This is a genomic window from Brevibacterium sp. LE-L (assembly GCF_050214925.1).
In the GTDB taxonomy this organism is placed as follows: Bacteria; Actinomycetota; Actinomycetes; order Actinomycetales; family Brevibacteriaceae; genus Brevibacterium.
In genome coordinates this window covers 1720340-1778010 of record NZ_CP189759.1, presented here as the reverse complement: position 1 = coordinate 1778010, position 57671 = coordinate 1720340, and the positions used below count along the sequence as shown (strand labels likewise).

Genomic DNA, 57671 nt, shown 5'->3' with positions numbered 1-57671 from the left:
CCGTGGCACTGTCGCGGTTGCATGGTCGAGAACGTGTCGATGAGGTCCTGGGTACGGCGGCTGCCTATGGTCGCTTCGGCACTGGTGATCTGGCGTCGCTGCTGGCCCACCGGGTTGCTGATCAAGGCAGTCGCAGTGCGGGTGAGGATGCGTCCCTGGCGCAGGGGACTGTGGGATGGCGGGCGATGAGCTCACCGTCGACGACTGCGGACGGGGGTGAGCTGTGATGGTTGTCTCTGCCCAGGCGCCAGTCCTTGATACCGAGGTCGAGGCGCTGATGCGACGGTTGAAGATGCCGTATGCGCGCAGTCTTGCCCCCGAGTTGTTGGCCACGGCGAAAGCGCAACGGTGGGAGCCGGTCGAGGTCGTGCGGGCACTGTTAGTCGAGGAATCTCGTGGCCGATCGGCGGCGATGTTAGCGACCCGGCGGAAGCAGGCCGGGTTTCCCACGGGCAAGACGTTCGAGTCCTGGGATGAGGAAGTGTCATCGATTCCTGTACCCACACAGCAGGCGCTGTCGACGCTGGAGTGGGTGGGGCGGAAGGAGAACCTGGCCATCTGTGGGCCCGCGGGAACCGGCAAATCGTTCTTCCTGGAAGCGCTGGGACAGAAAGTCATCGACGGCGGTGGACGCGTGTCCTGGCTGAAGCTGGAAGATCTGGGCGGACTCGTTCGTGCTCATCGTCCTGATGACCAGGTGACGAAGACTGTTCAGCGGCTGTTGCGAGCCGATCTCGTGATCGTTGACGACATCGGGCTGCTGCCGGTCAGTGATGATGCTGCCGAAGGTCTGTATCGGCTTGTCGATGCTGCTTATGAGAAGAGATCCGTCGCGATTTCGTCGAATCTCCATCCTTCTGCTTTCGACCAGTTGATGCCCAAGACCGTGGCTACGGCGACGGTTGATCGGCTCCTTCATCATGCTCATTTGGTCCAGACCAGTGGGGAATCGATTCGACTCAGCCAGGCCGTTTCTGGGGCAGGGGTGGTTGCTTTGAGCTGATATCGACGGCCCCGGGTGGTCACGACTGGACACAACGAGTCGATGGGCAGAAATCGTGGCCACCAGCGGGCAGTTTTATTGGCCACCAGTGGGCAATTCTCGTGGCCGTCTATGGGCAGTTCCTACTGACCGTTGACAGTCGAGATCGTTGAATTCCATACCTTCGAGGAATTCTTCTGCGCCAAGGTCTCCGAGGTAGCCGGGAGTCAGTGAGCCGAGGGTGATCTTGGGTGCGCGGGGAGGTTCGGTCGTCATGTGCTCACCGTATCTGGCTCGCCGGACACGGGGCGTTCTCACCCGTTCGGCCCACGTTGCAGCTGCGTGACCGATACACTGCAGGAGGAGTGCTCTCAGCATGCGCCGCTTCGAAGCGGCTTCGTTCCAGGAGGTGATCGATAGGTGTTCTACCCTCCGATGATCGGCTATCTGGTCATTGCCGCTGTCTGCGTCCTTATGCAGCTGGGAATCGCTCGGAGAATGATCGGTCGCAATCGGATAATCGGGATTCGGACGAAGCACACTCTCAGTTCAGACGAGTCGTGGGAACGCGGCCAGCAGGCGGCTGCGCCCTATGTCTATGGCGTGGCCGTGGTCGCGATCGGCCACGCGGCGGCTCTGGCCGCTGTGGAAGCATTCGAGCTCCCGCGAACTGTGGGACATCTGCTCGCCCTTTCAGGGTGGATCATCATCCTGGCTTGCTGCGTTTTCATCTGGCGTGCCGCCAATTCAGCGGCAAAGGCCACACCCCCAGAACCTCTCACCCGCTGATTCCGAGCACTCCCGCAGATGCGCACGCTCGCAGTGTCTCGTTCAACAGCTTTTCAGGTTTTCGATACGAGGCACCATCGATAGTCTGAATGGCTGTTGATCCACGACGCCGAATCGGTCGCTTCCGACATCAGCCGGTGCGAGCGCTGCGCCGCTCGACGCTCTCTTTGATCCTGAGAAAGACGTCCGCAGAGAAAAGATCCTGCCAGCGAAGGCGAAAAACCGCGTAACCGAGATTCCGCAACTTGTTTTCTCGGCGACGTTCCTTCTCCATCTCATCCCGAGGGTTCTTCCCCGGCAAATGGTATTTCCCCTCGCCGTCGAACTCAGCGATGACTCTTGCCTTCTTGTTCGCGAAATCCGTGCGGCCGATGAAACGGTCCTGCTCATCGTAGAACTCCACTTGCGGTTCGAACCCCGGAACCGAATACTCAACAAATCGGACAGCACAGATCGATTCCGACACCGACTCGCGACCGCCATTCATAAGGTGCACTGCGTCAGCGACTCTCCGGGCCAAGGTCCGCGGAGGATGTGCCTCGCAATACCTGATGATGGCTTGTTCCGATGTGAACCCGCGATGCACCGCGGCATCAAGGACTGCCACGGCAAAAGCCAACGGGTAGTCTCGTGCAATGTCAGAGAGAGTCCTCAGCACTGACGTCACCGGAATCCCAGCTACCTCGACGATGTCGGACTCCGCCAAGTCTCGACGCCGAATCAGCATCGTCGCATGGCGCACTCCGTACTTCGGATGAATTGCTTCGGCCATCGGGCTGCTGTCTTTGTCGAGATACGGGATGGGCAACCCGTGGACGATCAACGCGCTGCGATGAGATAAGACGCAGCGGGGCGGCATACGGCCAGCGTAGGATCGGACCAAGATGCGCAAGTCCTCATCCCGCTTCCGCATCCCAGATTCTTCGACTGGAAGATTGACATCCGCCGCTGCGGCAAAAGTTGCCACGTAGCCGTGGTCAGGGTGCCTGCACTCTTTTGACACAACGTAGATCCCGTGGCGCACACGTCGAAGACAGCATCGCAAGGCGTGGGTGATCTGATGCGTTGACCACCCGGCGTCTTGGAGGTCTGCGGTACTCAAGCAGATGAACATGCTCACCAGCATGTGCCGTGCCACAGCAGACAGGCAAGGGCGGCGCAAGGGGCTGTGGACAACCCCTGACTCGTGCGCACAGGGTCAGAAAATCAGCCGCCCTCGTCTCCCAACCTGGCCGAATCCGCGCTTCCTCCCAGGCAAGCTGCGGACGGGACGACCGGACTCGTTCAACCACGAATCAGGTTTTCGATGCTGGCTCGTATCGAAAACCTGATTCGCCGTTGAATGAGGCGCTCAAAACCGTGTGGCCGTTGAGCCAGGCTCAATTATCTGTTTCACAGTGCCGCTGGCTCAGCAAAGATGGCCGCGCCCACGAAACCTCACATCCGTTGGTTGCGCGCACTCTCATAGATGCACACGCCGGCGGCAGTCCCGAGGTTGAGGCTTTCGGCCGAGCCGTAGATCGGCACGGCAACAGACGAATCGCACAGCTCCAGATCCTCGGCACTCATCCCCCATGCTTCGTTGCCGAAGACCCACGTGGTGCGCGCGGTCAGATCCAGCCCTGTGTCCCACGGGTGGTGAAGATCGTGCGCCTCGTCGTTTGCGTCGGCCGCGAGGACCTGCAGGCCGCGGGCTCGCGCAAGTTCAGTGACCTCGGACAGTCCGACTCCGGTGACGACGGGGATGTGGAAGAGAGAGCCGGCAGTTGAACGCACCACCTTGTCGTTATAGGCATCAACGGACGACGATGTCAGCACCACAGCGTCGGCGCCGGCGGCATCGGCCAGGCGGATGATCGTACCGGCGTTGCCCGGGTCGCGGACCTGGGAAAGGACGACGACAAGCTGCGCTTCCTTGTTCAGTACCGAGGTCAGCTCGACATCGAGAGTCTTGCACACGGCGACGACCCCCTGCGAATTCACGGTCGTCGCCAGCTCGGTGAGCACCTCGGGGGTGACGATGCTGCACTGCAGACGCCCATGTTTGGCCGAGGCCATGAACTCGGGATGCTCCTCGGCGGCTTCCTCGGTGATGAACAGCTCGACCACGGAGCCCGCCAGGCCCAATGCCTCACGCACGGCCTGCGGACCCTCGACGAGGAACTGCCCCGTAGCCTTGCGGTCACGCCGCTTGAGCAGCTTCGCGGCGTTCTTGATCCGCTTCGACTGCGGCGAGGAGATGACGTCAGGGAGCTTCATGCGTGCGTGGTCCTAAGAGTCGATGGAGGGAGCTGCTGGAATAAGAGAACGTTGCCGGGAGGGAGTCAGGCCAGGTCGGTGGCGCGGCCGGCACGAACCGACCTAGAGCGCGAGCGATGGCCCGAACAGACTCGACGGCCCCGAACCATGTCAGTTCGGGGCCGTCGACGGTCACCGAGGTGACCAATCAGTCACGAGTGTGACTGGAGTATTCAGGTGACGCTGCTCAGGCGGCGTCGGTCTTCGCTGCGTTGACGTCAGCAGGAAGAGCGTCCTTGGCGACCTTGACCAGGTGCGCGAAGGTGGCCGAGTCGTTGACGGCGAGCTCAGCGAGCATGCGACGGTCGACCTCGACTCCAGCGGCCTTGAGGCCCTGGATGAAACGGTTGTAGGTCATGCCGTTGGCGCGGGCGCCGGCGTTGATGCGCTGGATCCAGAGGCGACGGAAGTCCCCCTTGCGCTTGCGACGGTCACGGTAGCTGTAGACCAGCGAATGAATGACCTGCTCTTTGGCCTTGCGGTACAGGCGCGAGCGCTGTCCGCGGTAGCCGCTTGCCCGGTCGAGGATGACCCGGCGCTTCTTGTGGGCGTTGACCGCCCTCTTCACACGTGCCACGTGTTACTCCTTTGAAAAGTTCGTATCTTCCGGCGGTGCCGGACTCTGGTTCAAGCTGTGGGAGCCGGTGATCGGCTGCCCGGGGAGATCCCGGAGACTCGTCCGAGAAAGAAGACCCGAAAGGGGTCTCACCTGCCCTTGAGCTTGCCCAGAAGCTTGCGGGCCATGGCGCGGTCTCCACCGGTGATGACCTGGTCGGTGGACACCCGGCGCTTGCGGCCCGAGGACTTGCCCTCGAACTTGTGCTGGTTGTTCACGCCTTCACGCATGATCTTGCCAGTGCCAGTCACGCGCATGCGCTTCTTGGCGCTGCTGTTCGTCTTCTGCTTCGGCATAGTGCCGTTCTCCTTTGCAATTCGTTGTCGGCGGTGGCCGCCGGCAACTACTTCACACGCACAGACCAGGGGGCCTGGAACGCGACGTTACCTGTTTGCTCACGCCTCGGGTTGAGCTGAGTTCTTCTCTGCAGCAACCCGATCGCGACGGGACTTCACCTCAGCGGACTTGCCCTTGGCACCTGCCGATGCCTTGCGAGCCTCCGCCTTGGCGTCAGACTTTGATTTGTGCGGGGCGATCACCATCACCATGTTGCGTCCGTCGACTCGCGGGGAGGATTCGACGGTGCCGAGGTCCGACACATCTTCGGCCAAGCGGTTGAGCAGCTTGATGCCCATTTCCGGGCGGGACTGCTCACGTCCGCGGAACATGATCATGACCTTGACCTTGTCGCCGCCTTCGAGGAAGCGGGTGACGTGGCCCTTCTTCGTCTCGTAATCGTGTTCGTCGATCTTGAGACGGAAGCGGATCTCCTTCAGCGCAGTGTTCGCCTGGTTCTTCCGGGCTTCCCTGGCCTTCTGAGCAGATTCGTACTTGAATTTTCCGTAGTCCATGAGCTTGGCTACGGGTGGCTTCGCCTGCGGGGCTACCTCGACGAGATCGAGATCCGCCTCACGGGCGAGATCGAGTGCCTTGCGAATGGCAACGATACCGACCTGTTCACCATTGGGTCCGACCAACCGGACCTCGGGAACCCGAATCCGGTCATTGATGCGCGTCTCGCTGATGTGTTCACTCCTTTTGCTCAAATGTGGTCGTGGCAACGAAAAAGGCTCCCGTTGACACATGCCAAGGGAGCCTGCACACACGAGCAGTACGGTCAACCGTACGTCTTCGGTGAATACACCTCGATCTGCAACCCATGCGGACAGTCGTCCGCGGGAGAGATCTTTGGACCCGATCGCTCTTCGCGATCAAGGTGGGAGTCAGACTCCGCTTCGCACCAGCTACCAGTGTACTACGCTTCATGACTCTTCGCACATCGAGACCCTGGTGTGATCGCCGCGTTGATTTATATGTCAAGCTTATGGCATGAGTTCTGAAGAATCCGTTCCCGCCGAGGCGGTCGCCGAAGTCACCCGCGATATCGCCGAGGTTCCCGCCGTCGAGGTCATCACCTCCAGCGCCGTCCATCTCATGTCCGCCGCCGCCATCAAGTGCGGCCTCGCCGAAGACGGACCGGACGGCCCCGGGTCCGACCTCAAGGACCTCGATGAGGCCCGTAAGCTCATCACGGCGCTGGCCGGCTTCATCACCGGCGCCGCCACGGTGATCGGCGATCACCACGCCCGCCCGCTGCGCGATGGACTGCGCAGTCTGCAGCTGGCCTTCCGTGAGGCCTCGGAGATTCCCGACGCCCCCGGCGAAGGCCCCGGAGAGAAGTTCACCGGCCCCGTCCGCTGACCCCACTCCCCCGCCAATAGCTGATCCAGCGGCCCTCGATCATCGATCGGGGGCCGCTGTCGCATCCTCACTCGCCGAGGCGGCCGACCACCGCGGACATGAGGTTGTCTTCGACGTCATCGAATCCCGGCCCGAACTGACCGAACCGCAAGGCATTGATGAGCCCGACGATGCCGACCCAGATCGTGACGGTCTCCAGAATGACGGAATCGTCGTAGCCGAGCCCGAGCTCTTCGAACCCTTGTCGCAGCGGCTTGAGCGTCGCGCTCGGTTTCCGCACTTCGACACCCGAGGTGCCCTGCACCTGTCCGGCCCGGCTGGCAACCTCGAAATCATTGCGGGATTCCGCCACCAGGGATGCCAGGGCGACCATGATTCGTGTTCCCGGCACCACGGTCTCTTCCCGTGGGGCCTCATAGTCGGCGATCGGAGTGCCGTAGATGAGCGCCCAGCGGTTCGGATACCTCCGCGCCCAGGCGAGCATCGACAGCGCCAGAGTCTCCACGTTCCGCTGCTCTGCCAGAGCCTCATCGACGGTGTCGGCGATCTGGGTGAAAGCGTCACGGATGAGGATCGTCAGCAGCTCATCGCGGCTCTTCACATAGCGGTAGACCGCGCTCGAGACGACACCGAGCTCGCGGGCGATCGCCCTCAGAGACAGGCCGTCGACCCCGTCTTCGTCGATCATCCGGTTGCCGATGCGTGTGATCTGCGCTTCGGTCTCGACGCGAGCGCGCTGGCGTGGGGTCGTCTCAGTCATGGATCCACTCTACGATCCGAGAACAGAGATAACAATTGTGAGCACTGCTCTTGAATTGAACCGCCTTGAGGTCTACGCTGATTTTTCGAGATCACCGCTCTCTCAATTTGATTCGAGGTCATCGGAAAGGACCCGTCATGAAGCAAGCACTCGTCATCGGCAACGGCCAGATCGGTTCGGAGATCGCCGCCCAACTCATCGGCTCAGGGGTCACCGTGCGCATCGCCACGCGCTCGGGTGGCCGTGCACAGCAGGCCGTGACCGTTGGGGCACCGGCACCCAGTCCCGCTCCCGCGCATATCAGGGCCGACGCCACGGACCGTTCGCAGCTGGCTCAGGCTGCGGAGGGCGTCGATGTGATCTTCGCCTGCGCTCATGCCCCCTATGACAGCCGGAAATGGGAACAGGTCCTCCCGCGGCTGGATCAGGCGGTCCTCGACACCGCCGCCGAACTGAGCATCCCCGTCGTCTTCCCCGAATCGGTATACGCCTTCACCGGCCTCACCCGACCGATCACCGAGACCTCACCCTTCGCTCCTGTCGAAGACAAAGGCCGAATCCGGCAGCGGCTCCTCGAGGCTCGCTCCGCTCATTCTGCGACGTCTGCCAGTGTCATCGCCGGGGATCTGCTCGGCAGAACCGCAGAGAAGTGGTCATCGGTCGTGCGGATGTGCATCACCGAGCCGATCTCCAAGGGGCGCCGCGCCCTGGTCCCGGCACGGACAGATGTCCCTCATGGAATCACCGTCATCGCCGATCACGCGGCCGCAATGATCCAGGCGGCAGAGGATCTGACGACCGTCCCCGCGGGGACGCATCAGCTGCGCATCGCACCGGCCTCGAATCCGACTCTCACTGAGATCGCTGATTTCACCGCGGACGTTCTGGGGCAGAAGCACAAGCGTCCGGTCCCGGTGCCGCGCTGGGTGACCAGGGCCGTCGGTGCGTTCGAACGCTCCTTCTATGAGCTCAACCAGCTGGCCCCCATCTGGTACGAACCCTGCGTCATCGAACCGGGCACCTTGGCCGACGCGGTCCCGATCACCGATTGGCGCGACGGCGTGCGGCAGATGCTGTGAGCACTACCCGGTGCGCCCTAGTTGAGGAAGATCCCATTGCCCGGTCCCAGCGGCAGGTCGAAGAAGTACCAGATGGCCAACAGCGCAGCCCACGCGAGCCAGAACGGGATGACGAATGGGAACATTCGCGAGATCACGGTGCCCAGCCCCGCGCTCGGCTCGTAGCGGCGGACGAGGCCGAGGAGGACGATCATGTACGGGTTGAGCGGGGTGATGACCTGAGTGGCTGAATCTCCGACGCGGAAGCCGGCCTGGATGAACGCGGGTTCGTATCCGAGCAGGGTGAACAGGGGCACGAACACCGCGGCCATGAGAGTCCACATGGATGAGCCGGAGATGATGAACAGGTTGAGCACGCTGGCCAGGAGCATGAAGCCGATGACCGCGGCAAACCCTGTCAGCCCGATCGCCTCGAGCCCCGAGGCACCGGCCACAGCGATCCACGAACCGATGCCCGTCCAATTGAACAGAGCGATGAACTGGCCGAGGATGAACGCAAGGATGAGGAATGACATCATGTCGATAATCGACTGACTCATCATCCTCACCAGATCGTTCATCGACCGCACGGTGCGCACGGCGAATCCGTAGACGACTCCCATGAGCATGAAGTAGGCGAAGACGATGAACACGATCGATGACAGCAGCGGTGACTCCGGCAGGAATCCGCCGTCCTCGTTGCGCCACGGCGAGTTCGGGATGAGCACGGAGAACAGGATCAGCGCGGTCAGCAGCAGCGCTGCGAGAACAGCCCAGATCAGACCCCGCTTCTCCTGCGGTTCGAGTTCGGCCCTGATCTCGGACTCTTCGTCCTCGGCTTCGCCACCGCCTGCGCTCCCGGATTCGCCGTACGGGTTGTCCGCTCGATACTCTTTCGCCAGCCCCTGAGCTCCTGCATTCGCGTATTCGCGGGGGACGCCTCGGCGGATCATGTTCGGTTCGATGAGACGGTCGATGATGAATCCGGCGACGATGGCCAGCACGATCGACGACGCGATGTTGAAGTAGTAGTTCGACACGGGGTTGACGGCCGTGAAGTCGGTGTTCGGCAGGGTGTCCATCACCGAGGTGGTGATGCCGGCGAACAGCGCATCGAGGCTCGTCGGCACGATCGACGTCGAATATCCGGCACCGGTGGCGGCGAATCCGCCGATGAGCCCGGCCATCGGGTGGCGACCGGCGGCTTTGAACACGAGCGCGGCCAAGGGCGGGATGATGATGAACGCAGAGTCGGACATGATCGACCCGGTGACTCCGACGAACCCGACGGCGTAGGGCAGCAGCCAGCGTGGACTCCTGCCGAAGGCGATGCGCACGGCCGCGGCGAGCATTCCCGACTTCTCAGCGACACCGACGGCCAAGAGGATCGGCAGCACGGTGGCCAGCGGCGGGAATCCGAGGTAGTTCTCCCCCATCGTCGTCGTCAGCCACGACAGTCCCTCACCGGTGAACAGTCCTTTGATCGCGATGGTCTCGTCATCGCCGGGGATGGTGACCGAGACCCCGGCCATCGCCATCGCCGTCGAGACCAGCCCGGTGATGATGAACAGACCGAGGAAGAGGGTGAAGGGCTCCGGCAGCTTGTTGCCGACGTTCTCGACCCAGTCCAGCAGTCGCTGCCCGATGCCGACCTTGCCCTGTGTCGTCGTTGACATGGATGCTCTCTTTCTTGCGGTGGTCAGAGTCCTCAGGCGATCAGGCGAAGTAGTTCTCGACGTCGATGGCTCCCCCGTCTCGAGCGAACTCTTCGGCGACTTCGGCGGCCAGGGCATCGTCGACGAGGAAGTCCAGGGCCGTACACGCCAGTCCATAGGCCGCGTCGCTCGCTGCTGACTCTGCGGCCGGGGTCTTCGCGGCTTCGGCGAATTCACGGGTGTGCAGGGCCACCTCGGCGTCGGCGGTCTTGATGAGCGGGTGAATGCCGGGGATCCGGTAGGAGACGTTGCCGAAGTCTGTGGATGCGGCGATCGACTCGTCGAGGACACCGCGGGGAAGCGGAGACCGCCCGCGGGCCTGTTCGTGCTCTGCCCAACGTCGGGTCAGCGCCGAGTTCGCGCGCACGGGCAGCGACGGCGGGTGTTCGTCCCAGGCGACGTCGACTCCGGTGCCGGTCATCAGTGCAGCACCCTGCGCGGCGTCTTCGACCCGGTCCGAGAGCTCCTTGAGCGTTTCTGGGAACTTCGACCGGACGTAGCACTGGACCGTGGCGGCCTCGGTGATGATCGACGGTCGGGTGCCGCCGTCGGTGATCACGGCGTGCAGGCGCGAGATCGGGGGCATCTGCTGCCGCAGCAGGCCGAGTCCCTGGTAGAAGAGGTTCGCCGCGTCGAGGGCGTTGCGGCCCATGAACGGCTGCGCCGAGGCGTGGGCTGCGATGCCGGAGTAGGTGACGGTGAGCAGTCGCCGTCCCAACCACACCTGGTCGGCGCAGTCGTAACCGTAGCCGTGGACCATGATCGCCGCATCGAGACCGTCGAAGGCACCGGCCCGGGCCATGACCTCCTTGCCCGAGTGCCCCTCTTCTGCCGGGGTGCCCAGCAGCACGACGGTGCCCGGCACAGCCTCGGGATCCTTCTCATACAGTGCGTGGAGTGCGAGGAAGGCGCCGACTCCCGCGGTGGCGATGATGTTGTGTCCGCAGGCGTGTCCGATCTCGGGCAGGGCGTCGTATTCGGCGAGGATCGCAATGGTCCGACCCTGCCCGGAACCGGTCGTGGCCCGCAGCGTCGTCTCGACCCCGTACAGTCCCGTCTCGACGTCGATGCCGTGCTTGTCCAGTACCGAGGCGATTGCGGCGACGGATTCGAATTCGACGAAGGCGGTCTCGGCCAGCGTATGGATCGTGTGGAGCAGGTCCTTCAGCTCGCTCTGTGCGGCCTCGAGGCCTGCGGCGATTCCGGTGCGGCTCGTCTCCGGGGCACCGGCGAAGTCCGAGTCCCAGTCGGCGGCCGCTTCGGCCCGAATCCGGGTCTGGTGGGCCATCTGGTCGAGGTAGCTCTCGTCCGGTGCGGTCGGGTGATTGAGATCACGGATTCCACTCATGGCTGTAAGCATAGGTGTCTTGCCGTTGTGGCACACCCGATTCCGTCATTTCCGATCCCGTCATGTCCGAATCCGCCGAGGCGGCACCGCATGATCCGGTGTCCGTCGGGGTCTCGTCGATGCCGGGGTTCGGTGAGTCTCAGGCTTCGATGATGCGGATGGCGAGGGAGTCGATCTTCGCGACGAGCTCCTCATCGGCGGCGACGGTCTCCTGGAACCGGCGCACCTCTTCCTGCGGCACCTCGGATTCGACGCCGAGGGTGATGCCGAGCTCCGGTCCTGCGAAGTGGACGGAGTTGCTGCCGGGGCTGACGCCCAGCCGAGCCAGCCACGGAAACGACTCGGCGATGGCACGCAGACGCCGGGCCACCTCGGCGTCGGCCCAGGACGGGGTCCAGGGCTGGGACTGGACGAAGGCGAACATGGACGGCCGGCGCAGCAGGAACGAGGGCTCGGCTCCCGGGTCGAGGACGACGAGCTGGGATTCGGCCTCGATCGCACCGAGCACGAGCCGTTCGGATTCGATCGGCACGGGACGCGCATCCGGGTGCCAGGCGGTCAGCGGCGGAATGCCGGAGAAGCCGGGCGTGCACTCGCGTCCGTCCTCGGCCTGAAGACGGACCATCGCCATCTCCGAAGAGTTGTCGGCCATGAGCCCGTTCTCTCCGACCTCCTGGTCGACGACCATCGGCACGATCGGGGCGTAGAGCCGGGCCCCGGACAGTGCCGTGACGACCTGCTGGTGTGCGGCGGGTTCCAGGGGCGTTTGTGCGACCTGGTTCAACGCTTCCAGCAGTGCGGTGTCGGCCAGTCCGGAGTCCCCGGAGAACGGGTTGGGTTTGAGCTCCCGCCCGGCCCAGGCCTGTCCGGCCGAGTCCGTGGGCTGATGGGAGTCCTCTGGACCGTGCGAGTGTGTGCTCACCGGCTCACCGTCCTGCGACGTCGAGGGCCTCTTCCAGAGTGAACTTGCCGGCGTAGAGTGCCTTTCCCACGATCGCCGAGTCGACGCCGAAGGGCACGAGCTCACGCAGGGCACGCAGATCGTCGAGGCTGGAGACACCGCCGGAGGCGACGATCGGGGTCTCGGTCTTCTCGGCCAGGGACTTGAGCAGTTCGACGTTGGGGCCCTGCAGGGTGCCGTCCTTGCGGACATCGGTGACGACGTAGCGAGAGCAGCCGGCCGCTTCGAGGGTCTCCAGAACTTCGTAGAGGTCTCCGCCGTCCTGCGTCCAGCCGCGGGCGGCCAGCGTCGTGCCGCGGACGTCGAGTCCGATGGCGACCTGGTCGCCGAAGCGGGAGATCATCTCAGCCGTCCACTCCGGGTTCTCCAGTGCCGCGGTGCCGATGTTCACGCGTTCGGCGCCGGTGTCGAGTGCGCGCTCGAGGCTTTCGGTGTCGCGGATTCCGCCGGAGAGTTCGACCTTGATCCCCACGGCCTTGACGACCTGGTTGAGCAGGTCCGAGTTCGAACCGCGGCCGAAGGCGGCATCGAGGTCGACGAGGTGGATCCACTCGGCTCCCCTGCTCTCGAAGTCCTGAGCCGCGTCGATGGGTGAACCGTAGTCGGTTTCGGTGCCGGCTTCACCCTGGACGAGCCGGACGGCTTTGCCGTCGGCGACGTCGACTGCGGGAAGGAGGACGAGCTTGTTCGGGGTCTCTGTCATTGTGACCTTTCTGCGAAGGGTGCCAGGGGTTTCGGGCAATGCTAGTCGGTGCGCTCGGTCAGGAACTGAGCGGGGCTCTACGAGAACGTGCCGATCCAGTTGCGCAGCAGCTGCGCTCCCGCTTCGGCGGATTTCTCCGGATGGAATTGGGCCGCCCAGGTGGTGTCGTCTTCGACGGCGGCGATGAAGTCGCTGCCGTGTCGGGCCGTGGTCACCTTGGTGTCGGGAGGCGGCTGGGTCGCGGCATAGGAGTGGACGAAGTAGAAGCGCTCCTCGCGGATGCCGGCGAACATCTGCGAGTCCTCCGGCGCGGAGACCTGCGACCAGCCCATGTGAGGAACGACCGGGGCCTTGAGGCCGGTGACGGCTCCCGGCCACAGGCCGATGCCGTCGGTCTGCACGCCGTGTTCCTCGCCTCGGGCGAAGAACACCTGCAGGCCCACGCAGATGCCCAGCAGCGGACGGCCCTGTGCATGGCGGGTCCGGATGAGTTCGCCTCCCCCGACGTTCTGCAGTCCCGTCATGACGGCGGAGAAGGCACCGACGCCGGGGACGAGGAGACCATCGGAGTCGTTGATGACGTCGTGGTCGGCCGTCAGTGTCACCTCGGCGCCGGCGGCAGCGGCCGCGCGCACAGCGGAGCGGACGTTTCCGGCGCCGTAGTCGAGGACCGCGACCGTCGTCATCGCTTTGCGCCCTTGCTCAGCACCGACCAGATCCGCCACAGGGAGAATCCGAGGACGATGGCACCGAAGACGGCGACGACCCAGGCGACGGTGTTGCCGCCGAGGCCCAATGCGACGCCGAAGGCAGCGACGAGACCGGCGAGGACCGCGGCGACGATCCACAGCAGCGCGGTGCGGGCCACCGCGGCACGTCCCGGCGTCATGGTGGCGGCGCTGGCCTGCAGCTTCGTCATCGAACTCGTCGGGATATTGCCGTCGACGTCTTCGGCGGCGACGGTTTCGAGCAGGAGACCTTCGAGCACATCGGGCAGGTTCTTCAGAGCCAGCCCGGCGGGAACATCGGATTCGCGGTTGCCGTGACGGTAATGTCCGGCATCGATCTGCTCTTCACTGCGGACGAGGAGGAGGACCTCATGTTTGCCCGCGAGCTTCGAGATCGCGGCAGCCGCCTCGTTGCCGGCCTGCACATCGGTGTCGGCGAGGACGATTCCGGTGAACTCCCCGATCGGAACGATGGTGCCGTGGATGTTCGACAGCACGCAGGCTGCGGCCAGCTGCTGGGCGACCCCGAAGGGGGTCACGAGAACGGTCGTGCTCACAGGACTCCCTTGGTGCTGGGAACGGAATTGCTGCGGGGGTCTTCTTCCACGGCTTCGCGCAGGGCACGGGCGAAGGCCTTGAACTGGGCTTCGACGATGTGGTGCGGATCGCGACCGCGCACGAGGTCGAGGTGGACGGTCAGTCCGCCGTGGAAGGCGATGGATTCGAGCGAGTGGGAGGTCATCGAACCGGTGAAGTGACCGCCGATGAGGTGGTACTGCTGACCGTCGGGTTCGCCTGCGTGGACGAAGTAGGGGCGACCGGAGACGTCGACGACACACTGGGCCAGGGCTTCGTCGAGTGGAACCGCGGCGAAGCCGTAGCGACGGATGCCGATCTTGTCGCCGAGGGCTTCACGCAGAGTCTGGCCGAGCACGATCGACGTGTCTTCGACGGTGTGGTGGACATCGATATGGGTGTCGCCGGTGGCAGTCACGTCGAGGTCGATCATCGAGTGCTTCGCCAGGGCGGTGAGCATATGGTCGAAGAACGGCACGCTGGTCGAGATGTTCGAGGTGCCGGTGCCGTCGAGGTCGACGGACACGGACACCGTGGACTCGGAGGTGGTGCGTGAGTTCTGGGCCTGCCTCATGGTGTGCCTTTCGTCGGGGCGGAGGATGACGGAGCTGAGCCGGAGGGAGCCGCGCTGGGAGCCGTTGAGCTGGGCGGAGACGTCGGTCGTTCGGCGAGGATGTCCGGGGACTCGGCGAGGATCTCATCGATGGCGCGAAGGAACGCGTCGGTCTCATCCTCGGTGCCGGCGTTGACGCGGGCGTGGCCGGCGATGCCGATGTCGCGGATGAGCACGCCGCGGTCGAGCAGCTCCTGCCACAGTCGTGCCGGTGAGGAGATGTTGCCGAAGAGCACGAAGTTCGAATCGCTGTCGTGGACGGTGAAGCCGACTTCAGCGAGATGCTCCGACATGCGGTTGCGGGAGTCGATGAGCCGGTCGACGTTGCCGAGCAGCACGTCGGCGTGTTCGAGGGCGGTGCAGGCAAGGACCTGTGTGACCTCGGACAGGTGGTAGGGCAGACGGACAAGGCGGAGGGTGTCGATGAGTTCGGGGGCGGCGATGGCATAGCCCAAGCGCAGCCCGGCACAGGCGAAGGCCTTGCTCATGGTGCGGGACACGACGAGGCGCGGACGGCCGTCGAGCAGGGTCATCGCCGAGGATGCGGCCGGGCGGGAGAATTCCGCGTAGGCCTCATCGACGATGACGATGCCCGAACAGTTCTCGTAGGCGGCGTCGATGACGTCGAGGCCGATCGAGGTGCCTGTCGGGTTGTTCGGGGTGCAGAGGAAGACGATATCGGGGTCGACCCGTGCGACCTCGGCGGCGACGGTCTCAGCGTCGAGGGTGAAGTCGTCCCTGCGGTCGACGTGCCTCCATTCGGCTCCGGTCCCGGTCGTGATGAGCGGATGCATGGAGTAGGACGGGGTGAAGCCGAGGACGGTGCGGCCCGGGCCGCCGAAGGCCTGGACGATGTGGCTGAGGACTTCGTTCGAACCGTTGGCTGCCCAGATCATGCCGGGTTCGAGTGCGACTGTGTCTCCTGCGCGTTCGTTGACACCGTTGAGATAGGTGACGAGGTGTTCGCGCAGCGCAGTGAATTCCCGGTCCGGGTAGCGGTTGAGCCCGGAGAAGTGATTGTTGACGGCGGCACGCATGCTGTCGACGACGACGTCCGGGAGCGGATAGGCGTTCTCATTGACGTTGAGCTGGACCGGCACGTCGAGGTGCGGAGCCCCGTAGGGCTTGAGCCCGACGAGGTCGGCACGCACTGGCAAAGATTCGATGTTTCCCACGCGATCAGTCTACCGAGAGACTCCCACCGCTCCGGCGGCGGGTCGAGCCTCGAGATCCGACATCGGAGCTCCGGCCCGATGCGGCCGAAAGCAGCTCCCCGGCGACCTCGCACGTTGCCACGCTGCGCGGCTGCCGGTCTCACCCGGCCGGCCCTCAGCGGACGGGGACGTCGAGGGTCTGGCCAGGGTGGACGGTCGGAGTCGTCAGATGGTTGATGTCGACGATATCGGCCACGACATCGCGGGTATCGCGATCAAGTCCGAGGCTCGAGGCCACGGTCCACAGCGACTCGCCTTCACCGACGACGACCGCGTCGGCTTCGATGCCGATGCTCTCGGATTCCGGTTCGGCGACCGCTGCGGCCGAGAACGACTGGGTGGCGAGGAGGAGCGCTCCGCCGATGACGACGAGAGCAATGAGCAGGGTCCGGAGAAGGCGAACCGCCTGGCGTCCACGAGTGGTCAGGCGCAGCCCGGTGTTCTGTGCAGACATCGCATTACCTCTTTCATTCGTACGATTCCACCAGCAATCGGTAGAACGTCTGTTCTATTCAACATGCCAATCGAACAAATGTCCAGTCCAACTCGAACATCTATGCGACAATGAGAGGGAACCAGCGTTGTTGATTGATCTGTCAGAACCATCTCAGCCGGCACTGACACGAGTATCTTCGAAGCGGAGATCACGGCGTCCAGCGGCAGGGAATAGAACGAAGGGAAACGAGCAATGGTTCAGAACAAACGAGGCAGAGGCCGGCCTCGCAACGAAGATGTTGCCAGTGAGATCGCTGCCGCTCGCAGCGATGACGACGAGATTCAGATCCCTGAGGGTTCGACCGGCGAAGACGACTTCCGCCTCACCCCACGTCAGCGTCTCGTGCTCGAAACCATCGAACGCGCTGTCGTGACCAACGGCTACCCGCCGAGCATGCGCGAGATCGGCAAGGCCGCCGGACTCGCTTCGCTCTCGAGCGTGGCCCACCAGCTCTCCCAGCTCGAACGTCTCGGTTATGTCCGCCGCGATCCGAAGCGCCCGCGCGCCATCGAGGTCGTCAATCCGTTCGAAGAGGAAGAGGCGGAGCGGGCGAAGTTCGAAGAGCTTGCCAACAACACCGTGCAGGTGCCGGTCGTCGGACGGATCGCCGCCGGTGGCCCGATCCTCGCCGAACAGGAAGTCGATGACATCTTCTCGCTGCCGACGCAGGTCGTCGGCTCCGGTGAGATGTTCCTGCTCAAGGTCGTCGGCGATTCGATGATCGAAGCCGCCATCTGCCACGACGACTGGGTGGTCGTGCGCAAGCAGCACACCGCGGACAACGGCCAGATCGTTGCGGCGCTGCTCGACGGCGAGGCGACCGTGAAGACGCTCAAGCGCAAGGCGGGTGAGCAGTGGCTGATGCCGCAGAACGAGAACTATGAGCCGATCGACGGCACCTACGCCCAGATCATGGGGCTCGTCGTCGCTGTCATCCGCCGCCTCTGAGCACACTGCCGGCGGCCCCGGCACTCAACGCTCGAACACAGAACGCCTGCGACCGGATCGGTCGCAGGCGTTCTGCCATTCAGGCGGAGCGATCGGTCGTCGAGGCGCAGTGCCTAGTCATTCCGTTTCGGACTCGGCGAGGCGGGCCAGGCTCGTGCGCACGAGCTGAGCGTTCGTCGTCGGCCACATCCGCGGCATCGAGTTGACGAGGAAGCCGGAGTACCGGGCCGAACGCAGCCGCGAATCGAGCACGGCCACCACTCCCCTGTCCTTGGTCGAGCGGATGAGCCGACCCGCTCCCTGTGCCAGACGCAGCGCGGCATGTGTGGCGGAGACGGCCATGAAGCCGTTGACACCCCGCTGATCGGCATCCCGCGCGCGGGCCTGCATGAGCGGGTCGTCGGGGCGCGGGAACGGCAGCCGGTCGATGATGACCAGCCGGTTCGTCCGGCCCGGCACGTCGACTCCCTGCCAGAGTGACATGGTGCCGAACAGGCAGGTCTGGTCATCGGCGGTGAATTGGGAGACGAGTGCGGGCAGGCCGTCATCTCCTTGGAGCAGGATCGGAAAATCGAATTTCTCCCGCAGGTGTTCGGCTGCGGCATTGGCCGCCGCCCGAGAGGAGAACAGTCCCAGTGCCCCGCCGTTCGAGGCTCTGACGAGCTCTTCGAGTTCGGTGAGCGCTTCGTCGCTCAGGCCGCTGCGTCCGGGTTTGGGCAGGTGGGAGGCGACGTAGAGGATGCCCTGTCTGCCGTAGTCGAAGGGCGAGCCGACGTCGAGGCTGTCCCATTTCGGGGCGTCGGGGCCGAAGAGTCCCAAGGATGCGGCGACCGCGTCGAAGTTCCCGCCCAAGGACAGAGTCGCCGAGGTGGCCACGACGGTGGACTCTTCGAAGATGCCCGAGCGCATGGTCCCGGCCACACTCAGGGGTGCGACGACGAGGTTCGTCGTCTCCTTCTCCCGGAATGTCGACCGCGAGAGCCAGATGACGTCGTTCTTGCCCGGATCGCAGAAGCGTTCGGCGAGTTCGAAGATCTCCTGACACCGGGCCTTGGCCATCTGCCGGCCGGCATCGGCGTCTTCGGTCTTGCCTCCGATGTCGTTGATGATCTGTCGGGCGGAGTCGCGGATCTGCGTCAATGCCAGCCCGAGGGCTTCGCTCATATGGAGGATGAGTCCTTCGGGCACCGAGGACTGTGCGCGTTCGAGTGCCGCCGCAGCGGAGTCGAGAAGGGAGACGACCCCGTCCTGGACGGTGGTGTGTTTGCGCACCGAACTCGTCGCGGCCGAGAGCATGCTCGTGTTGATCTGCCCGGACAGGGCGTTGGTCACCCGGTCCTTGAGCTCGTGGGCCTCGTCGATGATGATGACATCGTGTTCGGGCAGCACGTTCGATTCGCCGAAGGCGTCGATGGCCAGCAGCGCATGGTTGGTCACGACGATGTCCGCCTCGGCGGCCTTGTTCCGGGCGATCTCAGCGAAGCATTCGGTGAACAGGGGGCAGTTCGATCCGAGGCAGTCGAAGGCGTTGACGGACACCTGCGACCAGGCGCGGTCGCTGACACCGGGCATGAGGTCATCACGGTCACCGGTGTCTGTGGTCTTCTCCCAGGTGCGGATCCTCTGGATCTCCTCGCCCAGGCCGGAGCGTTCGGCCGGTTTGCGTCCCGCCTCGGCGTCAGCACCGAGGTCGAAGAGCATTCCTTCGCCTTCGTCGGGGTACCCGCCGGAGAGCTTGTGCTTGCATACATAGTTCCGTCGGCCCTTGAGCAGAGCGGCCCTCGGCAGCGGGTCGAGGTCCTTCTTCACGGCTTTGAACAGACGCGGCAGGTCACGGTGGATGATCTGCGTCTGCAGCGCCAGGGTCGCTGTCGATACGACGACCTTCCCGCCGGTGCGATTGACGTATTCGGCCGCCGGCACGAGGTAGGCCAGGGACTTGCCCGTGCCGGTGCCGGCCTGCACGAGCAGGTGGATGCCTTTGTCGACCGCCGAGGCGACCGCTTGAGCCATATCCTGCTGACCCTGCCTGGGCGATCCGCCGATGGCCCCAACGGCGGATTCGAGGAGGTCGTCGACAGCCTTCACTCGTCGATGACCAGGTCCGGACGCTGGAACTCACGCAGCTCGTCGACGATTTCGGCCGGCACCTTCACCTGCAGGCTCGTGCCTTCGGACCCGTGGGATTCGTGTTCGACGGTGCCCAGGGCGTAGATCTTCGACACGAGGTCGCCGCGTTCATAGGGGACGAGCAGCGTCATGTCGATGTCCGGGGCGGGAAGCCGACTCTCGATGGCCTCGACGAGGGCGTCGATGCCTTCCCTCGTCACGGCCGAGACGAACTGCGCCTTCGGATATTCCGCGCGCAGACCGGTGATCACGGCCTCCTCGGCGAGATCGGACTTGTTGAACACGAGGAGTTCGGGGATGTCCCCGGTCTCGACGTCTTTGAGGACTTCGCGCACGGCGTGGATCTGCCCGTGCGGGTCCGGGTGGGAGGCGTCGACGACGTGGAGGAGCAGATCCGAACCGGCGGCCTCCTCGAGCGTCGAGCGGAAGGCTTCGACGAGCTGGTGGGGCAGGTTGCGGACGAAACCGACGGTGTCGGTGTAGGTGAAGACGATGCCGTCGGCGGTCTTCGCCTGTCGGACGGTCGGGTCGAGGGTGGCGAACAGCGCGTTCTGCACCATCACCTCGGCATCGGTGAGCCGGTTGAGCAGGGAGGACTTGCCCGCGTTCGTGTATCCGACGATCGCGGCCGAGGGCACATGGTGGCGGGCGCGGTTCTTCCGCTTCGTCTCCCGTGACGGGGCCATTGCGGCGATCTCACGGCGCAGTTTGGACATGCGGGTGCGGATGCGGCGGCGGTCGAGTTCGATCTTCGTCTCACCGGGTCCGCGGGAGCCGATTCCGGCACCGCCGGCGACACGACCGCCGGCCTGCCGGGACAGCGACTCGCCCCAACCGCGCAGGCGCGGCAGGAGGTATTCGAGTTGGGCGAGTTCGACCTGGGCCTTGCCTTCACGGGATTTCGCATGCTGGGCGAAGATGTCGAGGATGAGGGCGACACGGTCGACGACCTTGACCTTGATGACGTCCTCGAGGCCGCGACGCTGGCTGGGGGCGAGCTCGGAGTCGATGATCACGGTGTCGGCGCCGACGGAGGCGACGATCTCGGCGAGTTCGTTCGCCTTGCCTTTGCCGAGGTAGGTGCCGGGGTCCGGTTTGTCACGGCGTTGGATGAGCGCGTCGAGGACGTCCGAACCGGCGGTTTCGGCCAGCGCCGCGAGCTCACGGATCGAGTTCTCGGCTTCGGCCTGAGTGGTGTTCCAGATGCCGGCGAGCACGACGCGTTCGAGTCGGACCTGGCGGTATTCGACCTCGGTGATGTCTTCGAGTTCGGTGGAGAGTCCGGCCACACGGGTGAGTGCGGCACGCTCGGCGAGGTCGAACTGGTCGTCCTCGCGGGTGGTGTCGTGATCGTCCAGGGCCTGGGCGCCTCGGGAGAGCACACGGTCGAGCATCGCGTTGCGACGCTCCTTGTCTTCAGACGTCATTCATTCCTTTGTTCTCTGCCGCCCGCACGGTACTGATCGTGTGGGCGTGGTCCTGCTGCGCACCGACGGTGGCGCATCGCACCGACGATGGTGTCCATCAATTCTCCCACAGCCGTCTAGACTGAAGTGGTGTCAGAGCACTATTTCACCGAATCTCCGAGCAGTGAGGCCAAGACCCGCGAACTGCGCCTCGAATTGGCCGGCCGCGAGGTCACCGTCGAAACCGTATCAGGCACGTTCTCACCGACTCGCCTCGATCTCGGCACCGCCGTGCTGCTGCGGCATCTGCCCGAACCGCCGACCGGTGATGTCCTCGACCTCGGCTGCGGGTGGGGGCCGATCGCCCTGCACACCGCATTGGAGGCCAAGGACGCCGAGGTGGCCCTGCGAGTGTGGGCACTCGACGTGAACTCCCGGTCCCTGGAGACGACAGCGGCGAACGCGCGCCGGCTCGGACTCGATTCGATTGCTCCCGTCACCGCCGAGCAGATCCCCGCGGACCTCCAGTTCTCCGCCATCCGGTCCAATCCCCCGATCCGCATCGGCAAGGCCGCCCTCCACGAACTGCTTGAGACCTGGCTGCCGCGACTGGCGCCGGGCGGTCGGGCCGATCTCGTCGTGTCGAAGAACCTCGGGGCCGATTCCCTGCAGAAATGGATCGCGCAGATGCTCGGGGACGGGTTCACGATCGAACGCACGGGTTCGTCGAAGGGCTTTCGCGTCCTCACCGTCCACCGCGGCTGAGTCTTCGGTTCGACACGTCATTCCGCGCCGAGGCTGAGGTCTTCCCTCGCCGAGGTCGGGCTCGGCTGCGCGTACGAAGTGCGGTCCGCTCGCGCCTCAGCTGATGGTGCCGCTGGCGACGAGGGTCGCGGGGCCCGCGAGGCTGACACGTCCGCTCGTGCCCTCGGGGTTCGGGTCGATCTCGATGCGCAGCTGTCCGCCGGGCACGTCGACGCGCCACTGCAGCGGCGAGGTCTCCCCCGCCCAGTGGTGGGCGGCGATCGCTGCGGCGCATGCGCCGGTGCCGCAGGAGCGGGTCTCGCCGACTCCGCGTTCGAACACCCGCATGCGCAGTGCGCCCTCTCCTCCGGCAACGTCGGAGCGAGCGGGCTCCATGACGATGTATTCGACGTTCGAACCGTCCGCGGGCACCGGGTCGAGGACCGGGGCGTCACGCAGATCGGCGGCAGAGAGTTCGGAGTGTTCGGCCAGCGCGACGACCGTATGCGGATTGCCGGTGGACACGCGCAGTCCGGGTCGAGCGACTTCGACGCCGCCGGTGGTCACGAGCACCGAGCTCGACGGGTCGAGTGACCAGTCGCCCATGTCGATCGTGTACCAGGCGTCGCTGGCCGAGCCGGGTCCCGACGCTCCCGTGCCGACGACGTCGTCGCCGGTCTGGACGCCGAGTGCCGGGTTGAGGGTGGTGCGCACGGTTTTGATTCCGTCGCGGGTGCCGACGAGGATGTCGCGGGTATCGGCCGGAACGCGACCGCTGGTCACGAGCACGTGGGCGAAGACACGCACACCGTTGCCGCACATCTCGGACAGGCTGCCGTCGTTGTTGTAGTAGTCCATGAACCATTCGGCGCCGGCTGCGGCCTGCTCGGCTGCGCCGGGGATGCCGCTGGCGGCGGACCGGACGATGCGGATGATGCCGTCGGCGCCGAGCCCGGCTCGCCGGTCGGCCAGTGTGGCCACGGTTTCCGGATGCATCTCGAGTTCGCTGTCATCGTCGGACAGCAGGACGAAGTCATTCTGCGTGCCGTGTCCCTTGAGGAAGGAGACATCGGTCCAGGCGGCGAACGGGGTATCCGGAGTGCTCATGGCACCATCCTATCGGTGGACCTCGGCGGCTCGATACAGTCTCCGATCAGGGACCGAATCTCTTCGCCAGCTCGAGGCCCCTCTGCGCCCACGCGATCTCGGTTCGTGCCTTCTCGGCCAGTCCTTCATAGGCGAATCGCTTGAACGCGATCGTCTTCTCGCGGTCTTCGGGGCGGGTCACTTCCAGTCGCCGCTGGAGCATAGGTGTGGTCAGTGTGTCGATCTTGTCGATCTCGTCTTCCCAACACTTCAGTTCAGAAGTCCAATGGGCGATGTGATCGTTGAGGAAGGCTGTTCGGGTCTCATGATCGGCTGATTCCAGATACGCGGCTTTGAGATGCGCAGCGTCACGCGTGCGCTGATACTTCAGCGGAGTGCGCATCCATTCGGCGAAGTTGTCCTCACCGGCATCCGTGACGTGATACACCCGCCGGGTGGCCACGCTCCCCCGGGTCTGCTCTTCGGGCTCGACGAGTCCTTCCTTGGCCATCTTCCTCAGCTCGGGATAGATCTGCGAGTCCGGAGCGTGCCAGACGTATCCGACGGACTGCGAGAACTGCTTCTGCAGCTCGTAGCCGGACATGGGTGCTATCCGCAGGAGCACGAGGAGGGCACTGCGTAGGCTCATAGGTCTGAATCTCCCTGTAGTCGAACGCATTGAGGGCCCGAACCGAAGTCCGGGCCCTCTCAGGATAGCGGTGTCAGTTCGTGTAGCCGGTCCGCCAACCGCCCTTATACGTCTGACGTGCGACCGTCGAATACGGGACCGGGCTGACAACAGCACGAACCTCGGTCTGCTCGTGCGGCTCGACCGATGCCTTCGAGGTGCCTCCGTTCGGCTCGCCCCACACGACCTTGAGCTCCGCGCCTTCGGGAACTTCTGGATCGATCACGGCCAGTGACAGTCCGCGACGTTCGTTGGCCGAGTATCCGGTGAACATCGAGAAGCCGACTGTGTTGCCCTCGGCGTCGATGACCGAGTCGTAGTTCGCCGAACCGTAGTTCGCCAGCGGCAGATCGAAGTACTTGTAGTTCGGACCGTCGACATTGAGCGGCGAGGACAGCACCTGGCCGAGGTCGTCGGCGTCCCAGGCGAGGGTGACCTTCCGACGCTGCTTCGCCGGATCCATCTTCTCCAGGGCGCTGCGGCCGATGAAGTCGTGGTCGAACTTGACGAAGGAGCCATAGCCGAGCTCCCACGGGGTCAGGTAGTAGTCTTCGATGTTCTCCGAGACGAACGATCCGGCCAGCGTTCCTGTCGCTTCGTAGCTGTCGACACCGAGCCATTCGCGGAAACCGCGCTCTTCCTCGCCGGTGTAGATCGCCGGCAGCGGCGAAGGGATCCAGCCGGATTCGAGGGTGTTCGACGGGTAGGCGCGAGCCCCGACCGGCAGGAGGCCGAACTCGGCTCCCGCCTCGACGATGGCATCGCGGATCAGGTGGTGGTCTTCGTAGGGGCCCCAGACCTCGAGGCCCGGAGCGCCGGCCATTCCGTGCCGCAGCGTGCGGACCTGCTTGCCGGCGATCGACATCGTCGACATGTTGAAGAAGCCGAGCTTCTCGAGCGGGCCGCCGTTGAGCTTCTCAATGATGCTCCACGCGTTCGGACCCTGAATCTGGAATCGGCAGTACTGCCGTGAGACCGCGTCGCCATACGGGCGCGAGGGCGAACGACGATCGATCTCGATGTCGAGGTTCGAGTAGCCGCCGGTCTCGCCGTGGTAGAGCAGCCAGTTCGACGCCGGGGCGCGTCCGACGTAGACGTACTCGTCTTCGGCCTCGTGGAAGAGGATGCCGTCGCCGATGACATGGCCCGAGGCCGTCGTCGGAACGTACTGCTTGGCCTTGTTCACCGCGAACTTCGCCGTTGAGTTGATGGCGGTGTCGGAGATGAGCTTGATGGCGTCGGAGCCGCGCAGGAACACGTTGTCCATGTGATGTGATTGGTCGTAGAGGACTGCGGTCTCCCGCCATGCCCGCTGTTCCTTGATCCAGTTGCTGAAGTCAGCGGGGACGACCGGATAGATGTATGACCCGATCTGGGAATTGCGGAGCAGGTCGACCGGGTTCGTGGTCTCGAGGAGCTGCTGGAGATTGTCGGTCATGGGATGTGAACCTCTCTGTTCTGATTCTTGCTGATGGTCGCGTTCTTGCTGGTGGTCGCTGACAGCACTTCTCGTTCGGCGTGGGCCCCCTAGAGTCCGGGCGAGAAGTCGCTGACCCATTGGGCCGTGTTGAGCAGGCCGCCGAAGGTGTAGAAGTGCACCTTGATGTTGCTCCTGTGCGGGCCGTCGTTCCTGCTCGGGTCGTCGATTTCGCCTGCCAGCTCGGTGAGGAACCTGTCGGGGCCTGCCGTGCCGAGAAGATTGGTGAGGGAGAATCCGTACTTCTTGACGATCGAGGCGCTTGTCCCGACCCCGAATCGGCCCGCATATCCGAGCAGCCGCTTGATTCCGGCTGGGCCGGGCGTTCCGATGCGGATGAGGGAGTCGATTCCGTGCTCCCGGGTCTCCCGGATCCACGTACAGACCCGGTCGGCATCGAAGGCGAACTGGGTGAGGACCACACGGTCCAGCCCTTGGGCTTTCAGGGACTGGGTCTTTGCCTCCATATGAGACCACAGGTCGTTCGTTGCGATATCGGGGTGACCTTCCGGGTATCCGGCGATGCCGACCTCGGTCACGCCGTAGTTCGGCAGAATTCCGGTATCGATGACCGACAGCGAATCGGCGTAGGGTCCTTCCGGTTCCTTCGGGTCTCCGGCGACGACGAATACGCGCTCCGAAGCCCCCACCTGCTGAAGTTCGCCGAGGAAGTCTTCAAGCTCAGCTGGCGATTTCAGTCTGCGCGCGGAGATGTGCGGAACCGGAACGAAGCCCAGCTCGCGGACCACCTTCGCAGCGTTGACTCGCATCGCGAGCTCCTCGTTGCCGAGGAAGGTGACGTTGACGCGAGTGCCTGGTGGTATGGCAGGAGCCGCTTCACGCAGCTTCTCGACGTCCTTGCCCGTCATTTCGAGTGAGTAGTCGTCAACGAGCTGAGTTCCGGTTGCTGTGACCACGAGGCCGCCTTTCACGAACACTTCAATGGGTTCCGTGAGTCACTATACGCATAGGTATTTGCCTCAGTCCATAGGTACTTTGCGCATCGCCTCCCCGGAGTGAGCCCTGGCCGCGAACCATTGCCCTGCGGCTCGGGCGATGCTAGCGTGACTGGCATCTCATTTTCACTATCATCATAGGGACTCTGTATAGGGAAGTCGCATCGGGGCGACGTTCCTGCTCTTCACCAGACCTCACAATGACGGAGACTTCTCGTGGATCTACGCACTCGCATCGACAACTCGCCGATGTCCTTCTACCAATGGCTGATCGTCGCGATCTGCACACTTCTCAACGCCTTGGACGGCTATGACGTCCTGGCCATCTCCTTCTCCTCCAATCAGGTGACCGAAGAATTCGGACTTACCGGGACTGCTCTCGGACTCGTCATGAGCGCGGCGCTCTTCGGCATGGCCGTCGGAGCCCTGGTGCTCGGCCCGGTGGCAGACCGAATCGGGCGCAGGAACATGATCGTGATCGCCATCATCATCAATGCGATCGGTCTCTTCATGTCCGCAACCGCAACCTCGGCGAATCAGCTCGGTCTGTGGCGGATCGTCACCGGCTTGGGCATCGGAGGCATTCTGGTTGCCACCAACGTCATCTCAGCCGAATACTCCTCACGCAAGCGTCGCGGCCTGGTCATCAGCATCTATGCAGCGGGGTACGGAATCGGTGCGGCGATCGGCGGATCCGTGATGGTCGCGCTCATCGCGAGCTCCGGCTGGCGATCGGTGTTCGTCCTCGGCGGTGCGCTGGCCGTCTTCTCACTCCTGCTGGTCATCTTCTTGGTACCGGAGTCCCCGTCGTTCCTCTACAACAGGAAGCCGCACAATTCGCAGGCCAAGCTCGAAGTCATCGCCCGCAGGCTCGGTTTCGACGAGCCCGTCGATATCGATGCCAGGCCGGCCGCATCTGCTGGAGGAGCGGACTCCGGGACGGGAATCATGGCTCTGTTCAATCGCCAGAACCGCCGCGTCACCTTCGTCGTCTGGACGACGTTCTTCATCATCATGTTCGGGTTCTACTTCGTGAATTCGTGGACTCCACGGCTCATGCACGAAACCGGTCTGACAGACACCCTGTCGATGATCGTCACCGTCGGTCTCACCTTGGGCGGGGCCATCGGTTCTGTGGTCTTCGGCCTCTTCACCTCACGCTGGTCCACGCGAACCGTACTCATGACGTTCTCGGTGGTGGCTGCCGTGCTCATGGCGATCTTCATTTTCATGGCGCAGTGGATCGCAGTCGTCGTGGTCTTCGGTGTGCTTGTCGGCATGTCGATCAACGGCTGCATCGCCGGACTCTACGTGCTGACGCCGCAATCGTACCCGTCGACGCTGCGGTCGACGGGCGCAGGATGGGGCATCGGAATCGGGCGATTCGGCGCCATCATCGCTCCGACGGCCACCGGTGCCCTGCTCGACGGAGGATGGAGTCCGCAGCTGATCTATGTGTTCGTCGGAGCGGTGCTGCTCCTGGCATCGCTTGTGCTCATGGGGATGCGCGGCATCGACGTCGAAGCGAACAAGCGACCGCAGACCGAGAACCGGGCACATGCGGGAGCGGAGTGACGAGCCGAGCAGAGGCCGGAGCGAAGTGGCGAGCCGAGCACATGCCGGAGCGAAGTGGCGAGCCGGACAGAGGCCGGAGCGAAGTGGCGTACCGTCAGTCGAACCTGCGTCGGCGGACGCCGATCAGGGCTCAGTGAGCACCTTGAGCGCTGCTGCCAGGTTCTGTTCGGTGTCGGCGGCGCTGCCGTCGATCCAGTGGATGCGCGGGTCCCGGCGGAACCAGGTGTCCTGCCGTCGGGCGAACTGACGGGTCCTGATCGTGGTTTCCTCCTGCGCCTCGGCGACGGTGAGCTCCCCGGCGAGGTGGCGCCGGATCTGGGCATAGCCGATGGCTCGGGACGCGGTCTTGCCCTCCGCCAGTCCGTGGTCGAGGAGGTCACGGACCTCGTCGACCCAGCCGTGGTCCCACATGAGTCCGACACGGGTCGCAATGCGTTCGTGGAGGACGGTCCGGTCCATGCTCAGCCCGAGGTGGATCGTCGGTTCGATCTCCTGGTAGTCGGGCAGCTGGGCGCTGAAGGGGCGTCCGGTGAGTTCGATGACTTCGAGGGCCCGGGCGATGCGCCGCTGATCGTTCACGGTGATCTTCGCGGCTGCGGTCGGGTCGAGTTCCCGCAGCTTCTTGTGCAGGCTCCAGCGATCGGCTGAGGCTTCTGCTTCGAGACGGGCACGGACAGCCGGATCGGTGCCGGGGAATTCCATATGATCGACGGCGGCGCGGACGTAGAGCCCGGACCCGCCGACGAGGATCGGTCGGTGCCCATGTTCACGCACCTGCGCGATGGCGGCCCGCGCACGCGCTTGGAAGTCCTGGACGTTCGCCTCTTCCGTGACGTCGAGGATGTCGATGAGATGGTGGACGATGCCTCGGCGCTCCGTGACCGGCAGCTTCGCGGTGCCGATGTCCATCCCCCGGTAGAACTGCATCGAGTCCGTGTTGATGATCTCCCCGCCGAGGCGCTCGGCCAGATCGAGGGCGAGCTCGGACTTGCCGGTGGCGGTGGCTCCGACGACGGCGATGATCGGCGGCGGATCGTGGTGCTCAGTCACGGTCATTCACGCCCGGGTGTTGGAGAGCGCCAGTCTCCGCTGCCGTCCAGGAACCTGTACCGCACAGTGACCGCACATCGTGGACGCGCTCGTCGAACCTCACGTCGACTGACGAGATCTCAGCGCCCTGTTCGATGAGGTGTTGGATCCCGGCCTCAAGGACGGAGAGATTCGCATGCATGGACTCCCCCTGGGCACAGAGGTCGACAACGGCGGCCGCCTCAAGGGTCGCGCCGGCGGTGAGTGCCGCGACGACCGCGGTGTCGAATTCTGCGGCTCCGTCGACCGGGGCCAGAGGAGCTTCTTCGGCCGCGGCTCCGGACAGGTCGACGGGCAGCAGCAGATTCGCACTCGACCCGAGCGCTCCGACCTCGACTCCGGTGGCATGAGCATGAAGGAGGGCGACGATGATGGCGGAATCGACCGCCTCGGCGAGGGACCGTTCGGTCTCGGTCAAAGATTCGACGAGCTCGACCCAGGCACCACCGGTGTGGAGTCGGTCGGTGCGGAGGTCGAGGCCGCGATCGATGCCCCAGCCGCCGAGCCCGGCCACGGGAGGCAGGGTGTCGATAGGCAGTGCCCAGTTCGAGTGGGTGCCCAGGATCTCGCGGATCTTGGCGCGCAGTCCGGCGGTGCGGACCGTTTCGGTCCGGTCGATGTCGTCGAGCAGCACGGGGGCTGCCGGGATGATGGCGAAGCCGCTCATCTCAGTCGCGGGGGCGGATGGTCGGCATGCCGAGGTTCGTCGCCCCGCCCGCGCCCTGTCCGGGCGCAGGAGCGCCGCAGCTGTCGGCCTGCGCACGGTCGTAGGCGTCGCCGGCGCGGGACGGGCGCAGCGAATATCCGGAATCGGCGAGCAGGAAGTAGGGTTTCGCCTCGGTGACGGTGGCGGTGACGAAGTCGCCGGGGCGAGGAGGCTCTGCGCCTTCGGGGATGCCGACGTGGACGAGTCGGTTGTCCGCGGCGCGACCGCTCAGTCGTGGGGAATCATCGTGCGGAAGCTTGGTCACGAGCACCTCGACCTCGCGGCCGATCTGCTTCTTGTTCTCGTCCCAGGCGATCTCGTCCTGGAGTGCCGTGAGGCGTTCGAAGCGTTCCTGGACGACGTCCTTCGGGATCTGGTTGTCCATGGTCGCGGCCGGGGTGCCGGGCCGGATCGAGTACTGGAAGGTGAAGGCCTGAGAGAAGCGGGCGCGGCGGACGATGTCCATGGTGCCTTGGAAGTCCTCCTCGGTCTCACCGGGGAAGCCGACGATGATGTCGGTGGTGATGGCCGCGTGCGGGATACGTTCGCGCACGCTGTCGAGGATGTTCATGAATCGCTTCGTCCGGTAGGACCGGCGCATGGACTTGAGGATGGTGTCCGAACCGGACTGCAGCGGCATGTGCAGCTGCGGCATGACGGTGGGGGTCTCGGCCATCGCTTCGATGACGTCGTCGGAGAAGGCGGCCGGGTGCGGGCTGGTGAAGCGGACGCGTTCGATTCCGTCGATGTTGCCGACAGCCCGCAGCAGTTTCGCGAACGCGCCTTTGTCACGGAATTCGGCACCGTAGGAGTTGACGTTCTGTCCCAGCAGGGTGACTTCGACGACTCCGTCGGCCACGAGTGCTTCGACCTCGGCGAGGATGTCGCCGGGGCGACGGTCCTTCTCTTTGCCACGCAGGCTGGGGACGATGCAGAAGGTGCAGGTGTTGTTGCAGCCAACCGAGATCGAGACCCATCCGGAATGCTGGGATTCGCGGCGGCTGGGCAGGGTCGAAGGGAAGACGTCGAGGCTCTCGAGGATCTCGACCTGGGCTTCCTCATTGTGTCGGGCGCGTTCGAGCAGCGCCGGCAGGGACCCCATGTTGTGGGTGCCGAAGACGACATCGACCCAGGGGGCCTTCTTGACGATGGTGTCGCGGTCCTTCTGTGCCATGCATCCGCCCACGGCGATCTGCAGGCCCGGGTGGTTCTCCTTGACCTTCGCGAGTTGACCGAGGTTGCCGTAGAGCCGGTTGTCGGCGTTCTCGCGCACGGCGCAGGTATTGAAGACCACAACATCGGCTTGGTCGTCGGTGTCGGCCTGAACATAGCCGGCGTCGTCGAGGAGTCCGGAGAGACGTTCGGAGTCGTGGACGTTCATCTGACATCCATAGGTCTTGACCTCGTAGCTGCGAGGTGCGGTCTCGGATGTCGCCGGGGATTCAATCAGTTCAGTCATGGCGCACCTATTCTAGCCCTTCCCCGGACTCGGTTCAGTCTTCGGCGAGGACCTCGCGGGTGACCTTGATGCAGATCGCCGAGGGGAAACCGCGGCGGGCGAGCATGCCGAGGATTCGGCGCTCTCGCACGTGGTATTCGAGACGGCGGGTCGAGGCCGCTTTCTTCGCCGCGACTTCGCGTGCGAGTTCTTCCTCGCCATCGACTTCGGCGACGGCATCGTCGGCGAGTTCGGGGCTGATGCCCTTCTTGCTCAGTTCGCGTTTGAGTACGGAGCGAGAGAGTTTCCGGTTCTCTCTCTGCGCCCGGACGAAGCGGTGGGCGAATTCTTCGTCGTTGAGCAGACGGGAATTCTGCAGCTTCTCAATGAGTTCGTCGACGGCCTCGGGCATGAGGTCGCGTTTGAGCAGCTTCTTGCGCAGCTCGTCGCTGGCATGATCGCGCATGGCGAGCATGTTCATTGCTGTCTTCTTCGCCTGCGCATAGTCGGCCTCGAAGTCGGGGGCATCGTCTTCGTCGTCGAAGCGCAGGCCGCCTTCGACGTCGGTGCCGGCACCGGTGTCATTGTCCTCAGATGCGAAGTCAGGGGCGTGTGTGCCATCGAGTGTCTGCGCAGAGTCCGGAACAGCGACGAAGTCGGGAAGCGCGTCGGTCCCACCTTCGACCCAGCCGTTTCCTGCGTCCTTCTGCGGACGTGGGCTGCGGGACGCCTTTTTCTTCTTTCGCGGCGCATTCCTCGGAGCAGGGTCCGCGTCGATACCAGAGAGCCCGGCGAAGAACCCGCCGTCGCCTTCGGCATGGCGCTGGTCGATCTCGGTGATCGCACTGCGCAGCTGGGAAAGCGTCGTCGCCTGACCGGAGTCTCCCGCACCGACCTGGGCGGCCGGTGCGGTGAACTCGTCGTCAGGCATCGGGGTGTCAGGAGACTTCGACGTCATCCGTCTGTGCTTCTCCGGCCGCTTCGGCGTCTTCCTCGGGTTCGTCGACCTTGATGAGACCCAGCTTGTGCTTGATCTTCAGTTCGATCTCCTCCGCCAGTCCGGGGTTGTCCCGGAGGAAGTTGCGGACGTTCTCCTTGCCCTGGCCGAGCTGATCGCCGTCGTAGGTGAACCAGGAACCGGACTTGCGGATGATGCCGTTGTCGACGCCCATATCGATGAGGCTGCCTTCGCGAGAGATGCCGTGGCCGTAGAGGATGTCGAATTCGGCCTGCTTGAACGGCGGGGCGACCTTATTCTTCACGATCTTCGCGCGCGTCCGGTTGCCGACCGCGTCCTGGCCCTCCTTGAGGGTTTCGATGCGGCGGACGTCGATGCGTACGGAGGCGTAGAACTTCAGCGCCTTACCGCCCGAAGTGGTCTCCGGCGAACCGAAGAAGACGCCGACCTTCTCACGCAGCTGGTTGATGAAGATCGCGGTGGTCTTCGACTGGGCCAGGGCGCCGGTGATCTTACGCAGCGCCTGCGACATCAGACGTGCCTGCAGGCCGACGTGGCTGTCACCCATCTCGCCTTCGATCTCCGCCTTCGGCACAAGCGCGGCCACGGAGTCGATGACGATGACGTCGAGGGCTCCCGAGCGGATGAGCATATCGGCGATCTCGAGCGCCTGCTCACCGGTGTCCGGCTGGGACACGAGCAGCTGATCGGTGTCGACGCCGAGCTTCTTCGCGTACTCCGGGTCTAGCGCGTGCTCGGCATCGATGAAGCCGGCGATTCCGCCCGCCTTCTGAGCATTGGCTACAGCGTGGAGGGCCACGGTCGTCTTACCGGAGGATTCCGGGCCGTAGATCTCCACGACGCGGCCGCGCGGCAGACCGCCGATGCCCAGAGCGATGTCGAGGGCGATCGAACCGCTCGGGATCGAGGCGATCGGCTCCCGGACTCCATCGCCGAGACGCATGATCGCGCCCTTGCCATAGTTGCGATCGATCTGTCCCATCGCCGCTTCGAGCGCCTTCGACTTGTCGCCGCCGGTGGGGACCTGAAGGTTCTTGGGTGTACGTGCCATGACGTCTCCTCTTCGTTGCTTTTCCGTTGAGACCAAGGCTAGAAGATGGCACTGACATAACGACAGAGGAAGGATTTCCCCCGTGGATAACCAGCCACTCATGGTCACAGGTCCCGTGATTCCCTACCAGCATAACCGACATGGGAACAGGTGTTCTATATATTGGGGTGTGTCGCGCATTTCGTTCGAGCGCGACGTCTGCGGTCGGCGGGAATCAGCACGAATCAGAACGGGGTGGCGCGCGGTTTCTCTTTGCCGAGGCGGCGGGATTCGGGCACGCCCATGGAATCGCAGACTGCGATCCAGATGTCGCGGGGTTCGACTCCTGCCGAGAACGCCTCTGCGGCGGTGCGTGAGCCGAGCGAGCTGAGGGTGAGGTCGGTGTGCAGGGAGGCAGCACGCGCCTCACCGAATTCCTCGTTCATGAGGATCCAGTAGAGCGTGTGCCGCATCAGGGCTTGGCGGCCAGGCGTGGCCCGGAGTAGCTCTCGGGATGGCCGAGGATCTTGTCCGACAGTTCCTGCGGGATGGTGTCGGGGATCTGCACTCCCTCTTCGAGGGCGAAGCGATCGGAAACCGAGGACAGCAGCGCTGACAGCGGCAGATCGAGTGCCTCGCAGATGGCCGACAGCAGCTCCGAGGAGGCTTCCTTCTGTCCGCGTTCGATCTCGCTCAGGTAGCCGAGCGAAACGCTGGCACCGGTGGAGACATCGCGAAGGGTGCGTCCTTGACGACGGCGGGCGGAGCGTAGCGCGTCGCCGATTTCGACTCTCAATAACATAACGCGGCCCTCCCTTTGTCAGCGCGTTCCGTCGTGGTGGTTCCAATAACCTTACAACCTGGCCGTGACACAGCACCAACCTGGTTCCCCGAGCGGATGGTTTTGCCAGTCCACTCGAAGACTTTGGAGAGATTACGTCCGATGGTCATCACTCGGTCAACCTCTTAAGCATCGAAGTTATTCCCCTGACGGCCCGACCGCCCCGGGCTCGGTGCTCTCGGCAGGGGCAGGCTGCGACTGTTCGGGGGCCGGGCCGAAGGCAAGTGCGGTGACGAATTCGTCGAGGTTGACCGCCATCGCCTGCACCGTCTGATTGCGGATGGCGTTGCGGTCGCCGCTGAACTCGTGTTCGAAGATTGTGGCTTTGCCGCCGAAGGCGATCGCCGTGTAGGCGAGCCCCACCGGCTTGTCGTCCTGCGGGTCGGGCCCGGCCACCCCGGTGCATGAGATCCCGATGTCGGCCACGCATCTCTGAGCGGTGCCGACGGCCATCTGTGCGGCGACGACCGGGTCGATCGGCCCGGTCTCCTCGAGGTGGTCGGCATCGACTCCGGCGAGGCTGGCTTTGAGGTCCGTGGCGTAGGTGACCAGTCCCCCGCGCACAACGGCTGAGGCACCGGGAACGTCGACGAGTGAGGCGACGAAGCGCCCTCCGGTCAGGGATTCCGCCGAGGCCAGTGACAGACCCAGTCGTGTGCAGGTGGCGATGATCCGCCGGTTGGATTCGAACAGCTCGGTCTCAGTCACGGGCCCCGTCCCCTGCCGCACTCGAACCGCCGGCCTTCGCCTCCTTGTAGAGCTTCGCCGCCTGCACGCAGTAGTCGATGCCGGTGACGAGGGTGACGACGATGGCCCCGGTCATGACGACCCACGCGAAGACGAGCAGGACGACGTAGACGACGGGCGGGACCAGGTGCGCCAACGGGAAGATGAGCAGGAAGAGTCCGATGGCGACGGTCTGCAGCACCGTCTTGATCTTCCCGCCGCGTGAGGCGGGCATGACGGCGATGCGGATCATGAAGAACCGCAGCACGGTGATGCCGAGTTCGCGCACGAGGATGATCACCGGCACCCACCAGGGCAGTTCGACGATGATCGCGAGCCCGATGAGGGCGGCGGCCATGAGCGATTTGTCGGCGATCGGATCGGCGATCTTGCCGAAGTTCGTCACGAGGTTGTATCTGCGGGCCAGATCACCGTCGATCTTGTCGGTGAGCATCGCCAGGAGGAACACGACGAGGGCCCACCAGCGGGTGGTGACATCGTCGCCTCCCTGGGCCAGGAGGAGGACCAGGAAGACGGGCACCATGAGGATGCGCAGCACCGTGAGCGCATTCGGAATGTTCCATGGGCTCGGTTCTGCGGCGGGCTGCTGAGAGGCTCCGGCCTCGACTCGATCGTTCACGACTCCACCCTATCGGAGTGAGCTGGACAGATCATCGCAGCCACAATCGCCGAGGCGGCCGTCCGTGGTCACGGACGGCCGCCTCGGCGAAGGGGTGGGTTCGAGACTCACCGCCCGGTGAGCTGCCAGGCGTCGTCTCCGCTGGCTTCGACGACTTCGAGCCCGGTCTCCGGGTCGATATCGCCGACGCTGAAGTCTTCGGCGTGGCCGACACCGTGGGCGTAGCGGTCGCGTCCGTGGTCCGACGACTGCGAACCGGGGTTCGACGACTGTCCGTAGTCCTCGAACTCCTCGTCGTAGTCTCCCGCCGCCGAGGCATGCCCGGACTGGCCATGGTCCTGTCCTTCGGGTTCGGCCGCGGCCCCGGAGGAGTCATCTTCGGGCGGAGGAGTATCGCCCTTGATGATGGCCAGGGTTCCCGGCAGGTCGTCGGGGCGTACGAGCACATCGCGGGCCTTCGAACCCTCGGAGGGCCCGACGATGCCGCGGGACTCCATGAGGTCCATGAGCCGGCCGGCCTTGGCGAAGCCGACACGCAGCTTGCGCTGGAGCATCGACGTCGAACCGAACTGGGTGGTCACGACCTGTTCGACGGCCTGGAGCAGGAGGTCGAGATCGTCGCCGATCTCCTCGTCGATGACCTTCTTGGGCGCCTCGACGGCGACGTCTTCGCGGTAGTTGGGCTTGAGTTGGCCCTTGACGTGGTCGACGACCTTCTCGATCTCGGACTCGTTGACCCAGGCACCCTGGACACGCATCGGCTTCGCCGCACCCATGGGCAGGAACAGGGCGTCACCCTGACCGATGAGCTTCTCCGCACCGGGCTGGTCGAGCACGACTCGCGAGTCGGCCAGCGAGGAGGTTGCGAAGGCCAGTCGTGAGGGCACATTGGCCTTGATGAGGCCGGTGACGACGTCGACGCTGGGACGCTGGGTGGCGAGCACCAGGTGGATGCCGGCGGCACGGGCCAGCTGCGTGATGCGCTGGATCGAGGCTTCGACGTCGCGCGGGGCGACCATCATGAGGTCGGCGAGCTCGTCGACGACGACCAGCAGGTAGGGGTAGGGCTGGAGGACGCGTTCGGATCCGGCCGGCGGATGGATGCGGCCCTCGCGGACGGCCTTGTTGAATTCCTTGACGTGTTTGAACCCGTACTGGGCGAGGTCGTCGTAGCGGGCGTCCATTTCGCGCACGACCCACTCGAGCGCCTCGGCGGCCTTCTTCGGGTTCGTGATGATCGGGGTGATGAGGTGCGGGATGCCCTCGTAGATCGTCAGCTCCACGCGCTTGGGGTCGACGAGGATCATGCGCACCTCGTCGGGTGTCGCGCGCATCATGATCGAGGTGATCATCGAGTTGACGAAGCTCGACTTACCGGCACCGGTGGCACCGGCGACGAGCAGGTGGGGCATCTTCGACAGGTCGGCGACGACGAATCCGCCCTCGACGTCCTTGCCCACGCCCATGACCATCGGGTGGTCGGTCTTGCGGGCGGCCTTCGAACGCAGCACATCGCCGAGGGCGACGTTCTCACGGTCGGAGTTCGGGATCTCGATGCCGATGGCCTTCTTGCCGGGAATCGGCGAGAGGATGCGGACGTCGGCGCTGGCCACCGCGTAGGAGATGTTCTTCGACAGCGCCGTGACCTTCTCGACCTTCGTGCCGGCGCCCAGCTCCACCTCGTAGCGGGTGACCGTGGGGCCACGGGAGAATCCGGTGACCTCGGCGTCGATTTTGAACTGCTCGAGCACATCGCGCAGGGCTTCGACGACGCGGTCGTTGGCCTCGGAGCGTTCCTTCGCGGGAGGTCCGGGCTGGAGGTTGTCCGAGGCGGGCAGGGTGTAGGTGACGTCGCCGGCCAGCGTGAGCTGTTCGACGCGTTCGGGCAGCTGCTCCGTGGGCGGCGGCGGGGGTGCATTCGTCACCGGCACCGGCGTCGAGGCGGCTGCGGACTCGGACTTCTTCGCCTGGTTCGCGTCGTCGTCCATGCCGATGGTCTTCTTGAGCTCGGCGACCTCGCGTTCGGCCTTGGTCGGACGGCGCTGGCCGGGCTTGAGCTTCGGTTCGGTGTCGATGACCGTGGTGTCGGCCTCTTCGTCGCTGACATCGTCTTCGTGGATGTAGGCCTTGTCGTAGGCCTTGGTGACAGCGTCGTCGTCGGACTTCTTGTCGGAGTCCGGGATGTCGGTCTTCTTCTTCCGGCTCCGGCGCTTCGCGCCCATCACGGGCTTGAGGTCGGAGGTGCGGCTGTTGTCGGCGACGAGGTCGACGGGGTTGCCCTCAGAGTCCACCTCGGCGGTCCTGCTGGGTCGGGCACCGCCGGTGAGTCGGTAGTACAGGTCGGTGAGACGCTTCGGAATCGCGCGCACCGGGGTCGCGGTGACCACGAGCAGGGAGAAGAGTCCGAGCAGGACGAGCAGCGGCACCGCCACGTAGACGGTGGTCGCGACGACCAAAGGCGAGGACACGACGAAGCCGAGGGCTCCTCCCCCGTTGGCCATGGCTTCGCGGGAGTTCGTGAAGGACGGGTTGCCGGCGGCGATGTGTGCCAGGCCGGATGCGGCGAGCAGGCCGAAGATCATCCCGATGAGGATGCGGTTGTTGCCGCGATTGTCGTCGCCGCGCAGGAACAGGCGGATCGCGTAGCAGGTGAAGATCACGGGCAGGGCCAGGGCCACTCGCCCGAAGGTGCCTTCGACGATGCCGCGGACGCCGTCGCTGATCGCGCCGGGGATATTCCACCATTCGAAGGCGGCGATGACGATCGAGAGGCCGATGAGGAAGAAGGCTGTGCCGTCCCGCTTCGTCGGTGACTGATCGGTCGGTTCGTCGCTGAGAGTCTTTCGCGCACGGTTTCCGGCCATGTGGGCCACTCCCCTCCATGCACCGGTGACAACGTTTGTCCCGGGTTCTTCGGTCCCCGCTTGACCGGACCGACCAGCGTTTTTGCGCGCTGTGCGTTTCCCGGAACCAGAAGCGGGGGAAGTCGTTCTGGTTGCCATGTCTCTCATCTTAGGACGATATTGCGCTCCTGCCCAGCAAATCCGCAGGTTTCGGCGTGTGGCGAGGCGGGTGGTGTGGCGTGTGGTGGACGAGCCGTGCCGGACAAGTATCGACGTCAGCTGGGGTGTCGGAGGCCCGATCAGCCGGATGTTCCACCCCTGAAGTTCGCCGAATTCGAAGGAACCTCATCCCGGGCACCGTCTCGCCTGGGTTGTCTGGTCGATCCCTCGTGGCTTCCCGAGCGAATTTCGCCGTGGATCCGCCGGCAAACCCGTCTGCACCCCAAACGTAGGTCACCTTCGGAGAGAAATTTCGCGAAAAAGTATCCATTACCGACCTATGTTTGCCCGAAGCCGCTGCTGCGGATGCGCGAGCTGCCCTGCGAACACGATCTCCTCGCCGGTGATGCCGCCTCGCGTGCGACCGATGAATCTCAGAACCGAGACGCCTGAAGCGGTCGTCCTGCACGAATCTCGCAGAAGTACACCTCGCCGGTCGTTCTGGGCCGTTGTTCCCGCGCCGCGTCCGCCCTTTTCGCCCACTCAGCGCAGGCGGCCCCACTCGCCCGTGCAGGTTCAGCGGGTGGCGTAGAGGTGTTCGGGCCTGCCCGTCGACCCGTACTGCAGGGAGACGGTGATCGTGCGCGCTTCGGCGAGCTTCGCCAGATGCCGCTGCGCGGTCGCGCGGGAGGCACCGACCGCCTCGGCGACTTCGAGGGCCGTCATCGGACCGCTCGCCTCCTCGAGGGCTTCAAGGATCCGACTCGTCGTCGACGACCCGGCCGGACTCGCCCCGGCTCCGCCCGACGCGGACGCATCGTGGAGGTTGCGCAGCTGACGTTCCAGATCGGCCTGCCCGACCTTCTCCCGCTCCCAATACCGACGGAACCGGGCATAGCGACGGAGGAAATTCTGCAGCACCTCGGCCGCGAAGGGTTTGACGATGTACGTCATCGCCCCGGCCCGCAGCGAGGCCCTCACCACCTGGGGATCCGTCACCGCCGAGAGCACGATCGCATCGATATCGGTCTCGCGGACGAGCTCGACCCCGGTGCCTTCGGGCAGCACATAGTCCGCGAGCAGCAGGTCGACACCGCCGGAGGCGATGACCTCGCGCGCCGTCTTCAGGTCGCGCACGGGTTCGAGCGCGGTGAAACCGGGCACCTCGTCGACGTAGCGGGCGTGGATCTGCCCGACGAAGAAGTCGTCATCGAGCACGAGAACGTTGACCATCATCTCTCCTCAGATCACTGTGAGCTGTCGTCTGCCGTATCGCCGAGCGCCTCGGGCAGGACCATTCCGAAGCTCGCCCCGCCGAGGTCCGGGTCGTGGCCGTCGATGAGCCACACCCGGCCGTCGCCTCGCTCGGCGACCCGGCGGCTGAGCGCCAGACCGATACCCAGTCCATGAGCGTCCCCGGTCCCGGTTCCCGTTGTCAGTCCGATGCCGAAGTCCGGCGCCGAGGCGGCCTCGACGGTGGAGAATCCCTCGTCGAAGATCGTCTCCGACAGGTCCTTCTCCACTCCGTCGCCGGTGTCCGTGACGACCGCGTGGAGTTCGGCGCCGGCGCTGAGGAGCTGCACTTCGACGCGGCCGCCCGATCCCGGGAATCGGTGCCCGGCGACGGCCGCGCGCACGGCATTGTCGATGAGGTTGCCGAGGATGAGGGTGACCGCCTCGGGGTCGCGGACCGTGCCCACAGCCAGGGAATCCGGGGACACGGCCAGGGTCACTCCCGCCTCGGCGGCGGTGGTTCCCTTCGCTTCGAGGACGGCGCGCAGGTACGGGTCGGAGATCAGATCGATGTCCTCGACGGGAGTCGTGATCGGCCCGGTGCCCAGCAGAGAGGACAGATACGTGTGCGCCTCGTCGGTGGCGCCGGTGTCGACGAGGCCGAGCACGGTGTGCAATCGGTTGGCGAACTCGTGGCGCTGGGTGCGCAAGGCCCTGGCCATGGCCGTGACGGATTCGAGCTGGCGAGCCATCGCGAGCATCTGCGTCTCATCGCGCAAGGTCACGACCCCGCCGACGGACACCCCGTCGCGCTGAACCCGCACCGCGGTGGCAAGCAGGATCCGTTCGCCGACCGTGATCCGCCGGCGCAGCGCGCCCTCGGCCGGCGCCTCGGCCATCATCGCGGCGATCTCCTCGGGCACGTCGATCTCGTCATCCCCCTCGAATCCCCGCGCCGAGGCGGCCCTGCCCGTACCGGCGACCCTGTCCTCCCCCGAGGCCGCCCCAAGCAGCTCCTTCGCGTTCAAGTTACTCAGGGTCAGCGCACCGTCGTTGCCGAAGCCGAGCACTCCGTCGTCGAGACCGCGCAACACGGCTGCCTGGTCTCGCGCCATCTCGGCGAGCTCTTCGGGCCCGACTCCGAGAGTCTCCCGACGCAGCCGACGCCCGAGCAGGTACGACACGACACCTCCGAGCGCCAATGCCAGCACGGCCACGGTGCCCAGCAGCAGCATCTCCCGGCGCACATCGGCATCGAGCACCGAGGCGTAGATACCCACAGACACTTCGCCGACGACCGTCTTTGAATCCTCACTCGAATAGATCGGGACCTTCGCTCGAACGGTCTCACCGAGCGTGCCCGATTCGTGGGAGACGTTCTCGCGTCCGGCCAGCGCCTCATCCGGTGAGGTCGAGACCTTGTGCCCGATCTTCGTGCGGTCCGGGTGAGTCAGCCGAATGCCGCGGTCGTCGGTGATGACGGCGAAGCTGATACCAGTACGGTCACGCAGATCGTCGGTGATCTTCAGCATCGACTTCACAAGCTGCTCATCGGGCGCAGAAGCGTGCTCGGCCGAGGCCTGTGTCGCGGCGGCCCGGACATCCGGGTCGATCGCGAGAGTGCGGGCAGTGGACAGCGCTTCGGTCTCGGTCACCTCGGTGACGGTGCGCGCCCCCATCCACGCGAACACCCCGGTCACCAGCGCCAGGATGACGACGACGAGCGCGAGCTGAGAGATCAGCACACGACGGGAGAACGATTGGCGGGGCCTTGGCACGCGGCAAGCGTAGACCGGTTTGAGCGCAATGCGCAAAAGGTGGTCAATGATCTAAACGCCATCAGTGCACACAAGCGCGCGAAGCATGTGATCTGGACCCTACGGTGTTCTCAGCCTCACATTCGCCTTCGAAGGAGAAGCTCTCGTGCTCGTCATCCTCGGTTTCGCCATGATCGGTGTCTTCATGACGCTGATCATGACCAAGCGACTCTCACCGATCCTCGCACTCATCCTCGTGCCCACGATCTTCGGCCTCTTCGCCGGAGCCGGTCTGGGCATCGGAGAGATGGTCATGGACGCGATCGCCTCGATGTCGTCGACGGCAGCGCTGCTGCTCTTCGCCATCATCTACTTCGGCATCATGATCGACGTCGGCCTCTTCGACAAGCTCGTCGAATTCATCCTCAAGGTCGCCGGCCACGACCCGGTCAAGGTCGTCATGGGCACCGCCCTGCTCACCGGAGCGGTCTCCCTCGACGGCGACGGATCGACGACATTCATCGTCGTCACCGCCGCAATGCTGCCGATCTACCAGCGCCTCGAGATGCCCCCGGTCGTGCTCACCTGTGTGGCCGGTCTCATCAACGGCACGCTCAACATCGTCCCCTGGGGCGGGCCGACCGCACGTGCGTCATCGGCGCTGCAGATCGACGCCAACGAGATCTTCGCCCCGATGGTGCCCTCGCTGGTCGCGGGTCTGCTCGTGTGCTTCCTCTTCGCATATCTGCTCGGCCTCTCCGAGCGTCGTCGCCTGGCGAAGAACGGTGTGGCCTGGGTCGAGGAGTCCGGATCCGGCCGGTCCCGGTCGGATCTCGTCGGCGCCATAGCCGGAGGCAAGGCGGGCCGATCGTCGACGACGACCACCGCGGGCAAGTCAGCGACGGCAGGCACCGGGCAGGCAGCGACTGCGAGCGGGCACGGCACGGCCGCCTCGGGGACGGGATCGGACGGCACCGCCACCGAGGCGACCCTCGACTCCCCTGCCCCCGCAACTGGATCCGCCGGTTCGGGTTCGGCCCTGGCGAACACCGCGCTCGATCCCCATCGCGCGACACTGCGGCCGAAGCTGTTCTGGTTCAACCTCGCACTCACCGTGGCCGTGATGGTTCTGCTCATCGCCGACATTCTGCCGCTGCCGTACCTGTTCATGATCGCCACCGTCATCGCGCTCATGGTCAACTTCCCGAAGATGAAGGACCAGCAGGAGGAGCTCGCCAGCCACGCGACTGCGATCATCTCCGTCGTCGCCATGGTCATGGCCGCGGGCGTGCTCACCGGAATCATGTCCGGCACGGGAATGGTCGATGCGATGGCCGCGTGGCTCGTCGACGTCATCCCGAACGCGATGGGCCCCTATATGGCCGTCATCACCGGTCTGCTGTCGATCCCGATGACGTTCTTCATGAGCAACGATGCCTTCTACTTCGGCATCCTGCCCGTGCTCGCCGAGACCGCTTCCCACTTCGGCATCTCGGCAGCCGACATGGCCCGCGCTTCGATCACCGGCCAGCCCGTGCACATGCAGTCACCGCTGGTGCCGGCGATCCTGCTGCTCGTGTCCCTGTCCGGCGTCGAACTCGGCGACCACCACAAGAAGGTGCTGTGGCGGGCACTCATCGTCGCCCTCGTCATGCTCGCCGTGGGTGTGGCCATCGGCGTCATCGGAATCGGCTGAGCGGAGCAACCATGACTGATCTCTATTCGACTCCGCACCGCCGCTTCCCGGCCCCCACCCTGCGGGTGACGGCGTCACCCGGTCTCGGATCTGCGACCGCGACCGTCGTCCTGGCCCTGCGAACGGATGCCTCGGAGGCCGTGCTCGAGCAGGCGATCGCGGCGGCCCGACGTGAGAACGCCTGCGTGCGGGCGGTCGTGTTCGGCACGGACACGACCACCGCCCCGTCGACGTCCCCTCTGGCCGAATGCTCCCGTTTGGGCACCGCCCTCGCCGAGGCGGGCCTGGAGTTCGAGGTCCACCGTGCCGGTTCCGACCTCGCCGAGCAGATCCTCGACCTGGCCTCCACGCATGCGGCACGGCTCATCGTCATGGCGGCCAAACGCCGCTCCCCCGTGGTCAAGCTGCTGCTCGGGTCGAGTGCCCAGCAGGTGATCCTCGAAGCCGACTGCCCGGTGCTGTTGGTGAAATAGAGCAGTCGGGTTCAGATCCCGCCGAGGCCACGGCCCGGCGCGAGGATTCCGCGCGGGTCGAGCAGGTCCTTGATCTCCTGCAGCCCGCGACTGCCCGGCAACGGCCCCCACGCGTCGAGTTCGTCCCAGACCGGCGCCGGAGCATGGAGCAGCCGTGCGCTGATGCGGTGCAGGCCGAAGGAGCGCAGGTGTTCGAGCACGACGCGTGTGGCCACTCCCGGTTCGGTCTCCGGGGCGCCGACTCCGAGTTCGACACGTCCCGACGCACTCCCCCGCAGCTGCAGCGGATAGCCGATCGCGGTTTCGAGCCGGTCGATCGTCGTGAGCAGGCTCGGCAGGAAATCCGGGGCCACGGACACACTGATCGTCACGGGAGTCCGCACCCGTGTGCCCCACCAGCTCGGACGGGCGCAGGCGGTGGCGCCGGGGATCCGCTGGACGAGGCGGTCGCTCTCGGATTCGACGAGCTCGCCTGGGCCTTCGAAGAGGACCACCGTCGCCGCCGGTGAACCGGGCGGGCGTTCGAGGGCGACCGCATCCGGCACACGGCGGGCGCCCACGAGGGCGGGGGCCGCCTCGGCGCCGGGTATCCACACGAATCCGCGGGATTCGGGTCGGGCTCTGACACGGATTTCGGCCTCGACGATGATCGCCCTGCTTCCCCACGAGCCCGTGACGAGTCCGGGCAGCTCGCAGCCGGCCAACTCCGGCGAGAGGCCTTCGGCGGTGCGGGCGATCGTCCCGTCGGCGCCGACCGTGGTCACGGCCAGCACCGTCTCGGGCAGCTGGGGACGGCTGAGGTGGGCCGGACCGGTCGCGGCCGTGGCGATCATCCCGCCGAGGCTGGACCCGGCATTGATGCGATCAGCGGGCAGGTCGGCGAGGATCTCCTGCCCTGCGTTCTCAAGCTGCCGATTGAGTGCGCTGATCTTCGCTCCCGCACCGGCACGAAGGGTCTTATCGTCGCGGGAGTGTCCGGCCACCTCGGCGAGTCCGGACAGGTCGAGCAGCAGCCCCGGCGTGGGCGCGGGCGGATGGTCGTCGAAGGCGGTGCCGCCGCCGAAGACGGCGACGGTGCGGGATTCGGCATGGGCGCGCGAGAGGAGTTCGGAGAGCTCGGCGATGCTGCCGGGGCTGGCCAGCCGGGGCAGTTCGTCAGTGGTCCGGGTCATCCCTGTCTCGGTTCCTGCTGGTGGTGGCACTGCTGGTCGCTCTTCGTCGTTGCGGTTGTTCTTCGTCGTTGCGGTCGTTCCTCCGACCGTTCCTCTGTGCGGTCATCGGGCCGCGCCGATGTATGTCGAGCTTAGCGAAGAACGCCCCCGAAATCGGCGCTCTGGGCACAGATTTCGGGGGCGTTCGGTGTCAGCACCGAATCCGGATCACGGCATGCGGGCGTAGGCCGGCAGGGTGAGGAAGTCGACGTAGTCGGGAGCGAGCGCGACCGAGACGAAGGTGTCGGTGGCGTCCTTCCAACCGGCGTCGTCACCGGGCAGCTTCGCGACCTCCTCGGCGACGACGCGCTCGACGAGCTCCTTCGTCACCTTCTCCCCCGAGTCGAGGGTGATGCCGGCATCCAGCCACTGCCAGACCTGGGACCGGGAGATCTCCGCTGTCGCGGCATCCTCCATGAGCCCGTTGATGGCCACCGCGCCATTGCCCTCGAGCCAGGCGCGCAGGTACTGGATGCCCACGGAGACGTTGGTGCGCAGACCCTGCTCGGTCATCGACCCCGGGGTCGACTTCACATCGAGGAGATCGGCGGCGACGACATTGACGTCCTCGCGCTTGTTCTCGATCTGGTTCGGCTTGTCGCCGAGGGTCTCGGTGAAGACCTCCTTGCAGAGGGCGACCATGCCGGGGTGGGCGACCCAGGAGCCGTCGAAGCCGTTGCCGGCCTCACGGGATTTGTCATCGCGGACCTTGTCGAAGGCGGCCTTGTTCTCAGCCTCGTCCTTCGACGGGATGAACGCGGACATGCCGCCGATGGCGTGCGCCCCGCGCTTGTGGCAGGTGCGCACGAGCAGTTCCGTGTAGGCGCGCATGAACGGCACGGTCATCGTCACGTCCGAGCGGTCCGGCAGCAGGTAGTCGTCGCCGCGCGAACGGAAGTTCTTGATCACGGAGAAGATGTAGTCCCAGCGACCGGCGTTGAGACCGGCGGAGTGCTCGCGCAGTTCGTAGAGGATCTCCTCCATCTCGAAGGCCGCGGGGTAGGTCTCGATGAGCACGGTCGCGCGGATGGTGCCGCGGGCCAGGCCGAAGGTATCCTCGGCGACCTCGAAGACCTGGTTCCACAGACGGGCCTCGAGGTGGGATTCCATCTTCGGCAGGTAGAAGTAGGGACCCTTGCCCTTCTCGATCTGGATCTGACCGGCGGTGGAGAAGTAGAGGGCGAAGTCGACGAGCGAGCCCGAGGTCTCCTCACCGTCGATGCGGATGTGCTTCTCCGGCATGTGCCAGCCACGGGGGCGGACGACGATGGTCGGCAGCTCCTCCTCGGGGGCCAGGGTGTAGGACTTGCCCTCGGGCGAAGTGAAGTCGATCTCGCGGTTGAGCGAATCGAGCAGGTTGATCTGGCCCTGGATGACCGAATCCCACTGTGGGGTGTTCGCATCCTCCTGGTCGGCCAGCCACACCTTCGCACCCGAGTTCAGGGCGTTGATCGTCATCTTCTTGTACGTCGGCCCAGTCATCTCCACCCGGCGGTCCTCGAGACCGGGTGCCGGCGGTGCGACCTGCCAGCTCGGGTCGTTGCGGATCTCGGCGGTCTCGGGCAGGAAGTCGAGGTCCTTGCCTGCGGCGATCTCGGCCTGACGTTTCTTGCGAGCTTCGAGACGGGCCAGGCGATCGCCGTTGAACTTCCGGTGCAGGTCGACGATGAGCTCAAGCGCTTTGGGGGTGAGGACCTTTTCAGCCCCGTCCGGCAGCTCACCGGTGATCTCCATCCCGGCGGGGATGTCCAGGTTTTCGATATGAGCGGTCATCGATGGTTCTCCTTAGTCAGCACAGAGTTGCTGCGTCTTTGTCCGCACCGCGTGGTGCGTCGTTCTCGCTGGTCAACGGGGTTTGGCCTGCGAAACTTTCACATCGTGAAAATGTATGTTCACACAACGAAAGACTATGAGGTGATGCACATCTCGTCAAACCCTATCCCGGATTCGAGACGGTGTGTTCGTTGACTCCTCGACGCGGGCCGGAGACGATGTGCACAGCACCAACTTTCGTGGACTCGCCGAGGCGGCCGACCAGCACCGACCACCCGAAGTTCTCGGTCGGAGGAAGGACAGCGTCGCCCAGGCTGCGTCCTTGGATCGACGCGGCAACGACGCCGCAGATCGGACTCGCAGTGGACAACCTCGCTGTTGCAGCTCTACTGGCCCTCTCCCCCATTCTGTTGGCGGGAATCCTTCTGATCGGCTTTCGCTGGCCGGCCAAATACGCGATGCCCGTCGGACTGGTCGCCGCCGCGCTCGTGGCGAACTTCGCGTGGAAGATCGAGTGGGTGACGATCGGCGCCTCCGTCGTCCAGGGTCTCCTCGTGGCGATCGGTCTGCTGTGGATCGTCTTCGGCGCGCTTCTGCTGCTGGCCACGATCACCCGCTCGGGAGCGATCGAGACGATCCGCTCGGGCTTCATCGCGATCTCTCCGGACAGGCGTGTGCAGGTCATCATCGTCGCGTGGCTCTTCGGCTCCTTCATCGAGGGCGCTGCCGGCTTCGGCACCCCGGCGGCCGTCGTCGCTCCGCTCATGCTCGCCCTCGGCTTCCCGGCGATCGCGGCGGTCCTCGCCGGTCTCATCATCCAGTCGACGCCGGTGAGCTTCGGCGCCGTGGGCACACCGATGGTGCTGGGCATCGGCACCGGACTCGCACAGGAGGACGGATCGATGTCGGCCGATGTCGCCGCGCGTGCCGGGCAGCTCGGTCTCAATCAGGCCGAGTTCGTCGCCCACACCGCCGCACAGGTCGCTCTCATCCATGCCATCTGCGGTATCCTCATCCCGCTTCTTCTGGCCTGCATGATGACCGGGTTCTTCGGCGCCAATCGTCGATTCGCCGATGGTCTGGCTGTCGCTCCGTTCGCGATCTATGCGGCGCTGGCGATGATCGTCCCCTACCTCATCGTGGCGAATCTGCTCGGACCCGAGTTCCCGTCCCTGCTCGGTGGTCTCATCGGTCTGGCGATTGTCGTGACGACTTCGCGGATGGGCTTCCTCATGCCGAAGAAGACCTGGGACTTCGCGCCCAGGGAGAAATGGCCGGTCTTCTGGATGGGCACCGTCGACCCGAACAAGGAGAAGGCTCAGCTGCAGAAGAAGATGTCGATGGTCCGCGCCTGGTCGCCGTACCTCATCGTCGTCGCGCTGCTGCTCATCACCCGCAATGTTCCGACCGTCAAGGAGTTCCTCAACGGCCCCGCGGTGATCAAGATCGACGGCATCTTCGGCACTGCGATCAATCAGAACATGGATCTGCTGTGGTCCCCGGGAGCGATCTTCGTCCTCGCCTGCGGGCTGACCTACTTCATCCATCGGATGACGAAGAAGCAGATCGCCGGGTCCTGGCAGATCGCCGGTTCGCAGATCGCCGGTGCCGCCGTGGCCCTGCTGTGTTCCCTGCCGCTGGTGCGTGTCTTCATCAACTCCGGTGCCGATTACAACGAGGCCGGGCTCGAATCCATGCCGGTCACCCTCGCCGAGGCGGCCGCCTCGACCGTCGGAGACGCGTGGCCGCTGTTTGCCCCGTTCGTCGGCGCTCTCGGCGCGTTCATCGCCGGTTCGAACACCGTCTCGAACATCATGTTCTCGCAGTTCCAGTTCTCGACCGGCACCGCCATCGGCGCGGCCAGCCCCGAGACGGTTGTGGCCGCGCAGGCCGTGGGCGGTGCCGCGGGCAACATGGTCGCCGTACACAATGTGGTGGCCGCCTCGGCGACGGTAGGCCTGGTGGGCCGCGAGGGCGAGCTCATCCGCCGCACGTCGGTCCCGATGCTCATCTATTCGCTGACTGCGGGCGCCTTGGCGTTCATCGGCCTCAACGGCCTCGGCTTCAATGCCGGCACCGTCGTCCTCACGGCACTCATCGTCGGCCTCGCCGTAGCAGTCGTTCTGGCCCGCAGGTCACCGGGCAAGCTCCTGCCAGGCGTCGAGGTCGGCGCCGAAGGGCATGCGGCTCAGGGCGACGGCGACGACTCTGCCGCCGGCGGTTCGAACGGCGGCACGAATGGCACAGGCGCTGCCGCCGGCGATTCGCACAGCACCGGCGCGGAGACCAACGGCTCTGCCGCCGATGACTCTGCCGCCGATGACGACGAGCCGGAGCCCACCGCCCGCGCCTGATGCACGCTTCGGCGCCGGAGCGTGCGTCAGGGTGGGCGTGCCCTGACACCACATTTGGTACGCGGATCACCACATTTGGTGCAGGTCGCATTACATTTCGTACAGTGCATCAGCCTTTTTTACTGATGCACTGTACGAAAAGTGGTTAGTAGGACGAGCTGGCGCAAGGAAGCGTCCGTGCAGGCCTGTGAATGGCATCAGCGCGGTCGTCCGACTTCAGCTCGGGCATAGGCCGTGCTGTTTCCGGATGACCGCGCTGATAAGCGCACGCCGTGGGCGCAGGAGCTCTTGGGCGCGCTGGCAACGGCGTTGCTCGGCAATGCGCGCGTTGGCAAAGGTGCTGCTCGTCGCGCTGGCAACGGTGCTGCTCGGCGGTCTGGCAAAGGTGCTGCTCTGCGCGCTGATGCGCGCGCTGCTGCTCGGCGATGCGCGCTGCTGACGGCAGGCGGCCCTCATGAGCGCGCCTGCCGACAGAGCCGACTCAGACGATGACGACCATGGGGACGATCATCGGCTTGCGACGCAACTTCGACGACACCCAGCGGCCGACCGTGCGGCGCACGACCTGCTGCAGCTGGTACTGGTCGGTGGTGCCGTCGCGCAGAGCATCCTCGACGGCCTTCTGGACCTTCGGCATGATCGAGTCGAAGACATCGTCGGACTCGGCCACACCGCGGGCATGGATCTCGGGGCCGGCGATGAGCGACTTCGTCTGCGAGTTCACGGCCATGAAGATCGTCACGAAGCCCTCACCGGACAGGACGAGACGATCCTTGAGGTCGGCCTCGGTGATCTCGCCGACCGACGAGCCGTCGACGAAGACGTAGTTGCAGTCGACAGCTCCGACCACCTCGGCGTGGCCGTCCTTGAGGTCGACGACCCAGCCGTCGTCGGCGAGGACGATGTTGTTCGGGTCGACTCCCGTCGCCTCGGCGTGGCGCGCATTGGCCAGCAGGTGGCGCCATTCTCCGTGGACGGGCATGACGCCGCGGGGCTTGACGATGTTGTAGCAGTAGAGCAGCTCGCCGCCGGAGGCGTGGCCGGACACGTGGATCTTCGCATCGGCCTTCGAGATCACGCGTGCACCGAGCTTCATCAGGCCGTTGATGACCTTGAACACGGAGTTCTCGTTGCCGGGGATGAGCGAGGAGGCGAGGATGACGGTGTCGCCGTCGCCCACGTCGACGCGGTGGCTGCGGTTGGCCATGCGCGACAGTGCCGCCATCGGCTCACCCTGAGATCCGGTGCACATGAGGACGATCTGGTCCTCCGGGTAGTCATCGACCTTCTTGATGTCGATGAGCGTACCGTCCGGCACGTCGAGGTACCCGAGGTCGGCGGCGATCTTCATGTTGCGCACCATCGACCGGCCGACCAGTGCGACCTTGCGCCCGTGGGCGGTCGCAGCGTTGAGCACCTGCTGCACACGGTGGACGTGGGAGGAGAAGGAGGCGACGATGATCCGGCGCTCGGCGGTGCCGAAGAGGTTTTCGAGCACGGGCCCGATGTCCTTCTCCAGCGCGGTGAAGCCGGGGACCTCAGCGTTCGTCGAGTCCGTCATGAACAGGTCGACGCCCTCTTCGCCGAGGCGGGCGAAGGCACGCAGGTCGGTGATCCTGCCGTCGAGCGGCAGCTGGTCCATCTTGAAGTCACCGGTGTGGAGGATATTGCCGGCCCCGGTGCGGATGAACACGGCCAGGGCATCGGGGATCGAGTGGTTGACGGCGACGAACTCGAGGTCGAAGGGACCGAGCTGATCGACATCGTCTTCTTTGACCACGCGGGTGATCGGCTTGATCCGGTGTTCTTTGAGCTTGGCTTCGATGAGCGCGATCGTCAGCTTCGAGCCGAGGATCGGGATGTCTCCCTTGCGGCGCAGCAGGTAGGGAACCGCGCCGATGTGGTCCTCGTGGCCGTGGGTGAGGACGAGGCCGACGATGTCGTCGAGGCGGTCATCGAGGTACGAGAAATCGGGGAGGATGAGGTCGACGCCCGGCTGGTCCTCTTCGGGGAAGAGCACGCCGCAGTCGACGATGAGGAGTTTGCCGTGGTACTCGAACACGGTCATGTTGCGCCCGACTTCGCCGAGGCCGCCGAGTGCGACGATGCGGACGGCTTCCTTATCCATCCTCGGCGGACGGGACAGTTCTTGGGTCAATGCATTATTCACTGAGGTAACCACTCCTGGTCAATTGGGCGGTGACGAACGCCACCTGCTCCTCATCAGCTGGGAGCAGCGGCATCCGCACATCGCGGTTGTCGAGTATTCCTTGGGCCTGCAGAGCGGCCTTCGCCGAGGTCACTCCCGGCATGTGGTTCATGAGCGCATCCACGACATCCGCGGTATCGCGGGAAAGGATGCGGGCGGTGTTGAGATCGTTGTTCGCCACTGCGGCCACCATCGCCGCGAAGCGGTCGGAGCACACGTGTCCGGCAACGGATACGAGTCCGAGCGCGCCGAGGGACAGCAGCGGCAGGTTGAGGGCGTCTTCGCCGGAGTAGTAGACCAGCGATGAGTTGTTCATCACGAACGAGGACGCGAAGAGGTCGCCTTTGGCGTCCTTGACCGCGAGGATGTTCGGATGATCGGACAGCCTCAGCAGCGTATCCGTGATGATCGGTGCGCCGGCCCGTCCGGGGATGTCGTAGAGCATCACCGGCAGGTCGGTCGAGTCGGCGGCCGCGCGCATGTGCGCTTCGATCGCCGGCTGCGTCGGCTTCGAGTAGTACGGGGTGACGATGAGGATGCCGTCGGCTCCCGCATCGGCCGAGCGCCGCGAGAGTTCGATGGTGTGGGCGGTGACGTTGTTGCCGGTGCCGGCGATGATCTTCGCCCGATTGCCGATGACCCCGCGCACGACGCGCAGCAGTTCGACCTTCTCGTCATCAGTCGTCGTCGGTGATTCGCCGGTGGTCCCGGAGACGACGAGCATGTCGTTGCCGAGCTCGACGAGGTGGTTCGCCACCTTCTCCACGGACGCATAGTCGATGCTTCCGTCGCGTTTGAATGGGGTCACCATTGCCGTGCCGACGGTACCGAACGCGTCAATGGCAGTCGCTGCTGCCCTGTCACCGAGAATCGCCATAGTCCCAGGATACCGCCCACGCCGTCTCACGAGTGCAGTGGTCCACCCGCGTTGCGAGACGAGATCTGCCCCACACCCCCGCCGAGGGGACTGACCGCTCCCCTCAGGCAACCGGGCCCGCCTCGTGTGTCGAGAGGCAACGGGCACTCGTGAGCCGGTGGGAGGCGATCATCATTTCCTCTCGACAGGGGCCCTTCCCACGCCGGTTCCCCACCGTGGTGGCCCTGCACCCACTCAGCGTGAAATCGGTCAGGAAGGGCGATGCTGACGGAAGGGAATCCGACCGGCACGTCAGAATGCGTCGGGGAGGTATTGAGAAATCTGATTGGACCAGAACTCGGCCAGGTTCACGACGAAGTCCGCTTCGGCTTCCGAATGACCGATGTTCCTGACCGAAAAGAACCCTTCCCCTCTGGGGTTCGTTCGAGCAGATGCAGAGCTCTCTCGTTCAGGGAATCTGATGACGAACGCCTGCCGAAATGTTTCAGGGTCTTCGAACCCGAACAGTCGAGTCTCCAAGCGGACGTTGAAGAACGTCTTGTTGATGTGGAGGAGTCCGGCTCGACGTCCTCCCACTTCGATGGTCCAGTCCCTCGGAGAATTCAGTTGAGCGCCGACAGTGACGCGGTCATTGTGACCAAGGACTCGTATGAATGCTTCCGGATTTCGCAATACCGAGTCGATGTTGCTCCAAGCAACGGAGTCGGATAGCAGCGCCCTCCGCTCGTCCGGATCATAGACCTTCTGTCCCCGCCGGGATCCCACTTGGCTGGAGTCCAGCCCAGCGCTGGTGGTCACCGCCTGGTTGAGAGCCCTTTCGAACGCCGAATCCTTCAACGATTGCGAAGCATCGACAAAAGTGGATCTGACAGCCTTGACGAACTCCGGGAATCGGATCGTATCGATCGAAACTCCATGGCGTTCCAGGATTTCGACTTCGCCATCAGAATCCTGTCCGTGATCCGCGTCCGCAAAGTACAAGCGGAAGACTTCCGACTCTTCAATCCCCTTCTCGACGAGCTCAGCGTAGGCGTCAGGATAGGCGGTCTGCAGACACAGGATCGCAAACAGCTGCGAGTCGGTGACGCGGGCGACGCCGGGATCGTCCTGATTCTCCAGCTCTGCCGCAATTGTGGAGATGTCCCTGAGCAGCATAAAACTGTTGAGCAGACGTTTGATTGCCCTCGGATTGTTCCCAATCGAGTACTTCACGAGATCCAGGAATTCCGAGCGCTGCTCTGGACCCAGCGCCAAGCCCGTCTCTTCCACGAGCTTGTCGAGAAGCTCGTCGATCCGATAAGCACCCACAGGCATTTGGAACGGAACCTGAATGATCTTGTCGAAGAATGACCGGGCCTTGGCACGGTCCATCGCAGCACCATATTTGGCACTGACACCCTGCTCAACCACGGAAAAGTCGATGGCCAACACGAAGACACAGTGCTCGACGTCGAGGAAGAGCTTCAACGCCTCCATCAACTCGACAGCCTTACGAGGCTCCAAGCGATCCAAATCGTCGATGAAGATGACCACACGTCCACAGCCGTCCCGACTCCCGTCTGCTCCAGCTCCGCCGCCCCGCGGTTGCACCAATTCGCGGACAGCAGCCGCGAACTTCTGCTTGAGCTCGACGACAGCTGCCGCAGGGTCCGCGTACTCGGAAGTCTGCTGATCCTCGCGATTGTAATGTTGAATCCCGCCGATAGCATCCACGGTGTTCTTGAGCTCACCGAGGTTGGCAAAGTCCAACGCGACCTTGGCAGCGCCAAGACCGACAACGGACGCCACAGACACCAAAGTATTGATGAACTCCTTCCGCTTTGCGCGTCGTCCGCCGTCGGCGTCGACGGTCAGCAGGCTTGCTCCGATTGCTCCGAACAAGCTGGTGACCAGTCGATCTCCCATATCGAATTGGGAATACTGCCACGTATTGAACCGGATCGTGTAGATCGGAGGTTCCTCCGAATTCTCAGGTGCCGGCTCGAACGGATCAGAGAGTCGGAAGTGGCGGTGGGGAGCGAGGGCCTCTTCCGCAAGCATCATCATGTTGGTCTTCCCGGTCCCCCAATCGCCCTGAACCGCCACAGTCATAGGCGTCTGGCACGACTCGATGAAGCGGGCAAGACCGTCCCGGAAGGGTTTGATGCCCAACCAGTCGAGTCCTTGGGGCGCGTCAACAACGCCCGATATTCGCGGCATATCGTTCTCCCTCTTACCCATGACGACCTTTCCCTCGGACTACACCTGAATTGCGGTCACAGTAGCACGATCACAAGCGTTCTTGGGCTCTGGTTTCTCTCTCCGTTACTCGAAGAGCCGTCCAGTTCTCGACCGGCTCTCCGACCGAGCCATCGGTGTGGCGGCGGGGCTGAGGTCGAGACTCGTCGGTGCGCCGGCTCCCGCTCAGGCACCAACGCCGTCCTCGTTCAGAAGCCGATACGCGGTCGCTGCGAGGACTCGCGCCATCGTCTGCGGATTCGGTCCGTGCCCGGCGACGGTGGCGAGGTCGAAGCCGTCGATGATCGCTGTCAACGTGTCGACCACCTCGGCCACGGTGAGCCCGCCGAGGCGGAACTCGCCCTGTTCCGCCCCGTCGTCGATGATCTGCCGGAACAGTCCCCGCCAGCCGTCGAAGACGGCGTCGACGCAGTTCTGCAGCCCCCGGTCGGTGCGGGCGACGGTGACGAGTTCGAGCCAGATCCGGGATCGCTGCTCGTGCCTGCCGACCTCGTGAATGGCGGCAAAGGCGGTGTGCAGGCGATGCCGCGCGGTGTGTCCACGGTTGTCCTCGCGAGCATTCGCGATCTTCTCGATGTCGGTGAGCACGGTCGCAGTGTGAGATGAGAACGACTGCGCGAGCAGCTCGTTGCGGGAGGCGAAATAGTACTGCACGGTCCCGACCGACATGCCCACCGCACTCGCCACATCGGCCAGTCGCACGGCGGCGGGCCCACGGTCGACGATGACGTCGAGGGTGGCCCGGATGATCGCTGATCTCTTCGCTTCGGCCCGTTCGGGCGGCTGCGCCGGACGGGGACTCATGCCGGAACAGTCCGCTGCCAGGCCGCGATCTCGGTGGCCGCGGTGAGTCCCTCGTACACGGCTTCCTCGACCGTGCGCGGGGCCAGCGCGTCGCCGATCACCGTCACCGAGGCGGTCCCGAAGTCGAGATCGACCGGCACCGATCGCGGTGCTGCCGAGACGATCGTGGCGGCGACATCTGCGACCTCGTGGACGATTTCGCACAGCGTGGATTGCAGATACCCGGTGTCGGCGTCGACTCCGACGAGCCGAGCGTCGTTCAGGAACTCGATGCGCCCGGTCCGCAGGGCTTGAGAGACGAGCAGGGTGCGCGTGTACTGCTGGATGGCGGCACCGGCGAAGTTCGCCGCGGTCGCCAAGGTCACGTGCCGGCCGGCCTCGGCCAACCGCAGCGCGATGCCGAGGCCGATCCAGTCGCCTTTCCAATCCGTGACGAGCACCCGGCCGGTCGGCAGGTTCGGGTCCTCGCGCAGATAGTCGCGGGCTCCGATGACGAGAGAATCGTCGGCGATCTCGAGCGCGGGCAGACGCTGCTGGGCCCCGGTGGCGACGATGACATGATCGGGGACGATGTCGTCGATCAACGCCTGGGTCACCGGCGTCGAGGTGCGGATGTCGACGCCAGCGCGGGCCGCCTCGGCGGACAGATTCGTCGCAGCTCCCCCGAATTCGGATCGATACGGAAGTTCCTGAGCCAGCAGCACAGCTCCGCCGAGGTGGGGCTCCTTCTCACACAGCACCACCTCGTCGCCCTGTTCGCCGGCGACGGCCGCGGCTTTGAGCCCGGCCGGTCCCCCACCGATGACGAGGACCTTGTCTCGGGCGCGAACGCGGGGTCGGGGCAGGAAGGTGAGTTCGCGACCGGATTCGGGGTACTGAATGCACGAGATCGGCACTCCCTGCTGGAAGTGACCGATGCAGGCCTGGTTGCAGCCGATGCAGGCACGGATCTCGTCGACTCTGTCGGCCTGGGATTTGTTCGCGATCTCGGGGTCGCAGATCATCGCGCGAGTCATGATCGCCATGTCGGTGCGGCCCTCGGCGATGGCCGCTTCGGCTTCATGGGGCTGGTTGATGCGGCCGGCGACCATGACGGTCTTATCCGTGATCTTCTTGACCTGCTCGGACAGGTTCGTCGCATAAGCGGCCTCGACCTGCATCGAAGGCACGATATGGACTGCTCCCTGCAGGGTCGAGGAATCGCCGGCTGTCACGGAGTAGTAGTCGAGACAGTCGCGGCCGTCATGGTCAAGGCCGTCGAGATGGTCGATGAGGTCGAGGATCTCGGTGGCGACGAGTCCGTCTTCGGTCTTCTCCTCTCCGGAGATCCGCAGGCCCACCACTGCGTCGGGACCGACTGATTCGCGGACGGTTGCGACCACCTCGGCGAGGAACCGGCGGCGGTTCTGCGGACTGCCGCCGTATTCGTCGGTGCGGGTGTTGACTCCCGGATTGAAGAACTGGATCGGCAGGTAGCCATGGCTGGCGACGATCTCGACGCCGTCGATGCCGGAGTCGGTGATGCGTTTCGCGGCACGGCCGTATCCGGCGATGATGTCTTTGACCTCGGCGGTGGTCAGCGCTTCGGGGACGACCTTGAATCGCTCCTGCGGTTCGTCGCTGGGGGCTTTGGCTCGCGGGGCCATGCCGCGCTCACCGTCCATGACCTCCCGGCCCGGGTGGAAGAGCTGAGCGAAGATCGTGGCACCGTGGCGGTGGACCGCCTCGGCGACGGCTTGATATCCGGGCACGGAGGATTCGTCGGTGGCCATGAGCACGTGGCTGGTGTAGCGGGCGGTTTCGTGGACGCCGGAGACCTGCAGGACGATGAGTCCGGCTCCGCCCTGCGCGCGGGCTTCGTGGTACGCGACGAGATCGTCGCCGATGTGACCGTAGTCGTCGAGGACGGTGTCATGGCCGGAGGAGACGATGCGGTTGCGGACGGTCAGGGGGCCGAGGGCGATGGGGTCGAAGAGGTGCGGGAACAGCTGAGACATGATCGTCCTTGATCACTCGAGGATGCGGCTGACCCCGTTATTCATATCACCATATGACGAATGGCGGCAAGGGTTCGTCCTCGCACAGATCCTCGAGGCAGGGGACAGTGCCGGAGCAGTCATGGCATAAAGATGCCGTGGCCGATCCGGCATCGGCCACGGTTGCCCTGAACTCGTGTGAGAATCGTTCCATGAGCTCTCAGCAGGCGAACTCCCACCGCGGGCACGGATCTGACCCGGCCACCGCCTCGGCGATGGTGGCTGACCGACTCAGCCCCGCCGGTCGACTCATCGGACTCGATGCCGCCCGCGGGATCGCACTGCTAGCGATGATGATCACCCATATCTTCGCGCTGGCCGACGAAACGGGGATGCCGACCTGGGCGGCGGTCTTCGCCGGTCGCGCCTCGGCGCTGTTCGCCGTCCTCGCGGGCTGTTCACTGGTCCTGTCCACCCGCGGGCGGCTCTCCGAACGGGGCCGGCTGCGCGATGCCGCGCCGAGCGTGCTCATCCGGGCGGCGGCGATCGTGCTCGTCGGACTGTGCCTCGGGTCGATCTCCACGCTGCTCGCGGTCATCCTCGTCAACTACGGGATCATGTTCGCCCTCGCTCTGGTGTTCCTGCGTCTGCGGGCCGGTGCGCTGTTCGCGATCGCCGGGGCGTGGATGCTCATCTCCCCCGCGGTCTCGATGCTCGTGCGGTCGACGTACTTCCTCGAGCCGAGCTACCTGCCGATGGGCTTCTTCGACTTCGCGACTCCGGGGACGATGCTCACCGATCTCCTCCTCACCGGCTACTACCCCGTGCTGCAGTGGATGTCCTACATTCTGCTGGGCATGGCCGTGGCCAAGCTCGACATCGACAGGCATCTGCTCGGACTGTTCACTGCCGGACTCGGACTCTTCATCCTCGGGCGCGGCACCTCCTGGATCCTGCTCAACGTCTTCGGCGGCGATGCCGCACTCGTGCAGGACTCGCAGATGTGGGGCATCGATCTCAGCGCGGCGCTGTTCACCGGCAGCTACGGGGT

Annotated in this window: 53 protein-coding genes (2 of these 53 running past the window's edge); 12 read left to right on the top strand and 41 right to left on the bottom strand. The window is 64.9% G+C overall.

Annotated features, from left to right (window positions below; all coding sequences use genetic code 11):
* From istA to ACQE2J_RS08005, 3 genes are all read left to right on the top strand, one after another.
* Positions 1-227, top strand: partial view of an IS21 family transposase gene (istA, locus tag ACQE2J_RS08015; RefSeq protein WP_426937403.1) — the final stretch only. 1303 nt of this gene lie to the left of the window's left edge; the window shows 227 of its 1530 coding nt (coding positions 1304-1530); its start codon lies beyond the left edge, outside the window; the stop codon is at positions 225-227.
* On the top strand, positions 227-1003 hold the full coding sequence (gene istB, locus ACQE2J_RS08010) for an IS21-like element helper ATPase IstB (protein WP_426936288.1): 777 nt from the start codon (positions 227-229) through the stop codon (positions 1001-1003). Before istA ends, istB begins: the two co-directional genes overlap by 1 nt.
* A 414-nt stretch (positions 1004-1417) precedes the next feature.
* Positions 1418-1771: an SdpI family protein gene (locus tag ACQE2J_RS08005; RefSeq protein WP_426937402.1), complete on the top strand. Its 354-nt coding sequence runs from the start codon at positions 1418-1420 to the stop codon at positions 1769-1771.
* A gap of 130 nt (positions 1772-1901) precedes the next feature.
* Here the strand turns inward: ACQE2J_RS08005 and ACQE2J_RS08000 are convergent, their stop codons facing one another.
* From ACQE2J_RS08000 to infC, 5 genes are all read right to left on the bottom strand, one after another.
* A complete protein-coding gene (locus tag ACQE2J_RS08000) occupies positions 1902-2738 on the bottom strand; it encodes a hypothetical protein (protein WP_426937401.1) in 837 nt (278 codons plus the stop codon).
* Between the two features lie 470 nt (positions 2739-3208).
* Positions 3209-4030, bottom strand: a complete 822-nt coding sequence (locus tag ACQE2J_RS07995; protein ID WP_426937400.1) for a TrmH family RNA methyltransferase — start codon at positions 4028-4030, stop codon at positions 3209-3211.
* 226 nt (positions 4031-4256) lie between these two features.
* Entirely contained in the window at positions 4257-4646 is a 390-nt protein-coding gene (rplT, locus tag ACQE2J_RS07990) for a 50S ribosomal protein L20 (RefSeq protein ID WP_025779787.1), read from the bottom strand.
* Between the two features lie 128 nt (positions 4647-4774).
* On the bottom strand, positions 4775-4981 hold the full coding sequence (gene rpmI, locus ACQE2J_RS07985) for a 50S ribosomal protein L35 (protein WP_135539289.1): 207 nt from the start codon (positions 4979-4981) through the stop codon (positions 4775-4777).
* Positions 4982-5080: 99 nt separating this feature from the next.
* On the bottom strand, positions 5081-5731 hold the full coding sequence (gene infC / locus ACQE2J_RS07980) for a translation initiation factor IF-3 (RefSeq protein WP_425118762.1): 651 nt from the start codon (positions 5729-5731) through the stop codon (positions 5081-5083).
* Between the two features lie 283 nt (positions 5732-6014).
* Here infC and ACQE2J_RS07975 point away from each other — a divergent pair, with 283 nt between their 5' ends.
* On the top strand, positions 6015-6386 hold the full coding sequence (locus ACQE2J_RS07975; protein WP_426937399.1) for a DUF1844 domain-containing protein: 372 nt from the start codon (positions 6015-6017) through the stop codon (positions 6384-6386).
* Between the two features lie 67 nt (positions 6387-6453).
* Here the strand turns inward: ACQE2J_RS07975 and ACQE2J_RS07970 are convergent, their stop codons facing one another.
* Positions 6454-7146, bottom strand: coding sequence for a TetR/AcrR family transcriptional regulator (locus ACQE2J_RS07970; RefSeq protein ID WP_135539293.1), 693 nt, complete (start codon positions 7144-7146; stop codon positions 6454-6456).
* Positions 7147-7283: 137 nt separating this feature from the next.
* On the opposite strand from ACQE2J_RS07970, the gene ACQE2J_RS07965 reads away from it, so the two are divergent.
* Entirely contained in the window at positions 7284-8225 is a 942-nt protein-coding gene (locus ACQE2J_RS07965; protein WP_135539295.1) for an NAD(P)H-binding protein, read from the top strand.
* A gap of 17 nt (positions 8226-8242) precedes the next feature.
* Here the strand turns inward: ACQE2J_RS07965 and ACQE2J_RS07960 are convergent, their stop codons facing one another.
* From ACQE2J_RS07960 to ACQE2J_RS07920, 9 genes are all read right to left on the bottom strand, one after another.
* Positions 8243-9880, bottom strand: a complete 1638-nt coding sequence (locus ACQE2J_RS07960) for an AbgT family transporter (RefSeq protein ID WP_425118763.1) — start codon at positions 9878-9880, stop codon at positions 8243-8245.
* 40 nt (positions 9881-9920) lie between these two features.
* Positions 9921-11267, bottom strand: a complete 1347-nt coding sequence (locus ACQE2J_RS07955) for a M20 family metallopeptidase (protein ID WP_425118764.1) — start codon at positions 11265-11267, stop codon at positions 9921-9923.
* A gap of 139 nt (positions 11268-11406) precedes the next feature.
* Positions 11407-12189 carry an SseB family protein gene (locus tag ACQE2J_RS07950; protein ID WP_425118765.1) on the bottom strand — a complete coding sequence of 261 codons (783 nt, stop codon included), beginning with the start codon at positions 12187-12189 and terminating at the stop codon, positions 11407-11409.
* Between the two features lie 4 nt (positions 12190-12193).
* Positions 12194-12931: a bifunctional 1-(5-phosphoribosyl)-5-((5-phosphoribosylamino)methylideneamino)imidazole-4-carboxamide isomerase/phosphoribosylanthranilate isomerase PriA gene (gene priA / locus ACQE2J_RS07945; RefSeq protein WP_135539303.1), complete on the bottom strand. Its 738-nt coding sequence runs from the start codon at positions 12929-12931 to the stop codon at positions 12194-12196.
* A gap of 77 nt (positions 12932-13008) precedes the next feature.
* A complete protein-coding gene (hisH, locus tag ACQE2J_RS07940; RefSeq protein ID WP_426937398.1) occupies positions 13009-13617 on the bottom strand; it encodes an imidazole glycerol phosphate synthase subunit HisH in 609 nt (202 codons plus the stop codon).
* Positions 13614-14216: a hypothetical protein gene (locus ACQE2J_RS07935; protein WP_425118767.1), complete on the bottom strand. Its 603-nt coding sequence runs from the start codon at positions 14214-14216 to the stop codon at positions 13614-13616. Before ACQE2J_RS07935 ends, hisH begins: the two co-directional genes overlap by 4 nt.
* Positions 14213-14809 (bottom strand): imidazoleglycerol-phosphate dehydratase HisB, encoded by a 597-nt coding sequence (hisB, locus tag ACQE2J_RS07930; protein WP_135539308.1) that lies wholly within the window; start codon positions 14807-14809, stop codon positions 14213-14215. Before hisB ends, ACQE2J_RS07935 begins: the two co-directional genes overlap by 4 nt.
* The gene (locus ACQE2J_RS07925; RefSeq protein ID WP_425118768.1) at positions 14806-16023 is read right to left on the bottom strand and encodes a histidinol-phosphate transaminase; all 1218 of its coding nucleotides are present in this window, start codon (positions 16021-16023) and stop codon (positions 14806-14808) included. Before ACQE2J_RS07925 ends, hisB begins: the two co-directional genes overlap by 4 nt.
* 154 nt (positions 16024-16177) lie before the next feature.
* Positions 16178-16516 carry a LysM peptidoglycan-binding domain-containing protein gene (locus tag ACQE2J_RS07920; protein ID WP_135539312.1) on the bottom strand — a complete coding sequence of 113 codons (339 nt, stop codon included), beginning with the start codon at positions 16514-16516 and terminating at the stop codon, positions 16178-16180.
* Positions 16517-16750: 234 nt separating this feature from the next.
* On the opposite strand from ACQE2J_RS07920, the gene lexA reads away from it, so the two are divergent.
* A complete protein-coding gene (gene lexA / locus ACQE2J_RS07915; RefSeq protein ID WP_135539314.1) occupies positions 16751-17506 on the top strand; it encodes a transcriptional repressor LexA in 756 nt (251 codons plus the stop codon).
* Positions 17507-17623: 117 nt separating this feature from the next.
* On the opposite strand, the gene ACQE2J_RS07910 is transcribed toward lexA, so the two are convergent.
* Positions 17624-19594: an ATP-dependent DNA helicase gene (locus tag ACQE2J_RS07910; RefSeq protein ID WP_135539316.1), complete on the bottom strand. Its 1971-nt coding sequence runs from the start codon at positions 19592-19594 to the stop codon at positions 17624-17626.
* Positions 19591-21063 (bottom strand): GTPase HflX, encoded by a 1473-nt coding sequence (hflX, locus tag ACQE2J_RS07905; protein WP_135539318.1) that lies wholly within the window; start codon positions 21061-21063, stop codon positions 19591-19593. Before hflX ends, ACQE2J_RS07910 begins: the two co-directional genes overlap by 4 nt.
* Before the next feature lie 129 nt (positions 21064-21192).
* On the opposite strand from hflX, the gene ACQE2J_RS07900 reads away from it, so the two are divergent.
* On the top strand, positions 21193-21807 hold the full coding sequence (locus ACQE2J_RS07900) for a class I SAM-dependent methyltransferase (RefSeq protein WP_135539320.1): 615 nt from the start codon (positions 21193-21195) through the stop codon (positions 21805-21807).
* A 96-nt stretch (positions 21808-21903) separates the two neighbouring features.
* Here ACQE2J_RS07900 and dapF read toward each other — a convergent pair whose 3' ends face one another.
* The 4 genes from dapF to ACQE2J_RS07880 all read right to left on the bottom strand — a co-directional run bounded on the left by dapF (position 21904) and on the right by ACQE2J_RS07880 (position 25954).
* Complete coding sequence (gene dapF / locus ACQE2J_RS07895) at positions 21904-22893, bottom strand: diaminopimelate epimerase (protein WP_135539322.1); 990 nt, start codon at positions 22891-22893, stop codon at positions 21904-21906.
* 46 nt (positions 22894-22939) lie between these two features.
* A complete protein-coding gene (locus tag ACQE2J_RS07890) occupies positions 22940-23521 on the bottom strand; it encodes a PadR family transcriptional regulator (protein ID WP_135539324.1) in 582 nt (193 codons plus the stop codon).
* A 73-nt stretch (positions 23522-23594) separates the two neighbouring features.
* The gene (gene ligM / locus ACQE2J_RS07885; RefSeq protein ID WP_135539326.1) at positions 23595-24998 is read right to left on the bottom strand and encodes a vanillate/3-O-methylgallate O-demethylase; all 1404 of its coding nucleotides are present in this window, start codon (positions 24996-24998) and stop codon (positions 23595-23597) included.
* Positions 24999-25087: 89 nt separating this feature from the next.
* The gene (locus ACQE2J_RS07880) at positions 25088-25954 is read right to left on the bottom strand and encodes a methylenetetrahydrofolate reductase (RefSeq protein WP_240689731.1); all 867 of its coding nucleotides are present in this window, start codon (positions 25952-25954) and stop codon (positions 25088-25090) included.
* Positions 25955-26209: 255 nt separating this feature from the next.
* Here ACQE2J_RS07880 and ACQE2J_RS07875 point away from each other — a divergent pair, with 255 nt between their 5' ends.
* Positions 26210-27568 carry an MFS transporter gene (locus ACQE2J_RS07875; RefSeq protein WP_135539328.1) on the top strand — a complete coding sequence of 453 codons (1359 nt, stop codon included), beginning with the start codon at positions 26210-26212 and terminating at the stop codon, positions 27566-27568.
* A gap of 123 nt (positions 27569-27691) precedes the next feature.
* Here the strand turns inward: ACQE2J_RS07875 and miaA are convergent, their stop codons facing one another.
* The 12 genes from miaA to ACQE2J_RS07815 form a co-directional block, all read right to left on the bottom strand.
* Positions 27692-28624, bottom strand: coding sequence for a tRNA (adenosine(37)-N6)-dimethylallyltransferase MiaA (gene miaA / locus ACQE2J_RS07870; protein WP_135539330.1), 933 nt, complete (start codon positions 28622-28624; stop codon positions 27692-27694).
* Entirely contained in the window at positions 28611-29324 is a 714-nt protein-coding gene (locus ACQE2J_RS07865) for a hypothetical protein (RefSeq protein WP_135539332.1), read from the bottom strand. The genes miaA and ACQE2J_RS07865 overlap by 14 nt, the downstream gene beginning before the upstream one ends.
* Before the next feature lies 1 nt (position 29325).
* Positions 29326-30822: a tRNA (N6-isopentenyl adenosine(37)-C2)-methylthiotransferase MiaB gene (gene miaB / locus ACQE2J_RS07860; protein ID WP_135539334.1), complete on the bottom strand. Its 1497-nt coding sequence runs from the start codon at positions 30820-30822 to the stop codon at positions 29326-29328.
* A 34-nt stretch (positions 30823-30856) separates the two neighbouring features.
* Positions 30857-31759 (bottom strand): regulatory protein RecX, encoded by a 903-nt coding sequence (locus ACQE2J_RS07855; protein WP_240689733.1) that lies wholly within the window; start codon positions 31757-31759, stop codon positions 30857-30859.
* Complete coding sequence (gene recA, locus ACQE2J_RS07850; RefSeq protein WP_135539336.1) at positions 31740-32831, bottom strand: recombinase RecA; 1092 nt, start codon at positions 32829-32831, stop codon at positions 31740-31742. Before recA ends, ACQE2J_RS07855 begins: the two co-directional genes overlap by 20 nt.
* 224 nt (positions 32832-33055) lie before the next feature.
* On the bottom strand, positions 33056-33283 hold the full coding sequence (locus ACQE2J_RS07845; protein WP_135539338.1) for a DUF3046 domain-containing protein: 228 nt from the start codon (positions 33281-33283) through the stop codon (positions 33056-33058).
* Complete coding sequence (locus ACQE2J_RS07840) at positions 33283-33612, bottom strand: helix-turn-helix domain-containing protein (protein ID WP_135539340.1); 330 nt, start codon at positions 33610-33612, stop codon at positions 33283-33285. Before ACQE2J_RS07840 ends, ACQE2J_RS07845 begins: the two co-directional genes overlap by 1 nt.
* Positions 33613-33789: 177 nt before the next feature.
* Positions 33790-34359: a CinA family protein gene (locus ACQE2J_RS07835; protein WP_205683339.1), complete on the bottom strand. Its 570-nt coding sequence runs from the start codon at positions 34357-34359 to the stop codon at positions 33790-33792.
* A complete protein-coding gene (pgsA, locus tag ACQE2J_RS07830) occupies positions 34352-35017 on the bottom strand; it encodes a CDP-diacylglycerol--glycerol-3-phosphate 3-phosphatidyltransferase (RefSeq protein WP_135539342.1) in 666 nt (221 codons plus the stop codon). The genes ACQE2J_RS07835 and pgsA overlap by 8 nt, the downstream gene beginning before the upstream one ends.
* A gap of 107 nt (positions 35018-35124) precedes the next feature.
* Positions 35125-37881 (bottom strand): DNA translocase FtsK 4TM domain-containing protein, encoded by a 2757-nt coding sequence (locus ACQE2J_RS07825; protein WP_426937397.1) that lies wholly within the window; start codon positions 37879-37881, stop codon positions 35125-35127.
* A gap of 714 nt (positions 37882-38595) precedes the next feature.
* A complete protein-coding gene (locus ACQE2J_RS07820; RefSeq protein ID WP_426937396.1) occupies positions 38596-39255 on the bottom strand; it encodes a response regulator in 660 nt (219 codons plus the stop codon).
* Positions 39256-39266: 11 nt separating this feature from the next.
* A complete protein-coding gene (locus tag ACQE2J_RS07815; protein WP_426937395.1) occupies positions 39267-41030 on the bottom strand; it encodes an ATP-binding protein in 1764 nt (587 codons plus the stop codon).
* 145 nt (positions 41031-41175) lie between these two features.
* Between ACQE2J_RS07815 and ACQE2J_RS07810 the strand changes: the two genes are divergently transcribed.
* Both ACQE2J_RS07810 and ACQE2J_RS07805 read left to right on the top strand, forming a co-directional pair.
* Entirely contained in the window at positions 41176-42705 is a 1530-nt protein-coding gene (locus ACQE2J_RS07810; protein WP_426937394.1) for a CitMHS family transporter, read from the top strand.
* A gap of 11 nt (positions 42706-42716) precedes the next feature.
* Positions 42717-43178, top strand: a complete 462-nt coding sequence (locus ACQE2J_RS07805) for a universal stress protein (protein ID WP_135539349.1) — start codon at positions 42717-42719, stop codon at positions 43176-43178.
* An 11-nt stretch (positions 43179-43189) separates the two neighbouring features.
* Here the strand turns inward: ACQE2J_RS07805 and ACQE2J_RS07800 are convergent, their stop codons facing one another.
* The 3 genes from ACQE2J_RS07800 to ACQE2J_RS07790 all read right to left on the bottom strand — a co-directional run bounded on the left by ACQE2J_RS07800 (position 43190) and on the right by ACQE2J_RS07790 (position 46532).
* The gene (locus tag ACQE2J_RS07800) at positions 43190-44350 is read right to left on the bottom strand and encodes an FAD-binding oxidoreductase (protein ID WP_426937393.1); all 1161 of its coding nucleotides are present in this window, start codon (positions 44348-44350) and stop codon (positions 43190-43192) included.
* 207 nt (positions 44351-44557) lie between these two features.
* Complete coding sequence (gene aceB, locus ACQE2J_RS07795; RefSeq protein ID WP_426937392.1) at positions 44558-46162, bottom strand: malate synthase A; 1605 nt, start codon at positions 46160-46162, stop codon at positions 44558-44560.
* Positions 46163-46325: 163 nt separating this feature from the next.
* Complete coding sequence (locus ACQE2J_RS07790) at positions 46326-46532, bottom strand: hypothetical protein (RefSeq protein WP_426937391.1); 207 nt, start codon at positions 46530-46532, stop codon at positions 46326-46328.
* Here ACQE2J_RS07790 and ACQE2J_RS07785 point away from each other — a divergent pair.
* Positions 46525-48516: an L-lactate permease gene (locus ACQE2J_RS07785; protein ID WP_426937390.1), complete on the top strand. Its 1992-nt coding sequence runs from the start codon at positions 46525-46527 to the stop codon at positions 48514-48516. The genes ACQE2J_RS07790 and ACQE2J_RS07785 overlap by 8 nt on opposite strands.
* Before the next feature lie 481 nt (positions 48517-48997).
* On the opposite strand, the gene ACQE2J_RS07780 is transcribed toward ACQE2J_RS07785, so the two are convergent.
* The 5 genes from ACQE2J_RS07780 to ACQE2J_RS07760 form a co-directional block, all read right to left on the bottom strand.
* A complete protein-coding gene (locus ACQE2J_RS07780; RefSeq protein ID WP_135539665.1) occupies positions 48998-50644 on the bottom strand; it encodes a ribonuclease J in 1647 nt (548 codons plus the stop codon).
* 34 nt (positions 50645-50678) lie between these two features.
* Positions 50679-51602, bottom strand: coding sequence for a 4-hydroxy-tetrahydrodipicolinate synthase (gene dapA / locus ACQE2J_RS07775; protein ID WP_425118782.1), 924 nt, complete (start codon positions 51600-51602; stop codon positions 50679-50681).
* A gap of 291 nt (positions 51603-51893) precedes the next feature.
* Positions 51894-53753 (bottom strand): KAP family P-loop NTPase fold protein, encoded by a 1860-nt coding sequence (locus tag ACQE2J_RS07770; protein ID WP_426937389.1) that lies wholly within the window; start codon positions 53751-53753, stop codon positions 51894-51896.
* 252 nt (positions 53754-54005) lie between these two features.
* Positions 54006-54644, bottom strand: a complete 639-nt coding sequence (locus tag ACQE2J_RS07765) for a TetR/AcrR family transcriptional regulator (protein ID WP_426937388.1) — start codon at positions 54642-54644, stop codon at positions 54006-54008.
* A complete protein-coding gene (locus ACQE2J_RS07760) occupies positions 54641-56641 on the bottom strand; it encodes an FAD-dependent oxidoreductase (protein WP_426937387.1) in 2001 nt (666 codons plus the stop codon). Before ACQE2J_RS07760 ends, ACQE2J_RS07765 begins: the two co-directional genes overlap by 4 nt.
* 191 nt (positions 56642-56832) lie before the next feature.
* Between ACQE2J_RS07760 and ACQE2J_RS07755 the strand changes: the two genes are divergently transcribed.
* On the top strand, positions 56833-57671 hold the 5' portion of the coding sequence (locus ACQE2J_RS07755) for a heparan-alpha-glucosaminide N-acetyltransferase domain-containing protein (RefSeq protein ID WP_425118786.1). It continues 436 nt past the right edge of the window; the window shows 839 of its 1275 coding nt (coding positions 1-839); the start codon lies at positions 56833-56835; its stop codon lies off the right edge, out of view.

Bases quoted from the DNA above. Each gene is read 5' to 3' on its own strand.
- istB (WP_426936288.1), top strand. From the start codon at position 227: ATGGTTGTCTCTGCCCAGGCGCCAGTCCTTGATACCGAGGTCGAGGCG.
- ACQE2J_RS08005 (WP_426937402.1), top strand. From the start codon at position 1,418: ATGATCGGCTATCTGGTCATTGCCGCTGTCTGCGTCCTTATGCAGCTG.
- ACQE2J_RS07995 (WP_426937400.1), bottom strand. From the start codon at position 4,030: ATGAAGCTCCCTGACGTCATCTCCTCGCCGCAGTCGAAGCGGATCAAG.
- rpmI (WP_135539289.1), bottom strand. From the start codon at position 4,981: ATGCCGAAGCAGAAGACGAACAGCAGCGCCAAGAAGCGCATGCGCGTG.
- ACQE2J_RS07975 (WP_426937399.1), top strand. From the start codon at position 6,015: ATGAGTTCTGAAGAATCCGTTCCCGCCGAGGCGGTCGCCGAAGTCACC.
- ACQE2J_RS07970 (WP_135539293.1), bottom strand. From the start codon at position 7,146: ATGACTGAGACGACCCCACGCCAGCGCGCTCGCGTCGAGACCGAAGCG.
- ACQE2J_RS07965 (WP_135539295.1), top strand. From the start codon at position 7,284: ATGAAGCAAGCACTCGTCATCGGCAACGGCCAGATCGGTTCGGAGATC.
- ACQE2J_RS07960 (WP_425118763.1), bottom strand. From the start codon at position 9,880: ATGTCAACGACGACACAGGGCAAGGTCGGCATCGGGCAGCGACTGCTG.
- ACQE2J_RS07955 (WP_425118764.1), bottom strand. From the start codon at position 11,267: ATGAGTGGAATCCGTGATCTCAATCACCCGACCGCACCGGACGAGAGC.
- priA (WP_135539303.1), bottom strand. From the start codon at position 12,931: ATGACAGAGACCCCGAACAAGCTCGTCCTCCTTCCCGCAGTCGACGTC.
- hisH (WP_426937398.1), bottom strand. From the start codon at position 13,617: ATGACGACGGTCGCGGTCCTCGACTACGGCGCCGGAAACGTCCGCTCC.
- hisB (WP_135539308.1), bottom strand. From the start codon at position 14,809: ATGAGGCAGGCCCAGAACTCACGCACCACCTCCGAGTCCACGGTGTCC.
- ACQE2J_RS07920 (WP_135539312.1), bottom strand. From the start codon at position 16,516: ATGTCTGCACAGAACACCGGGCTGCGCCTGACCACTCGTGGACGCCAG.
- lexA (WP_135539314.1), top strand. From the start codon at position 16,751: ATGGTTCAGAACAAACGAGGCAGAGGCCGGCCTCGCAACGAAGATGTT.
- hflX (WP_135539318.1), bottom strand. From the start codon at position 21,063: ATGACGTCTGAAGACAAGGAGCGTCGCAACGCGATGCTCGACCGTGTG.
- dapF (WP_135539322.1), bottom strand. From the start codon at position 22,893: ATGAGCACTCCGGATACCCCGTTCGCCGCCTGGACCGATGTCTCCTTC.
- ACQE2J_RS07890 (WP_135539324.1), bottom strand. From the start codon at position 23,521: ATGAGCCTACGCAGTGCCCTCCTCGTGCTCCTGCGGATAGCACCCATG.
- ligM (WP_135539326.1), bottom strand. From the start codon at position 24,998: ATGACCGACAATCTCCAGCAGCTCCTCGAGACCACGAACCCGGTCGAC.
- miaA (WP_135539330.1), bottom strand. From the start codon at position 28,624: ATGACCGTGACTGAGCACCACGATCCGCCGCCGATCATCGCCGTCGTC.
- ACQE2J_RS07865 (WP_135539332.1), bottom strand. From the start codon at position 29,324: ATGAGCGGCTTCGCCATCATCCCGGCAGCCCCCGTGCTGCTCGACGAC.
- miaB (WP_135539334.1), bottom strand. From the start codon at position 30,822: ATGACTGAACTGATTGAATCCCCGGCGACATCCGAGACCGCACCTCGC.
- ACQE2J_RS07855 (WP_240689733.1), bottom strand. From the start codon at position 31,759: ATGACGTCGAAGTCTCCTGACACCCCGATGCCTGACGACGAGTTCACC.
- recA (WP_135539336.1), bottom strand. From the start codon at position 32,831: ATGGCACGTACACCCAAGAACCTTCAGGTCCCCACCGGCGGCGACAAG.
- ACQE2J_RS07845 (WP_135539338.1), bottom strand. From the start codon at position 33,283: ATGCGGCACACGCTCTACTGGATCCTCATGAACGAGGAATTCGGTGAG.
- ACQE2J_RS07840 (WP_135539340.1), bottom strand. From the start codon at position 33,612: ATGTTATTGAGAGTCGAAATCGGCGACGCGCTACGCTCCGCCCGCCGT.
- ACQE2J_RS07825 (WP_426937397.1), bottom strand. From the start codon at position 37,881: ATGGCCGGAAACCGTGCGCGAAAGACTCTCAGCGACGAACCGACCGAT.
- ACQE2J_RS07820 (WP_426937396.1), bottom strand. From the start codon at position 39,255: ATGATGGTCAACGTTCTCGTGCTCGATGACGACTTCTTCGTCGGGCAG.
- ACQE2J_RS07805 (WP_135539349.1), top strand. From the start codon at position 42,717: ATGACTGATCTCTATTCGACTCCGCACCGCCGCTTCCCGGCCCCCACC.
- ACQE2J_RS07800 (WP_426937393.1), bottom strand. From the start codon at position 44,350: ATGACCCGGACCACTGACGAACTGCCCCGGCTGGCCAGCCCCGGCAGC.
- aceB (WP_426937392.1), bottom strand. From the start codon at position 46,162: ATGACCGCTCATATCGAAAACCTGGACATCCCCGCCGGGATGGAGATC.
- ACQE2J_RS07780 (WP_135539665.1), bottom strand. From the start codon at position 50,644: ATGGATAAGGAAGCCGTCCGCATCGTCGCACTCGGCGGCCTCGGCGAA.
- dapA (WP_425118782.1), bottom strand. From the start codon at position 51,602: ATGGCGATTCTCGGTGACAGGGCAGCAGCGACTGCCATTGACGCGTTC.
- ACQE2J_RS07765 (WP_426937388.1), bottom strand. From the start codon at position 54,644: ATGAGTCCCCGTCCGGCGCAGCCGCCCGAACGGGCCGAAGCGAAGAGA.
- ACQE2J_RS07760 (WP_426937387.1), bottom strand. From the start codon at position 56,641: ATGTCTCAGCTGTTCCCGCACCTCTTCGACCCCATCGCCCTCGGCCCC.